Below are 48,934 nucleotides of genomic sequence, written 5' to 3'. Positions count from 1 at the left end.
ATGATTAGCATAAACAATAAGGAATTTGGTGGTATCTGGCAAATGCCTTCTGATAAAGCAAATGAAGTGCCAGCACAGTGGCTAAGTTACCTCTCTGTTAACAACCTTTATATTATTTTAGAGCAGGCACAAAAATTAGGCGCAGTTATTAAAACACCTATGACAGCCATAGGAAATTATGGACACTTTGCAATAATTATTGATCCTACAGGCGCTACTATTGCTCTTTGGGAGCCACAGTCTAAATGCCCTACTGAGAACTAAACGATTTTAAAATATATAAAGCTATCCGCTAATTAGGCAGATAGCTAGGAATTATTCAACTGTAACTGATTTCGCCAAATTACGAGGCTGATCAACATCTGTACCCTTCGCTACTGCCACATGGTAAGCAAGTAACTGTAATGGAATCGTATAAATGATGGGAGCAATCCAATGCCCGCACGTGGGAACAGGAATTAACTGTGCGCCATTAGGTTGCCAGGCTTGTGAATCATCGACAAAAACAATCAATTGGCCACCGCGAGCACTCACTTCATGTAAATTTGATTTTAATTTATCTAATAGCTCATCATTAGGCGCTATAGCAATAACTGGCATTTCATTATCAACTAAAGCCAGAGGACCGTGCTTTAGTTCTCCAGCTGGATAAGCTTCCGCATGAATATAAGAAATCTCCTTAAGCTTTAAGGCGCCTTCTAAAGCTACAGGATATTGCACACCTCGGCCTAGAAAAAGTGCATGCGATTTAGTTACAAATAGTTGTGATAGAGATTCAATATGCCTGTCCATTTGTAAAACGCGCTCACAACAAGCTGGTAACTCTTTTAATTGATTTAATACCTCTGTTGTGCGTTCATCACTACATAATGCTGCGGCTAGCATTAAAAAAGCAGCTAATTGGGTCGTAAACGCTTTGGTTGAAGCAACTCCAATTTCAATACCTGCTCGAGTTAAAAATGCACAATCTGCTTCACGAACCAAGGTGCTTGTTGAGACATTGCAAATAGCTAAAGTAGCTAAATAGTTCAAAGATTTGGCCTTATGTAGCGCTGCCAATGTATCAGCAGTTTCACCAGATTGGGAGACAGCAATAAAAAGGGTGCCTTTATTAACTACAACATCTCGATAGCGATATTCACTTGCTATCTCTACTTGTGCAGAAATACCTGCTAGAGATTCTAACCAATAACGAGCAATAAGACCGGCATGATAACTCGTTCCACAAGCTATAATATGAATTTGTTTGATATCTTTAAATAACCTGGCAGCTTCTACACCGAAGCTCGCTCTTACAACCTCTTGTGAAGCAACGCGGCCTTCTAGCGTATCTACTAAGACTTTGCTTTGCTCATAAATTTCTTTCAACATAAAATGACGATACTTACCTTTATTTATCATTTGACTATCACCATCAAATGCCTGTGTCTGTCGACTTACTGGCTGACCATTCATATCATAAATATCAATTTTACCGTCATGTAGATGAGCACTATCTCCTTCTTCTAGATAGATTACTTCCTCGGCAAATGCACCTAAAGCTAGTGCATCAGAGGCAATAAATTGCTCATCGATACCTAATCCGAGTACAAGTGGACTACCTTTTTTAATAGCTACCAATTCGTGTGGACGTTGCTCATGAATAACACCTAAAGCAAATGCACCATGCATTAATTTTGCGGCTTCTTGTACAGCACGTAATAAATTTTCATGTTGTTGATAATGATAATGGACTAAATGAGCTGCTACTTCAGTATCTGTCTCGGAAGAAAATTCATAACCAGCTTTTTCTAATTGCTCACGTAAGGCATCATGATTTTCAATAATTCCATTATGGACAACTGCTATTTGCCCATTAGAAAGATGAGGATGAGCATTTTCCTCACAAGGTTTTCCATGAGTTGCCCAGCGTGTATGAGCAATACCCATGTTGCCACTAACAGCCGTTTCTTTCATAGCGTCTGCCAAAGCCTGCACTTTACCTTGAATACGGACCCGTTTTAAACAGCCTTTATTGTTAATAACTGCGATACCTGCAGAATCATAGCCGCGATATTCAAGACGCCTAAGCCCCGCTAATAAAATCTGGCTAATATCGCGTTGAGATATTGCACCTATAATTCCACACATGTCGCATTACTCCTTAATTTAATTTCCAGTATCGGCATACTGCTTAAATTAAAAAACGTGCAGTATGCCATAATAAATATCCTTATTTAAATATTAGCTTTTTATAAGGTGCGCACAATTCGTTTTATAGCCATGTGCTTTCATGACTAAACAAATTTCATCTGCTAAGAATAAATGCGCCTTAGTTGTTGGATGAATCTCATCCCAAAAGAGGTAATCATCAGGATTACTACAAACATGATAATTTTTCTCATTAGGAGCGAAATTTTTATCTTGGTACTGTAGTGCTTCCGCATATTCAAGCACGAAGTTACCTTTAAATGGGGAATCTTTTAACACTTTATACATAGGGAATTTAATATCTATACAAGCATCAGTTACATTTTTAAAGCCAAAGAGGGCGGGATTCTCGATTGCTTTATACAAGATAGGCTGAATATCGACAAAGAGAAAATCAGCATCAGGAAAAGTACTTTGCCATTCTGTTATTTTCTGCGCCAAACGTTCGTTATGAGTTTGACTAACAAAGTTTAATAAATCACTATCCGCTGTATTTACATACTTAGGTGCAACGCCTACTGATGGCACGCCTAAAATAACAAAACGTTTAGCGCCAGCTTTAACTAACTTTTGTACAGAATAGTCTAGACCTGTAATGACATTATCTATGTAAGCGCTTAATCGAGTAGGCTCATAATTATCTTCAAATCTAAAGGTATTAAGATAATCATTACCGCCAATAAAGATAAAATAAACTGGCTCATCACTTAGTTGTTCATTAACTAATAAATGTGCTTGGACAGTTAAACCTAAGCTAGGCGGGATTAACTTACCAACAATTAAGTTTTTTACTGTTAACAGAGGGTGACGTATTAAATTCCATATTGTCAATTGATGATCATAAGTAACAGTCCAACTACCTCCGAATGCTTTATTGACAAAATAACGCTTATCTTCTCTATCAACAGAAAGCATAGGTGCTAAATATTCAGCCCAAACCCGGCCATTAGAAAAGTGATCTTGCCAATAAGGCTCGCCAGGTAAGATTGGTGCTTTTTTAACCTTTGAAATAAGGGACGCAAGCATAGGCCCAACACCCGTATCAAAAAAATCTGTTACCATATCGATACCCGTATCGAGAAGAATTTGAGGAATATAATATTCTTCCGCAAATTCAGTCATTTTGTTAATAACAAATACTTTTACAGGATAAACCAGATAAGCAGGGCTTTCTTCTTTTCTTAGACTTTTTAAAAGGTGCGTAGTATTACCTGTATCAGAAAGACTATCGCCAAAAATTACCATGGATTTAACAGGCACCTCTGCTCTTACCAAGATAGGTAAAAAGAATGCAAGTATAAATAAGATCCTGCACAACTTTGTGCAATATGACATAGTCCCCTCCTTAGGTTAAAAAATTCCTTTTACAACTTGTTAGTGCTCAAAATTTAAGCAACCAGGCCTTACAAGATTTGTACAGTAGTCACCAGTTTTGAAAATAGAGATACTTTTAGATTAAAGACTGATGTCTATTTATTGTCAATCTGATTATCATGTAGCTTTTTATTTTTGTCTATTATAATTAGAATTCGTAGTAACTTAGTCAATGTTTTATTTACTTAATTTCAATAATGTAAGTCTCTTTCTTCAATTAGTAATTATTTTTTTTTAATAGTCTTGCACGATCACGCTGCCAATCCCGCTCTTTTATTGTGTCACGCTTATCATGAGTTTTTTTACCTTTTGCTAAAGCCAATTTCATCTTTACAAGGTTTTTACGCCAATATAATGATAAAGGGATTAAGGTATAGCCTTGCCTTTCTACGCTGCCAATTAACTTATTTAATTCTTGTTTATTTAATAAAAGCTTACGTGTTCTTATAGGATCAGGATATAAATGTTTTGCAGCAGTAGGTAACGGCTGAATTTGCGCACCTAATAAAAACGCTTCATTGTGCTTAATAATAACGTGCGCATCAGATAAATTTATCTTACCAGCACGCAGACTTTTTACTTCCCAACCTTCAAGTACTAAACCTGCCTCATACTCATCTTCAATAAAATAATCGAAACGAGCTTTCTTATTTAGGGCTATAGAGGCATTTTGATCTTTACTGCTCATTAATCGCCTAACTGAATACTAAAAGATAGAGTATAACATTGGCTAGGAAAATTGGTGAAGCTATAAAATAGTAATCTATAGCCTCGCCGACTAAGCTTTAGACAAGGCGCAAGTGATTGAGGCGAAGGAATGTAGATAGAATACATGACTTAAAGCCGAATGAACTTGCAACGCTGTATAAAGCTTAGTGGGTGAGGCTATAAATGGAAACTTCATTAAGCAGCGCATTTATAAACCCTTGTTAATTACAGATTGCCAAATAAAGACAGTCACTTTAAATTTGTTTGTTCAATTTAACTTATAAATATAAAATAAAACGTGTATTTAAATTTAGGAGACGTCATGAAAGTTGGTGATAAGGTACCTGATTTTCAATTTGCAGCAACCAATGGTATTAACGCTAATTTATCTGACTACCAAGGTAAATGGGTGATACTTTATTTTTATCCAAAAGATGCAACGCCAGGCTGTACAACCCAAGGGCAGAATTTTCGCGATTCATATGTAAGCTTTCAAGCATTAAATGCTTTAGTATTGGGTGTTTCCCGTGACAGCATTAAATCGCACGAGAAATTTAAATCAAACCAGGCCTTTCCCTTTGAACTTATCAGCGATAATGATGAGAAATTATGTCAGTTGTTTGACGTTATTAAAATGAAAAATATGTATGGCAAACAAGTAAGGGGAATAGAACGTAGTACCTTTCTTATTAACCCTCGAGGTGTTTTAACTTATGAATGGCGAAAAGTTAGTGTACCTAATCATGTTGATGAAGTATTAACTACGCTAAGAAAATTACAGAAAGAATCTGCTGTTGTAGATATTAGTTCTCATTAAAATGTTAAGACCTAATTATATTGTTAAAACACCTTAAAGAGACCTTGACGGAGACTAGTCAGGTTATCACAATGAATGCTTTGGCTGATGGAGTAGTTTATGGATAACAAGGGATATAAAAATAAGCTTTTTGTGCTTGATACAAACATCATGATGAGTGATCCAACAGCAATTTATCGTTTTGATGAGCATGATATTTATTTGCCTATGGTTGTTTTAGAAGAATTAGACAGCCATAAAACCGGGCTTTCTGATGTAGCCCGTAACGTTCGGCAAACAAACCGAATGTTGGTTGAATTAATGAGTGGTGCAACCCATAAACAAATTGTTGAGGGACTTCCCATTCCTAGCTTCCTACATCATGACAATAGTAAAACTACAGGCCGCTTATTTTTCCAAACAGATGATTTTGAGCAAATAGGATCAAGTACCCTACCTGGACATAAGCCTGATAACACTTTATTAGCAACTGCACTTGGCTTACAAAAAAAATATCCGGAACGACAAATCATTATTATTTCTAAAGATATTAATTTACGGATTAAAGCAGGCATCTTAGGCATCAAAGCGGAAGATTATTACAATGATCAGGTGCTTGATGATGTTAGCTTATTACATAGTGGCTTGCACTTTTTAGATAATAATTTTTGGGATACTCATGTTAAAGACATGAATGCTTGGCAGGAAAATGGCAAAAGTTTTTATAAAATTAGCGGTCCTTTAACCCACCATTGGAATGCCAATGATTGTTTAAGTACCGAAGATAATCAATTTCAAGCCATTGTAAAAAAAGTTGAAGCAGAACATGCCATTATACAAGTCGCTCGCGATTATACTCAGCCCAAACATACGGTCTGGGGAATTAATGCCCGCAATAGAGAACAAAATTTCTCCTTAAATTTATTACTTGACCCAGATATTGATTTTGTAACGCTACAAGGATCAGCTGGCACAGGGAAAACCTTACTTACGATTGCAGCTGGTTTAACCCAAGTTTTAGATCAAAACCGCTATGCCGAAATTATTATGACTAGAGTAACTATTCCTGTTGGCGAAGATATTGGCTTTCTGCCTGGGACAGAAGAAGAAAAAATGACACCTTGGATGGGTGCTTTAATGGATAATTTAGAAGTACTGCATAGCTCACAAGAAGGTGGCAGCTTTGGTCGTAATGCAACCCAAGATCTTTTACAAAATAAAATTAAAATTCGCTCTTTAAATTACATGCGTGGACGAACTTTTTTAAGCCGATTTATCATCATTGATGAAGCCCAAAACTTAACACCTAAACAAATTAAAACATTAGTAACACGTGCAGGCCCTGGCACTAAAGTTGTTTGTCTAGGCGATATTAAGCAAATTGATACGCCTTATTTAACTGAAACAACCTCCGGCCTTACTTTTGCCGTTGATCGGTTTAAGCATTGGGAGCATAGCGCGCATATGACTCTATTGCGCGGAGAACGATCAAGACTTGCTTATTATGCAGCTGAGCATTTATAGTACGTCTTTTAAAAGAGGATAACCGATGAACAATCATGCCATCACCTTTGATGATGTATTATTAGTCCCTGCTTACAATCATCATGAGTCAAGGAGAGTCGTCGATATTAGTATGACTGACCGGTTGGGTAAACTTAATTTACAACTACCGGTTATTAGCTCCAATATGGATACAATTACTGAAAGCAAAATGGCTAATTTTATGCGCGGTAAAGGTGGCATTGGTGCCTTACATCGTTTTTTAAGCGTTGAGGATAATATTGCTGAATTTAAGCGCTGCACAGGTCCAGTTTTTGTCTCTGTTGGTTGTAGCGAAGCGGAATTACAACGAGCAGAAGCATTAAGGGATGCCGGTGCTGATTACTTCTGTGTTGATGTTGCTCATGCACACGCTAAATATGTAGGTAAGACCTTAAAAAGCCTACGGCAATTATTAGGCACACGGTGTATTATGGCTGGCAATGTTGCCACCTATGCCGGGGCTGACTATCTAGCTTCTTGTGGCGCTGACATCATTAAAGCCGGTATTGGTGGCGGCTCTGTATGTAGTACTCGAATTAAAACTGGCTTTGGTATTCCTATGTTAACCTGTATTCAAGATTGTGCTCGTTCAGACCGTTCCATTGTTGCCGATGGTGGCATTCGCACATCAGGTGACATTGTTAAGGCATTAGCGTTTGGTGCTGATTTTGTCATGATTGGTGGCATGCTTGCAGGTACTGAGCCAACGCCGGGTGATGTTATTACTAAAGAAAATGGAAAAAAAGTTAAGCGTTATCGTGGAATGGCCTCTCGTGAAGCCCAAGAGGAATTTCTAGGTCAGATGCATGAGTGGAAAACAGCAGAAGGGGTTGCCACTGAAGTACCCTATCGTAATAATCACGAAGCCATTATTGCGGATATCATTGGTGGACTGCGTTCTGGTTTAACTTATGCTGGGGCAGATACTATTACAGAATTACAACGTAAATTAAATTATGTAATTGTTACTCAAGCTGGTCGTTTAGAAAGCTTGCCGCATAAACTGATGGAAATTTAATAAGTGAACAAAACAGCCCTATCAATTAGGGCTGTCTTAAAGTAAATTAAATTTATTACAGTACCATGGCCATTGCTTCTGGGTTTTCTTCCACAAACTTACCTATATCCTGTACATTATTCATATTCATATTCTGCTGTTTATGATCGTCATCATATTTTTTTGAACAATCTTGATCATCGGAGTCTTTAGCTTCTGGGAATGCCATCTTCATTACCTCTTCATTCGTAGATTCCGAACTCATCAACATAGGTGTCAAATTTGGACTGTCTCCTAAATCTGGACTTGGACTTGGATTTGAAGCCATAATAATCACCTCAACTAACTGTATAAGCAATCAAATTTTAAGCTAATTATATTGAGCTTGACTCAATTACTAACATCACTAAATAATTAGATTGTATTAATATTAATTAAAATAAATTTTACTGCAACTAAATTAATTATAAACCATGTTGGCTTATTTTTTACACTTTTTTAGCAATTAAGGCAGCTTAATGAAGCATGAAGACTTACGCTGTATCTATATGGGGACTCAGCTATCTATAATAAGCGCTAAAGATACCGACATTATAGCACCCAAAAAATTAACTAATCGGAAAAACCGCAGTGCCCTTCTACTTTTGCATGGTTTTTCTTCTACGCCGGGCGTATATCGGTTTTTATTACCGCATATTAAGGATTTTTATGACAGTTTAATGATACCCGCCTTGCCAGGCCATGTAGAAAGTATTAAAGCTTTTAGCCAGATAAAAGGTAGCGAATTAATTCATTTTGCCGAACAAGCCTGTGCCTCTTTGTTGGACAACTATCAATATGTTGACGTACTGGGACTGTCATTAGGTGGGCTTCTTGGTTGTCATTTAAGTAATAAATTTAACTTGCGACATTTATATTTACTCGCACCCGCTTTAGAATTAACTCTCAACGTAACAAAAACAATCTGGTTAATTCAGTTTTTAAAAACAATGGGTTTTCGCAGCATCCGCAGCGCAGCTGGCAATATTTATCTTTCTTCAGAGCAACAACAAATCTATCAGAAAATGACATTAAAAAGAGGGTTTAGTTTAAAAGAATTTAGGGGAGGAGAAATTGCTTACCGGCAAATTCCTCTAGAAGTTAGCCTTGAAATACTTAAACTGATTCGGGAGTTTCCATTTACTGCCCCCACCTGCCCTACTGATTTATTTTTAGGTGCGCATGATAAAGTAGTTGATAGTCAGCAGGTTGCCAACCGCTTTAAAAATTATTCTCATATCACAATTCAATGGCTACCTAATTCCGCCCATGTTTTACCATTAGATAATGATATTCAAACTATTATTCAATGCTTTCAAAAAAATGCTATTAAATAATGTTGATGTAACTGTAATTAGGCAAATTAGCTATCCATGTACGTATTTTTAAGGGGTTAGCACCTGATTTTCATCTGGTGCAAAGCTGTTTTCTTGTTGCGGGCCAAAAACACCGAGCTTGCCAGCCTTTCTTGCTACTGATTGATCCATTTTATCTTGAATCAATACTTTTACTTTATCATGACCCAAAATAGCTGCCATTTCATGCGGTAAAATACTAAAGTTACCGTCTTCATCGGCTTTTCTTGTTTCTATAAATTTTTTGGCTCTCTCTTTTGCCTCTTTATCACCATACTCTTGCACATTCTCTTCTATCTCTTCAATGCTTGCTTTATAAGTATCAAATCTGCAGCCTTCAACGGCAATTAAAGCGGAAACGATGTTAACATTACCCGTTACTGCCGCCGCAATAAGGGGAGTTTGACCTTCAGAGTTAGCTTGATTGACATCAGCTCCTGCCTTTATCAAAGCAGCAACGGTCTGTTCATCACCCCTGTAAACTGCTACATAAAGCGGTGATTCACGATAATCAGTACAAGCCTTATTAACATCAGCGCCTTTATCTTCTATTAGGACGCTAATAGCTTCTGTATAACCTTTTTCAACTGCGATATAAAGAGGAGTTTGGTAAAAAAAATCATATTTATTTAATTCAGCACCTTTTTTGAGTAACGCTTTAATGGCTAGTAACTTATTATTTTTGACAGCAACATGAAGAGGGGTTTCACAATCAGCATTGGTTTGATTCACATTAACATTTCTTTCTAATAGGGCGTTAATGACTTCTATATAGCCTTTTCGTACTGCAACATGAAGCGGTGATTCAATATTATTACTGGATTTATCAACATTAGCACCATTTTTAATTAAAGCGATAGCGGCTTCTATATTGCCTATTTGTAATGCCAAATGAAGCGGTGTTTCACCCTGCTCATTGGGTTGATTAATATCAGCACCATTCTTTATTAATGCAGCTATTGCTTCTGGATGATTACCCCGGACTGCCAGATGAAGAGCAGTTCCGTATTTTTTATTAGTATAATGGATATCTGCGCCCGCTGCTAATAGCTTACTAATTAACTCAACATGACCATTATAAGCTGCGCATTGTAAAGGAGTCCCACCTTCATGGCCTTTCTTGCCTTCGCCATCTTCTGTATTTATCAATCCTAAACGTTGTAATTTGGGTACAACATTAATCTCTCCACTCATTAATCCTGAATTAAGCTCGTTACGCCTTTTTTGCTTAAAGCCTTGCATAAAATCAATGGTAGTTTTATCTATATTAGGCGCTTTTAAGATAAGAACTGCTAATGGCAAAGGCCACTCGACTGATCGATAATTAAGAAATGCCATGAAGGCATCTTGGCGCTCTTTTTGTTCTAATCGGGTCAAAGAGCTAATTTGTTTTGTATAAGCTGCTAGTGCCCTTATAAGAGGCTCTGGCAATGATGGTCTCTCAACTTTATTCGGATTAACGTACTTTATTAACACTTGCGCAGGTAAATTTTGTGCAATTTGTTCTTCTTTGCTTAAGCTCTGATAATCTTTCAGCTCCTGAAATGGAAAATTAAGTAGTGCATCTATGGCTTCTACTTTGCCTTGTATAATATATTCTAAGATTACATCTAATCTTTTCTCAGGGCTAAGCGAAGCTAATGTTACATCCATATCTTGAAGAGACTCTTCCTTAGTTTCTTTTTTAACAGGCGGTTTGGATGGTTGGCTTCTAACATTTGACTGCGTAGCTTGTTTCTGTAATTGTTGTTTTTTTCCTTTATTGGTTCCTTTAGAAGTAGAGTTTTGAATTGCGGTCTTAGCATCAGCTTCAGGATTAACCCGACTCAGATATGCTTCCAAAGGAGTAAGCTCTGCTTTACTTTCAGTTACTTCTTGTTTCATTTCTGATGAATTCTTTAAATAATTTTTTTCAATTTCAAGAATCATCGCCTGTAGTTTAGGATCAGGGTCAGATTTCGCCCTTGCCTTTAATTCTTCAACACGTTTACGCCAATCCTCTTCTGAAGAGACGTGAACTTCCTGGCTTGGCGCATACGCTGAAGAGTTTCCGTTAATAGATTTTTTTAATCTAGCGGTTATAGCTGCAATATCATGCTGCTCTGGTTGATAAATAATGAGAGAGGCTTGTGCACGCGTGATAGCAACAAAGAGCTCGTTAAAAATATTGTTATGACAAATGTTACCATCCTTACATCCTTTGGGTATCTTGCCTTCCTCTAGAGCTTTTTGTAAATCAATTTCTGGCTCTCGGCTTATAGGCTTATTAGCTGCTTTAAAACCATCTTGTTCAAAAAATTTGTAGAGCAACACTTCTTTGGCTTGCAGGCCTTTCATCTGCTTAGCGGTAAAGACGCGTTCCCGGCCAAATTTAGACACAGCATCTTCAAAGTGTTCAGGGCTTGTGATAACAACAAAATCAGCATTCTCGCGATTATTTTTACTAATTATTGCAAGCTTTTCGCTATCGGATTCTTTGCTCTTAGAATCACTGCCCCCCAACCAAACTACATTCCCTTTTTTTTGTTCCCCAATGCCTTCGATGAAGGGTAGTTCATTACTATCAGCAACCGCTGACCCACCAATAGCTTGATATTTAAGGATCAAGCTTTCATTAGCGAAGCGTATAATTGGCTCAGCACAGCGATAAGAGGCATGAAGTGCACTATTTTGAATGGCCTCTTTTTCTCCTACTTCCCAAAAAAGGGTTTTTAGAAAAGGGATGGTTGATTCGCTACCAAATAAACGTTGATGATCCCCTACACAAACCACTAGGTTCTTTCTAGCTGTGTTTCTGTCAATTTGTACCAGTGTTCGCAGTTGCTGCCTTGATAAATCTTGTGCTTCATCCACACCAACAAAATCATACTGCCGGCTAAGCACAACAGGCTTAAATGCTAAATCTACTTTTTTATCTTGCTTGTTAAGATGGCTGCGATATGCTTCATACACTTGCCAGATTGTCTTACGAGCCTTAGGGTCGGCAAATAAGGATAAATTATCGTTAACCTGATTATTATAAGTATCAAGGTTTGAATACCCTGACATCGTATGCAGCTCTTGATAAATGAGCGCAGCATTGTCCTTGCCCATAGGTAACGCGGCCTGCTTACCATGCTTGTTGTTGTGTTTTTTGGCGTAATCTTCTAGGTACCACTTAATAAATTCTGTTTCGCCTATGAACGTGATTGCTTGTCCTGGGTGATTAGCCTTATAAATATCTTCTGGTGTTTGGAATTCTATGCATTTAATCCACTCTGGCTTAATGCTGCGATCCTTTTTACACATCTCTTGCCATTCCTTCTGCATTTGCTCCACCAAAAACTTTGATTTTGCTAACACTAAAATACGCGGAAGTTGGCCTTCTTCTTTCTGTGCTGCCCAATGGGCCATATTGTGTTTAATTAAGGCTAAAAGGGTGCTTGTTTTACCTGAGCCGGGTGCGCCACTGATAATTCTGGGCAAAGAAGCCTTCTTTAATGATTCCTGCTCATCATCTAAAAAAATATACTGTTGATTAACGTACTCTACTTGTGTTGTTTCTTTGATTTCCAACTCTGATTTTTCTTCTTTACCTGAACCCACTTCAACGTAGGCTTGCGTTAACTCTTCTTTTTCTGCGTCGCTTAAACTTACTATGCCGCCGCCATTTTTAAGTTTTTCATACTCATGACGAGTAAAGATTTTTGTCACGACCCAAACCTGTTCCCCTAACTTTGTTTTAATTGGACAGAGTATAATTCTTCTTTCTCGATTATCTCGGATACTATAGAGGGGTTGAGCACCTTTACTATGTAATTTTTCTAAATTAAGCGAGGAATGTGATGGATTTTCCCTAAATATCTGTAGTGTTTCTTCATAGTCCGCAAAATCGATACCAAATTCTTTTATGACCTGAGAACGAATAAAAATTTTCATTACAACTACCTAATAAATAGAAAATAAATTAGGCTTATTGTACCATATTTACACAAATAGAATCAATTGCTTTCAAAAATAGAAAATAGTGTCATTTTAAAAATCGCTCAGCAAATATTCTACAGCTATTAAATTTTCTAAGGTACTATGAGTTTAGTCATTTTCTAAGACTATAAAGCAGCTAAATACAGGTAGCTTTATTGGTTAGCTGGCTTTTAGGCCTAAATCTAGAAATTAGCTTAGCTATTTATTATATCGAGTATACTCTTCGACAAAAGGACTATTTAAATCGCGCATATCGAGCACTGCACCATCAAATGCCATAAAATCAGTCTTCATGTCTGGAATTTCATAAAAATAAATATCACTAGCGTCAGTTGCCAAAGTATGCTGCCGTTTGATAGCTAATAATTCTGCTACGGCGCGTTGATGTGTTTTAGCAAATAAACGTTTAGCACGTAAATAACGACCTTTAAAGTGCGCATAATCCCATAACTCTAAGTCTAATTTATTGACAATACCAGCCAATTGGATGGTTGAATGGCCGCGACCACGAATAGTTAACCAGTCACTCTTGACCCAATATAAACTAATATTAGCGTCACCTCTTAAATCAAGGTTCGAAAGATTAACCACCCCGCTTAATTGAATTGTAGGATTTCCCGTAACAACTAATTGTAGATTAGAGGATTTAATACCACTTATAGAAAGATAGCCTGGACCATGGACTTCAAGGCGACCTAAATTAATATTACCACCAAGACGCGTTTCTCCCGGATTGGTAATGAATAAATCTAATAACCCTGAGTTTAAATGTTGGCCATTAATTGTGCCACTGCCTTGATAGGAAAAAGTGTTTAAATGGCGTGTGCGAATTTCTATATTAATAGGACCATGTTGGGGATAAGCATCTAACAGTGATACAAATAATCTACTATTACTAGAGGAAATATTAATTTGAGCTAAATCACGTGGATCACCCCGTAAAATCACTTTAGATTTAGCATAACCTGTATGTAAACTAACATTTATTCTACCGTGCACAATGACATCATTAAAGGCAGGTAACACTCTTGTCTGCGTTGTTTTACCTACAGTAAGAATCGTTTTTGGAGCAGATACATAAGTTCGAGTGCACCCAGCAAGAAATAATATTAGAAAAAATAATATTAATGAGCGCCTCAGCATAAGTTATTTGTCCATTTAAATTTATTTCCCTACATTAGACGAACTTACTTCAGCACGCAAGGTTAATGCTTAAATCTTGCTATAAATTTCCTTAAATCAAATGGTTGAAAAGTTTTTTTAGAAAAATTAGAAATACTTACCATCGTTGGACAACCATCATACCGATTAAAACCTTTTGCTTTTAGCACTAATGAGTTAAGTGGTTCGTTAAATGGAATTAAAGCAGGTAACTGAATAAAAATATCAACCAAATAGCCATTTTTGCAACCTAAATAAATTTTATTTACTGCTTCTATACCAAATGATTGCCCAATAACTTCTTTTAATTGTGTTAAGGGTACTCGTTGTCCTACATGACTATGCAGGAAATTACCTAAGACAGTCGCCTGTGCTTCCTGAGTTAAACGCAAAGCCAGAGAAAAATAATCATCATTAGATAAAATTTGACAAGTGCCGTGCTTATACCATTCATGTCTTTCTAAACAACTTCCTACTGCAAAACTAGGCATAAGTAATCGTAATAGATTAGCTACCTTCTCACTAAAATCTAAGGCAGGATAATCACAGTGATTAGACTGAGGCCTGGTATTACAAAAACCATAAGCTTGTCCACAAACGTCTTGATTAGGCCATAAACCATGTAAAACCAAATGACTAGCTTGGTAGCTATTTGAGGGAAGACGTAAGCATTCAGGTTTGCCTGCCTCATAGCCGTAAGTCTGACAGAAACCTGGTTGCCAACTTAGCGCTAATACATAACTATCCGCCATACCAGGCACTTGTTGACAATTTGCTTGATTAATTTCAAATGAAGCATAACCACAATCACTATTTACCCAACGCAAAGGGTATTGAGAATTTTCTGGAATCTCAATACGAAACCAATCAGGATTATTTGCACGATTTATTTCATTAATCTGATAATGCGTATTAGGCTGAACGAATAAGCCATCAGGATTAGTTTTTTTATTTTTCGAGAGATAAGCAGGACAAATTTTTGCTGCTTCAAATTCACCTACTACCGGTAGTGCTAGCGTTGTTAGTGAAAATAAGAACAGAAAAAGGCCAACCCTGTATTTCATATACGCGTCCTAGCAACGAGATTTTATTTATTATACTGTTTTATCAGCAGTATATGAACATTATTTTAGGTAAATTGGTGAAATAATAAGATGTAAGCCTTAACTTCTTACATTAAGAAAAAAAATAGCAGCAAATGACTATTATTTTAAAAATAAGGTGCAAGAAAGCACTTTCTTATTAAGAAGAGATTTAATTGACAAGACTCATCTTTCCTACCAATAACAGACAGGCAGCTATTGGTAGGAGATGAAAAAAAGCAGATTAGACAGCAGTTACTTCTTCTGCCTGTAGTCCTTTAGGACCTTTTGTTACAGTAAATTTTACTTTTTGACCTTCGAGTAACGTTTTACGGCCAGCAGCACTCACAATTGAGCGGAAGTGAACGAAAACGTCATCTTGACCATTATCACGACTAATAAAGCCATAACCTTTATCATCATTAAACCACTTAACGTGGCCAGTTTCTATAGCAGACATGTATACTTTCCAATTTAAATTAAACACATACTTGATCCATTAAGCCAATAACAAAGCATCGTAGGAGTCTATTGCGCGATAAATATGCCACTTTGGAATACAAAGGAAGGATGTTATGCACTGGTAGTAACAATGTTTCATTTAGGATTGCTGGAATGCAAGTAATTTTATTATAACCTATAATCGGCAAAATTGCATCATAAGTGATGATATTTAATTAATATTGTAAGCATCTATAGAGTGCTAGAATACTTTAATTTAGTAAGTTAATTGATTTTAATAAAACAATAGGAAAGGTTTTTCTATGAAAAATGTACTATTAAATTTATCTTTTGTATTCATTACTTTTTTAAGCATAAATAAAAGTATTGGCTATGCAAAAGATAATTATATTGTATTAATTACAGATCCGAATGTCTTGGCAGTTCCTATTAAAGACAACTGTGAACTTTTAATTAACTTAAAGAGTCAAAAGGAAATTGCCTACGGTAGCTCACCTGAAATTCCTAACAATCAGGACTACACCAAATTGCGAAACACAGTCTATCAAAAGCTTAAACAAGCGCAAAAACTATTGCCAAAAGGCTTACATTTTTGCCTATATGAAGGTTATCGAAGTATCAATTTACAAAAAAAACTATTTGATAATCGTTTTAATATTGTTAAAAAACAACATCCAAATTGGTCTAGGGAGCAAATTTTTAAGGAGACTACTAAATTAGTTTCTCCAGTTATAAATTTAGATACTACAAAAAACATACCTGCCCATTCTACAGGAGGCGCTGTTGATATTTACTTAATTGATGATGCAGGCAAGCCTGTTGATATGGGTATTCATCCTAAAGACTGGATAAAGGATGATGGTTCTTTATCACGCACTGCATCGCAAAAAATTTCTCTACAGGCCAAAAAAAATCGAGCCATTATGAGTAAAGCGCTAACTGCCGTTGGTTTTGTTAATTATCCAACTGAATATTGGCACTGGTCCTATGGTGATCGGTATTGGGCTTTCTTCATGCAAAAGCCTCATGCTATTTATAGTAGTTATGCGAAAAAAACTGATTTAACCCTTTAAAAATTATGATATAGCTACTGGCATATAGCCTTGCTCACTAATCTTCAGGAAAGGCGCAAGTGATTAAGGCGAGGGAGTGTATAAAGGGGATACAGGGCTAAAATCGAGTGAGCTTGCAACACGATATAAAGCTTAATAGGTGAAGCATATTTTGCAAGCATTTTAATAATAGAGTTAGTATATTTTAATATCTTTAATTTATTTAAAGAGGATTTAGCGGTTTTAATGGTCTATCTTTATTTGCTCTGCTCATTGGATCCCGCTTATAGTTAGCAACTAATTGCCACAATTTTTCACCTCTCCAATTATATTGGCCAGGATGATAGATTGCCCTTGACAACTCATTAATCTCTCTTTTCAGAGCCATATCACTGACAATTTTATTTATATCATCTAAATTCAAAAATTCTAAGTCAGGCCACTGCCAACGAGCCCAGTTAAGTAAAGAAACTCGTGCAAGTTCTGGCTGATTGGTTAAACAGGCTTGTTTTAACTGAGCGAATACCTTTCTTTTACTTATATGACTAGCCGTCCCTGGTCGATTTCGCGCCCACCATAATAATAAAGTTAATAGCCATGCTATAGCAAAACCTCCTGCTAGCCACCAGGGCAAATTATTAGTGCTCTCACTACTTAAGTCATTTATAAGCTGGCTGTTATTTACCTCTGTCTCATTATCTATTTTAGGTGTTGTAGTTGGAGACTGCTGCATAGGTACTGCTGTGGCTGTAGTAGTGCTAGCATTAGTAGAATTAGTAGTGTTAGCAACAACATTTAACGTTAATTCAGGTAAAGTAGCTATTTCGGTTTTATTAGTAACAATATTAAACCAGGGTAATTGCACGGCCGGAATAGTAATCTTGCCAGGTTTATTTAACAAGTAGGTAATATTAATAGTCGCTGTCCCGATAAGTTCAAATTGGTGGAATCTATTTTTCTCGATAGGCCTTTCAGGATAAACACTAAATTGATCCGTATTATTAAATGTTAAACTGGGAAGTAACTGTGCTGGCGTGCCTACTGCTTGTAATGTAATAGTACGTCTTAATGTATTTCCTTGTTGTAAGGAATTTGTAGTTTGATCATATTTCTCGGTTAAGTTAATTTGTTTGGCAGGTAGCCAATTTTTTCCTTGAAAACTTGCAGGTATGGGTTTTACTTGTAATTTACTAGCAGAAGCTTGAACATGAATAGGCTCTGGAATAGCGTCGTAAATCAAGGCATTAAAAGAAGGGGGGGCAATATTTAATTCACCACTTTTCTGTGGAAAAATAGCATATTGTTGTTCTTCTACAGAATAGATTCGACCATTTTCAGCTGCCTGATAACGTCGCCCGTCGCCTAGAGGAATTAACAAAGCATCATCCATTTGTGGACCTTGATAATTAACGTCTAGCAAGCGTCGGCTATTATACAATTTGACTGTATAAATAACTTGTTCATTAACATAAGGATGTTTATTACTGAGTTCAGCGGTTAATATAACATCTTGCTGTTTATCTACGGTAGTTGGATTGGTGCTGCTTTGATCATTGACAACTTCAATTGTTTTAGCCTGTGTATACTCTTGCCCAACACGAATAGCAGGGATGGATAAGACGCCAGTTTTTTTAGGTAATAACAAAACTGTCCATTGATTACTAGAGGTGGCTGTCCCGTTAATAATACTGTAGTTAGTACTTCTTTCTGTACCTACAATAGTGAAATCGGTCTGCAAAGGCGTTAAGTCAGGCACACCTGTAGGCATCTTATCATTGGTAATGGTAAGGCGAAATGTTTCGCCCTTTTTTACTTTCGTTGCATCGACTTGCAACGTTAATTCGGCGTGTATAATGCTACTATAAATTACGATAATGACCGCAAAAATTAGTCTTTTCATTGATACCACCCATGTTGTCTACGAATATAATCTCGAAGAAATTTTTCTCTTAGCAATCCACCTGGATCATCTGGAATTAAGCGTAGCCATTGCTCTTTTGCTTGCTCCTTCTCCTGCTCTTGAGGAGACTGCATAGTCTTTGATGCCTGCATTGCTTGCTCTTTAGGCTCTTGCTTATTTTGCTTAGCGGGTTCCTGCTTATCTTGGTTAGCAGGCTGGTTTTTATTATTGTTATTTTGCTTATTTTCAGATGTTTGACTATCTGACTGCTTATCCAGTTGATTTTGTTTTTCCTGGGAATTCAAGCTTTGCTCGGATTGAGGCTGTTGATTATTATTCTGTTGCTGGCTCTGTTTATCTTTATTCTGGTTAGCTGCACTATTCTGACTTTGCTTATCCTGCTGTTTATTTTGTTGCCCTTGTTTATCTTGCCGATTTTTATCTTGTTGTTGATTATTTGTTTGTTGTTGTTTATTTTGCTGAGAATTTGCTTGTTTTTCTTTTTGTTTTTTTAATAAGTCTTCTAGTAGGCGGCGATTATATAAGGCATCTTTATTAGCTGGATTTAATGTTAATGCTTGATTATAGGCTTTTATTGCTTCTTCATACTTACCTAGATGTGCTAAAGCATTACCTTGATTATAATAGCCTTGCTCAGTTTGCAAAGTGCCAAAAGTCTGCGCAGCTTTTTGATAGTCGCCGGCACGATAGGCAGCACTAGCACGCCAAGCAGGCTTATTAAAGGTTGTTTGTGCTTTTTTAAACTGACCTTTCTGCATTAATCGCTCACCCTGTTGGTCTTTTGTTAACCAAAGATCTTGCCAAGTAAAAGCATAACTATTACATGCTATTAAAAGTAGTAAAAGCTTAAATAACCTTATCATGAATCAATCCTCTGTAGCCAACCACGTCGAAACAAAGGTAATAGTAAAAGAAGAGCAGGTAGCAAGAACCAGCGCCCTTCATCACGCCAAACAGGGGTATCTTTGTATTCATTTTGAGTAAATTGCTGGTTTTTGTTGGCTGTAGCTAACCATTGTTCTAAATCTCTTGGTGTATCATTTAATGATAAAATTATACCGCGTCCTGCCCTAGCAAATGACTTAAATAAAGGCGATAGGGATTCATTAGCAACAATGGGCATGATAGATGTTGTAATGCCTTGGTCAGCTAGCTTTTTAGCAACATCACTCGCTTGGGTATCAGGTGGGGTCCCCGTTAATACTAGTAGTTGACCTTCAGTAAAACCGGCTTGCTTAATTAATCGAGCACTTTCTTTAAGAGCATCATTTAATTGTTGCCCGCCAATAGGCATTATGTCAGGCGTAAGAGAAGGTAAAAGTGCATCAATTGTTTTAGCATCTTCAGTTAAAGGTGAAACGACAAACGGCTGGCTGGTAAAAACAACTAATCCCAATTGACCAGTATCTGTTTGATTAAATAAATCATGTAATTTAAATTTAGCTCTAGTTAATCTATCAGGCGTCAGATCTGTATTTAACATACTTTCAGACATATCTAAAATGATAACTCGTGGTTGTATTGCCTGAAAGGTAGGAACAGGTAAACGAACCCAACTAGGTCCAGCCAAGCTAATTATTAGAAAAATTCCTGTACCTAACAAAAGTAAAAGGCTGCTATATCGTTTGCCTACTTCTTTAGACTGAATTAATTGCTCAAGTAGATGTCTATCGCAAATAGCACTCCAGGATTCCAAGCGTGGATTTTGGCGTGTTAATTGCCAGATTAATAAGATTAAAGGGAGTAAAGCAATTAACCACCACGGTCGTAAAAAATGAAAATCAGCTATCATTCTATAACCTCATTCATTGTATGACGATTCCAAGGCAACCGAAATTGCTTGATTAAACCAGCTTTCTCACTTAACCAATAGAAAAATAACACGAGTGCAATACCTAAAGGCCAGGGATAATACTCTTTTTTTGGTCGCGCTGTCGCTTGCTCTTGTGATGTTGTTTCCAATTTATTTATCTTGTTATAAATTTCCTGCAAGGTTTGAGTATCTGTTGCGCGAAAATAAAGACCGCCTGTAAGCTTGGCAATCTCTTGTAAGGTATTTTCATCTAAATCAGCACCTGCATTAAAGCTAAAGAAAGGATCATTGGGTACTTGCAATTCGGCTTCAGAACCTAGCCCAATGGTATAAACTTTTATCTTATCCTGTTTTGCTAATTCAGCTGCCTTTAACGGATTTAATACACCAGAGTTATTTGCGCCATCCGTTAATAAAATAATGACTCGGCTTGCTGGCGAAACATCTTGTAATCGTTTTACAGCCAAACCTAACGCATCACCAATAGAGGTTGTTTTACCTGCTAAGCCAACGGTTGCATCATCAAGCCGCATTAGTACACTGTGTCTATCAAAAGTTAAAGGTGTTTGTAAGTACGCTTGACTACCAAATAAAATAAGACCAATTCGATCACCTACGCGAGCCCGCACAAATTCCTCAGCAGCCCGTTTTACTACAGTCAAACGGCTAACAGGCTGTCCATTAAGCAGCATATCATTGAGCTCCATGCTACCTGATAAGTCCAGGACCATCATGATATTTCGCCCTTCTTGAGACAAAGGAATGGGCTCCCCGACCCAACGTGGTCCTGCTGCCGCCAATACAATTAAGGTCCAAATAATAAAAAATAAGCTAATTCGATTTGAACGAGCTAAAGTTAATTTCTCCTTATCAATAATGGACTGCAAAGCTTTATAAAAAGGCAGTTTCAATGCAGCTGGCAGGATTAAAGTAGCAGGTGGCAGAAAAAACCAAATAAGAAATGGCGGTATAATAAGTAGCAAAAACCACGGAGCTGCTAATTCGAACATGGAATACCTCGCTGTTTAATCCAAGCATAGGCGCGGCTAAATAAGGGTTTTAAATTAACTTTCTGGCTTCGGCTCTGATAGGGTAAAATTAATAAGCACTCGCGAACAGCATTAAAATTAATATTTTTAGACGTCTTATTTAAGAAATTAATCCAGTCTTCACCTTGCAGGCTAGCTACGTCTTGCCGCGGGAAATAAACCAAAGCAACTCGTCTTAATAATTCAGAAATTTTCGCGCAAGTAGCAGAAACATCACCATTTCTTAAATATTCTTGCTCATAGTTATCTAATAATTGACAGGCCTGCCGTTTAGCTCGTGCATACTGGCGCTGCCGGTACGCTATTGTAACTAATAGACTTATAATGAGCAAAATCAAGACAGTTAAAATATACCAACCTGGCGCCAAAGGCCACCACCCTATTGAGCTAGGCAAGTGAATATCATGCAATTTAGCTAATACTTGTGGGTCAGACACGTTGCCTCCGCGGAAAAGTTTGATTAACTAATTGCGATAGATCTGTTTCGGCTGTTACTTGAGAATAGGGAATTTGTAATCGTTTTAAACTGGTTTGAATTTTAAACTGTTGTTTGTCGCACCAAGCTTTATAATCTTCAGTTAATTTTGGATACGTAGTATCTAATAACAATTCTTGTTTACCATCCGTAATAGCATATAAAGCCGGTTTTGGTGGGGAAAGTTCTAGAGGATCACAAATGTGATAGGTTAATAAATCATTATTAATTTTTAAACGACTAAGATGCGGCTCGCATTTCTCATCTAATTCATAAAAGTCACTGATTAAAACGATAAGGCTTCCCGGCCTAACTACATGATGTAATTTACTTATAATTTGGTTTAAAGGGACTGTTTTACTTTCATTTTGTACTTGGCGAAACTGTTTTGTATAGTGGTTAAGAGCCGCTAGTAAGGGTAGTACGCCTGCTTCACGGGACCTTGGCATAAATTCATTATGCTCTCGCGGTGAGAATAAAAGAGCCCCTACTCTGTCTCCTTGACTTACTGCAGCCCAAGCAATTAAGGCAGCTAATCGCGCAGCAACAACCGATTTAAAAGCATGTCGCGTTCCAAAATACATAGAAGGATTAAAATCAACAAGCAATATAACAGGTCTTTCTCTTTCTTCTTGATAAACTTTAATATGTGGTCTTCCTGTACGAGCAGTTACACGCCACTCCATGTGACGTATTTCATCGCCAGCTTGATAATTCCTAACTTCAGCAAAGTCCATGCCTCGCCCACGAATGCAAGAGAGATGATTACCAGTTCTTACTGCTCTAGCATCCATATGCGCACGCTTACGATTAACTAAGCGTCTTAGAGCGATTAATTCATCAAGTTCTGTAATAAGACCGTAAGTCATACTTTTCCTAAGGAATTGCTACTAAACGTAATAATGAATCAATAAAGTTATCACTATTAATACCTTCAGCTTCTGCCTCATAGCTTAATAAAATTCGATGTCTTAAGACATCATGAGCGATAGTATGAATATCATCAGGTGTAACAAAATCTCTGCCAGAAAGCCAAGCATGTGCTTTAGAGCACCGATCAAGCGCTATTGTCGCACGCGGGCTTGCACCAAAGCGTAGCCACCGCCCTAAATCGCTGCTATAAACACTAGGGTTACGTGTTGCAACAACAAGCTGGACTAAATAATTTTCTAGTGGTTCACTCATATGCACGTTTAAAACTTGCTGACGTGCTACAAAAAGGGTACGTTGATCAAGCGGTTGTATATTAAAATCTGAATTTTTTTGCCTATTATAGGTACCAGATGCTTCTCGGCGTGCTAGTTTCAAAATATCATGCTCTACCGAAGCATCAGGGTAATCAATTTTTACATACATTAAAAAACGATCCAGTTGTGCTTCCGGTAAAGGATAAGTTCCTTCTTGCTCAATAGGATTTTGTGTTGCCATAACTAGAAACAGCTCAGGCAGTGGATAAGTTTTACCTCCAATGGTAACTTGTCGTTCAGCCATGGCCTCTAATAATGCGGCCTGTACTTTTGCAGGCGCACGATTAATTTCATCAGCTAATAGAAGATGGTGAAAAATAGGCCCGGGTTGAAATACAAAAGAGCCGTCTTGAGGGTGAAAAACATCTGTACCTGTTAAGTCACCAGGTAATAAATCAGGGGTGAACTGAATACGATGAAACTTTCCCTCAACTACAGCAGACAATTCTTTTACAGCTCGTGTCTTAGCTAGCCCCGGAGCGCCCTCAACGAGTAAATGCCCATCTGCAAGTAAAGCAATTAACAAGCGTGAAACTAGCTCTCTTTGTCCGAGTATACGTTGATTAAGATAGTTATTTAATTGCAAAATTTGCTGTTGTATCATCTCTATCTTGCTAAGGTCTAATTGCTCCATATCTTTTACCATGTGCAAAAAAAGATAATCGTATCTTGAAATTTAATAGATGCCAAGTCGAATAACCAAGAAGCTTTATTGCAAAGTCACGGATTACTTGTAGAAATTATAACCAAAAGCCAATTCTAGTAGCAATAATAATCTGCTAATTATGGACATAAATTAAGTTAAAACTGGAGGAAAAAATGAAATTAATCCACTTATCAATTCGCTCATTATTTGTTAAATTAAGTTTAATTTTTTCCTTAGCTATAAACCATTTGCTATTGACCACTAATTTACACGCAGCTTCCTCCTGCCAGCTCCTTATTGATCAGCCCATTAAGCTTAAGTCTAAGTTAGGAGCAATTAGTTTAACAGCAGTTAATCCCCATTCTATTTTGATACAATTAAAACCTAACATTTTCACAAGTTTAGATGACCTGTATGGCTTATCTAAAGATAAGAAAACCTGGTTTTTTCGTATTACAGGCCTAACGCCTTTAACTTCAGGTAATGCTCTTTATCTTGTAACCTGGGCTACTAAAGATCTCCCGCCTAAAGGTACTTATGAGCTTTCAACCTATGAAACAACACATAAGCCGCAATTTAAACAAACATTTGATACGATAGGTGATAGTATTACTTGGGGAGGACATGGCCAATTTTTACGCTGCCTACTTAGAGATCAAGGCTTGCCTTACGATTTTGAAGGTAGTCATGTAGATCCGTTTGGATTTGGACACGATGGTGAAGGTGGCGATACAACGCAAGCAGTATTAGCACGTATCAATAAAATACCTGTAACAGATGCTTATTTTTTACTCATTGGCACGAATGACCGTACCTTACATCAAGATACTGTAAATAATATCGTCCAAATTGCTAACCAACTTTATGCTAAAAATAATAAAGCAACTATTTATATAAGTACCCTTCTTCCTCGCGCTGATGCTTATTTTGAGCGAAATCAAGCGGTTAATAAGTTACTTCTCCAAACAAATTCTATCTGCCCGAGTTGTAAGATCATTGATGTAGGCGGCGCTTTTTATGCTTTAAAAGATTGGCAAAGATACTTCCCAGATAAATTACATCCTAATTACGAAGGCTATGTAGAGCTGGCAAAAATAATTACCAGGTTTATTAAAAATGAAAATAAAGCTAAACGTTAAAACACTGTTTATATTAGACCTCTTTCCAAACCGTCAGTGGCAGTTTGGAGAGGCCTATTATAAAGCTAGCGTTACTAATAACCTGGTGATAAATAATTACTGATAATCTTCTTGTAATTCAAGTGGCATCATTGCTTGTAATCTTTCATATAAAGCAACAATTTGATGACAAAAAATTAAAAATTGTTGTCTATCTTTCCAAAGCTCATAATCAATACCCTTACGGAAAGCATACTGCCTAGATAAGCACCTAAGTAATTGTTGCTCTTGGGAAGAAAAGACAAGATCACGGTTTAGCTCGAGCAACTCTAACAAATTTTTAAACTGCTTTACTGGCCGATGATCATGAATTAAGTAAGCTTTTAAAGTTAGATCAAAAGCAATATACATTAATGATACAATAGCTAATAAACAATCCTGATGTTCCTCTAAATCAGGCAGCTGTATTTCTAACCTATTATTTAATAAGGTGTCGGCGCAATTAGCATGCTGCGTCGCAATTTTTATCAATTCAATTGGAGAGTAATAGCGTTTTTCCATTATTTAAACTACTCAATTTTTGTTAATTACATCATAAAGTATATAAGTAGTTTTAGCTATTCTCCCACAGTTTTAAATTACTTTTCGTCTAAATTATGCGAAAATAAGAATTCTATGAATGACTTTCTAAATACGCCCCTTACTTTACGTTCTTTTACCTTAGCTAATCGTCTAATTCAAGGACCCTTAGCAGGCTACAGCTGTGCACCTTTTAGAAAATTATTTTCTGTTTTTTTCGCACCTGCTTACTGTGTTTCAGAAATGCTCTCAGCTTATGACATTCTCCATAAACATAAAACGCAGGATCGTTATCTTTTTCGCGCAAAAGAAGAAACGGCTCTGTGTTATCAAATTGCTGGAAATGAGCCCAGTATAATGGCCGCTGCCGCCCAAAAACTTGTATCACTAGGTGCCAATCTTATCGATATTAATTGTGGCTGCCCCAAAACAAAAATTCGCAAAAAAGGTGCTGGTAGTGCTTTACTGGACCATCCTGAGCAGTTAATTAAGATTGTAACTGCCATACGTTTAGCAATCCACATACCCCTAACGGTCAAAATTCGCCTGCAAGAAAGCGCCAAACAAGACATTGAATTAGTAAAAAGGATTGCCAATGCAGGTGCAGACGCGATCATTATTCATGGCCGTAGATGGCATGACACTTATGATACGCCCAGTGATTTAAATCGAATTAGTTTAATTAAAAAAGCAACCAATATACCTCTCATTGTTAATGGCGATCTAAAAGATAGACAAACGATATTAAAGGCACTTAAAACAACGGAAGGTGATGCCTTTATGATTTCTCGGGCAGGTTCTGGAAAACCCTGGTTATTTCAGGAAATCATAAACGATATTTCTATCAAATTAGATAAAAATCAGTTAAAAGATTTATTTATGCTTCATTTAAATGATTTAGCTGAACTTGAAACTGAATATAAAGCCGTTTTACAAAGCCGCTCACTCGTACGTTATTATTTTAGGCATCAATTGCCTGCAGAGCGACTATCTACCTTCTATCAATTAACCACTTTAAGAGAAATCGAACAATTTTTAATTAAAAATAACTAGAATATGAGCTTAATAACCATAGATCCCGCGTAAATGCTGCGCATTTTACGGGGTAACGTTCGATTAGCGATATAAAAGAGACTTCGTCCCTTTTATGTCGAGCTCACGTTAACTAATGCTTCTGCCGCCATCAACATTTAATATTTGCCCGGTAATGAAAGGATTATTAATTAAGGAGATAACCGCTTGTGCAATAAAGCGAGGATCCCCGTGTCGTTTTAACAAAGTACTAGCAATAATATATTCTTGTACTTTATGGTCTAAGGCATTTTCCTTTTCAGGCCATACAATTGCACCAGGCGCAATAGCATTAACGCGAACATTTGGGGCAAATTCTTTCGCTAAAGTTTTAGTTTGCATAGCAAGTGCCGCTTTGGTCTGACAATAAACGGCATATTCACGTAAAGGCTTGTCGGCATGAATATCGGTAATATTAATAATTGCACCTTGCTGTACAGATAAGTGAGGATAAGCTGCAAGACTTAATAAAAATGGGGCTTGCACATTAACGGCAAAGAGTTCCTGCCAATCCTCTAAATTAACTTCATTAATAGTTGTTCGTTTAAAGGTAGAAGCGTTATTAACGAGTACATTTAATTTACCGCCCCATTGCAATACTTGATTAATTAAATCCCTACATTCATTAGGCTGATTTAAATTAGCCTGAAAAACAAAGGCACTTTCTGCTCTTATCTTATTTAAAAAACCAGCTAATAATTGTGCTTCATTTAGGGAATGATGGCAATGAATAGCAACCTGGAACCCTTCTTGATGTAGGTGCTGGGCAATCGCTGCACCAATACGTCGAGCAGCGCCTGTCACTAATGCAACCTCATTGACTTGTTTGTTATTATAAATCAAGGTATGTTTCCCCGTTTTAACTAGGCAGATTAACAATGAATTCATTAAGCTTATTGTATAAGTATTTACAACAGCATCAAGAAATTCCCTTTGCTGAATTTATGCAACTTGCTTTATATCATCCTCAGACTGGCTATTACAGCGCTGGTTTGCCTAAATTCGGTATTGAAGGTGATTTTATCACGGCGCCTGAGTTAACGCCTTTATTTGGCCAAACACTTGCTAATCAATGCAAGCAACTTATTCCTTTATTAACTAATCCTATTATTTTTGAATTTGGTGCCGGCTCAGGCCGTTTATGTGTTGATATACTAAAACGGTTGGAGCAATTAGATTGTCTACCCTCTGCTTATTACATTTTAGAAGTTAGTGGCTTTCTACAAACCAAGCAAAGTAATTTAATTAAGCAAGAGTTGAGTCATCTAGCTCATTTAGTAACGTGGTTTAATCGATGGCCAACAGAACCCTTTAACGGTATTGTTATAGCCAATGAAGTATTAGATGCTATGTCTGTGCACCGTTTTTTACAAACTAAAGAGAATCTCTTAGAAAGTTTTATTACTATAAATGAGCAGAATGAACTAATTGAGATCTTTAAACCAACTGAAAATTTACGTTTGCGCAACTACTTAAAAAGTGCCCTACCAGAAGAATTACCTTTGCCTTATCAATCAGAGGCGAATTTATTTATTGGAAGTTGGCTAAAGGAAATAGCTGATATGCTTAATCAAGGTGCTATCATTTTAATTGATTATGGTTATCCAAGGCATGAATATTATCACCCCGATCGGAGCCAAGGAACATTGATGTGCCACTATAAGCATCAAGCCCATACTAATTTTTTAGTCCATATAGGTGAACAAGACATTACCGCTCATGTTGACTTTACCCAAGTTGCAGAAGCGGCTTGCGCTGCTAATCTACATGTTGCCGGTTATACTAACCAAGCTGCTTTTTTACTTGCTAATGATTTGCTAGGCTTACTAGCTGAAATAGATGATGAACGAGCGCGTATTAAAGCAACCCAAGCCGTAAAAAAATTGACATTACCTAGTGAAATGGGTGAATTATTTAAAGTAATAGGATTGACTAAAAATTTGGATGTGTTTTTAACTGGTTTTCAACTACAAGATAAAAGAGCAAGCTTATAAATGACTAAATATTTAACTACTGTCGAGTTACAAAAAGAATCAATGAAATTTTCTGCAGGCCATACAACTATCTTCTCTGCTACTGAACGAGAACCACTGCATGGACATATGTATAGTGTTTATCTTGCACTGACAACCTGGGTTGAAGAAAATGGCATGAATTTTGATTATCGCTATTATAAAGATCGCATCCACAAATTATGTCGCTCTCTCAATCAAACTTTTCTAATGCCTAAATACTCGCCTTTTCTAACTATTAGTGAAGATGAAGAATATTACTATTTTATGTTTAATAAAAAGAAAATCCCGTTTTTAAAAGAAGATGTTACTCTATTACCTTTAACCAATATTACTGTTGAAGAATTATCAAGATGGTTTGTTAACGAACTTATTAAAGATAGTGAGGAATTAATTAAATATCGGATAGAAAAGGTGACTGTAAAAGTTTTTTCGGCCCCTGGGCAATCTGCAAGTCATGAATGGGTAAGGCAATCTAATTAAAAGTAACGTTTAAGGAAATATTTGTGATTAATATTTGTCATGTATGTATACCTCATACTAATCATGATTATTTCGATTATGTATCACCTGATGCTTCTCCTAAAATTGGCACACGCATCTGGGTGCCTTTTCGAAAGCAGGAGCGTTTAGGAGTTGTCGTTGGCATCGCAATATCCTCTAAATTAGATAGGCCCCTTAAATCCATCCATACTGTTGTTGATGAACAACCTATTTTAAGCTCTGAGATACTTGCTTTATGTCAATGGATTAGCACTTATTACCAAGCCCCGCTGTCTGAGGTATTACCTTTGGCCATACCTAAGAAACTGCGTCAAGCCTGCCCTATCAAAGCACCCTTAGTAGAAGCTTTCACGCTTACACAAGCAACAAGCGAAGCTTATAGTCTATTGGGAAAAAATGCGCTTAAACAACGTGCTTTAGTTGATTTTTTAGCTACAAAAAATAAAACGATGACGAAAAGCGAATTAGTTCGAGCTGGCTTTACTAAAGCGCAATTAGATAAGCTTAATAACTTAAATATTATTCGTCGGGATCAACTATTTGCTTTACCCCATTTGCCCTGCTTAAAGACCAAACCTCTAGTGCTTAATGATGAGCAAGCAATAGCCGTATCGGCAATTAAACAAAATTTAGAAAGTTATCATTGTTTTCTTTTGCAAGGCATAACAGGCAGTGGCAAGACTGAAGTTTATCTGCATGTCATTGCTGAAGTCCTTGCCCGTGGGCAACAAGTTTTAATTTTAGTGCCAGAAATTGGCTTAACTCCGCAGCTGTTGAAGCGCTTTAGTGCTCGCTTAGATAAGCAAATAGTTACATTACATTCAAATCTTAATGAAAGTGAACGATATGCATCTTGGTATGCTGCAATGCATAATATTGCTCATTTAGTGATTGGCACTCGGGCGGCAATTTTTACACCTATGCCTAAATTAGGATTAATTATTATTGATGAAGAACACGATCCCTCTTTAAAACAGATGGATAACGTACGTTACTCAGCACGTGATACAGCACTTATGCGTGCCTATCAAGCCAATATACCCATTGTTCTAGGCTCAGCAACGCCAAGTTTAGAAAGCCTGCATAATTGTCGTCAAAAAAAATATACTCTTTTACAGCTAAACTATAAGGCTTTAACTTCACAGCCGCTTAGTTATCAATTAATTGATTTACGTTCAGCAATTATCCATCATGGCTTAGCTGAAAGATCGATACAAATAATTGCTAATCATCTAAGGCAAGGAAATCAGGTTTTAGTTTTTATTAATCGTCGTGGCTTTGCACCTATTTTACTTTGTCATGCTTGTGGTTTTATGGTTGACTGCCCTGCTTGTGACAGTCATTTGACACTACATCGGCACAGTCATCGTTTAATCTGTCACCATTGTGGCCTAAGCCAAGCAATTCCAGCAACTTGTAAGCAATGTGAAAACTCGGAGTTAATTCCAATTGGTACAGGCACTCAACGACTTTATGATTACCTAGCAACTGTTTTTCCGGAGACTAAAATTCTACGGATTGATAGAGACGAAATACGTAAAAAAAATGAGCTTGAGGCTCGACTTGAGCTCATTAATAATGAACAAGCACAATTACTAGTTGGTACCCAAATGTTGGCTAAAGGGCATCATTTTCCTAAACTTACTCTCGTTGTTGTGGTCGATGCGGACTTTGGATTTTATAATCAGGATTTTCGTGCTATTGAGCAATTAGGTCAATTACTGACACAAGTTGCCGGACGTGCCGGGCGCGCTGAAAAGCCTGGCCAAGTCCTTATACAAACTCATCTACCTCATCATCCTTTATTAAACGTACTTATTCAAAAAGGCTACGAGGAGTTTGCAAAAATGCTACTAACCAGCCGCGAGCAAGCCGCTTTGCCTCCTTATCATTATTTAGCTGTTATTCGAGCTCAGCATAAGCAAAATGAGCGTATTGAGGATTTTTTAAAATCAATTAAAAGTTATTTAAGTGAACAATCCTTGCAAATCCTAGGACCTGCTCCTGCCCCGCTAGCACGTAAAGCAAACCTGTTTCGTATGCAACTTCTAATTAAATCCTCTTCACGTAAACATCTACACTTAGCATTGACGACTATGCGAGAGTGGATCAAAATAACCAGACAATCACAAGATATACGTTGGAATATTGACGTTGATCCAATGGACTTATCATGAATAATTCAAAGATTGCCGTTTATCAAAAGTCCTTTGCTATCGCTTGGGGTGATATGGATGCTCTAGGCCATGTTAATAACGCCAGTTATTTTGATTATTTTCAAGAAGCTCGTATAGAATGGCTAGCAAGCTTAAATTTTAACTTACAACAAGCAACTGGCCCGGTAGTTATTCATGTTGCTTGTACTTTCTTTAAACCAGTTATTTATCCAGCAACACTAACGCTTAATAGCAGTATCCACAGTCTTGGCCATTCCAGTTTTATTATTGATCATGACTTATTTCAGGAAGATGTTTTGATGGCTCAAGGTATAAGTAAAATTGTCTGGGTTGATTATAAACTTAATAAATCAGTAGCAGTACCTGATAATATTCGTCAATTATTTAAATAAAGTTAATTACTTGATTTGCATCAATAAATAAGGTTAACTACTATTTACTTTGATTATTTATAACCTTTAATTAAAGCTTTATTTTAGACAATTTTAAACCACAATAAGGAAATATTATGAATAAAGATATTTTTGAAGGTAATTGGGAAGAAGTAAAAGGGAAAATGAAACAAGCTTGGGGTAAATTAACCGATGATGATTTCCGTGAGCTTGAAGGTAATCAGCAAGAAATTTTTGGTAAATTACAAAAGCACTATGGCTATACTCGTGATGAAGCTGAAAGAGCTGTTAGAGATTTCACTAGTAGACACTAATTTAGACTAAATTTTTATCTTTTTCTTTAAATCATGCCAGCTAATATTTAGCTAGCATGATTTGCTTTTCGCTGCCTATCATGTTTAAACAATCTAACCAGCAAGAATAACCTAAAGCCTGCTCTACATAGAATTAAGGTTAGAACGATTTATCAAAACATAGTAAAGGCTATTTAATACGTTTATGCTAGAGAGAGCTTTAGGTTGAAATTAAAATTTAGATTAAGTGAAAGTCACTAAAGCTTTGGCGCTCGGTATTTACTATAAAATAGGTGCTGCTGCAAATTGAAGAGCCGTATTTCTATGAATCAATAGGCAAGATTTTAATTATATTAAACACTAGGGTTAGTTGAATAGCAGGACCGGCTACCGCTACGTCATTTGCAGGTTCTCCGCATACTGGAGAATGAGATAAATAGAAGGCTTATTCTACCATTTAAACAATGTTTTGATATTTAGAATTTCGTCAACCAATAGGACAAAATAAAGCGCTGAATAGGTAAATTAACAAGACAATTGCTGTTGCTAAAATTACAGAACAGGAATAGAAGATCCCTTGCTCTATCACATGAATTATGTAACTTATTAATACTTGCCTTGTTAAGACTATTAATAAGTTACATAATTAAAATTTTATTACTTGGGACTATGAAGGTCGCCCTTTAATAATTTTAACCTTTAATAAAACAAGTGCCGAGTTATGGATAAGCTAAAAGTTATTGTCAACAGTAGTTGGTTTTATAATTTTATTATTATATTGATAATTCTTAACGCTATTGTTTTAGGGCTTGAAACCTATCCTGCAATAACTCAAAAATATGGCCCCTTACTTACTTTTCTTGATAATGTCTTTATAACCTTATTTGTAATAGAGCTTTGTTTAGAAATGCTAGCTCTAGGTAAGAAATTCTTTACTAACCCGTGGCACATGTTTGATCTAATTGTGGTCTCTGTCTCTCTGATACCTGCAGGGCAAGCGTTTACTGTACTACGTGCTGCGCGCGTTTTAAGAGTATTAAGATTAATATCTGCCTTTCCTTCTCTCCGGCGGGTTGTTCAAGGCTTAATTAATGCAATACCTGGCATTACTTCTATTGCAGGAATTTTACTTATTTTATTCTATGTTTTTGGCGTTATGGCCACGAGATTATTTGGGCAAAATTTTCCTGAATATTTTGGCAGCTTACAATTTTCTCTTTTTAGTTTATTCCAAATTATGACTATGGAAGGATGGCCTGATATTGTTCGCAAGGTGATGGAAGTTTATCCCTATGCTTGGCTATTTTTTATCACTTACATATTGATTGCAACCTTTTCCGTACTAAACTTATTTATTGCAGTCATTGTTGATGCTATGCAAAAACAGCATGAGATTGAAGAAAAAGCAGAACAAAAAGAATTGCAAAAAATTGAAAATACTTTAGAGGCTATTTATCAAAAGTTAGAGAGTATAGAGAATAAAAGTAGCAAGTAGTCATAAGACTATAGTATTTATAATTTTCAATTATATTAGTCTCTACTCACATTTAACAGCCTATAGGGCCAGGTGCGCATGACTATCAATTAATTTTTCACCTTATCAAAGTAGACTAATAGCATCTCTAGCTTACTACTTTACCGCTAAGTCTATTATTACTTAGCGGCTATATAAAATTAAGGAATGATAACTACGTATTTTAACAATTCCGATACCTTCTCCCCACATTGAGAGTTTAAGTAATAAGTAAATTTTCCGGATCTGCCTGGCAAAGTATTTTCTGTCCAGGTTAACTCTTTACCTTCCCAAAGGGTTTGTTGTACCCAATTTCTAACTTGATACTTAGTAATGGGGAGGCTTCCTTCTGGCTTTTGCCACGTTAAAGTTATGCTCTTCTTATCTTTACTATATTTAGAAGAAATGTTAGCTGGAGGTTTGCATAAGGTAGGGGTGACTACTTTATAGCTTTTAATACTTTGAACAAACATACTAGCCGTTTTCATATGTGGATTTGGTGGTCCAGCATAGGGGCCACCAATGGCTAAGTTAACAATCAAGTAATAGCCACCTTCTTTATCATTAAATCCCCGGCTCAATGCATTGGGGCCATCTGCAGGTAAAGTATCGGTTTTTAAAGGGCCCCAAATCTTTTTATTATCGAAATAACCTGTAATGATATGGCCACCTTTGGTGCTTTGTGGATCTTTATCCCATTCAAAACCCCATTTATGAAAATCATGATACAGTCGCTCTGATTCCTTCTTACGGACTAACCGATAGCCTGGCCCTCTACAATCGCCGCCATTACAGCGTGGGTCTTTACCATTAAAATGTAAGGCGGCGGTCATGATGTCAAAGCTTGTATTTTTAGGGTAAGCTTCCATAATATCGATTTCACCATTTGTTGGCCATTGTTTGTCATTAGTGGGCAAAAGCCAAATAGCAGGCCATAACCCACTATGATAGTTAATAGGATTAGTTCTTGCCTCACATAATCCATCATCACTGGTCTCGCATCTTGGTAACTTAGCAATTACTTCAAGATAACCATGAGTTAAAGTGCTTGTATCCCAGACAGTTGAATTAACAGTTGCATTATAAGGAGGTGCATCAAGATCTCGGCGTGTCATTATTTCACCAGCTTTCCAATAATTATTATTTACTTTAGTTGCTGATAATTTTAATTGACCTGGCTCATTGATCTTATCACAATAATAAGACACTAATGACGAATCATAGACATTAATTTCACCTGATTTTCTATGATCATAATTTGTAGCAGCATAATAATTTAAGCCCTCTTCATTTTTATCTGTTAAAATATTTCTCACTAAACTACACTGCTTGTTTTCATCAAAGGAGCAAGGCATTGCATAGATATGCTGTGTTACTAACAAAATCGTGATATGAGCTAAGATTCCCTTCATTAAATAATCTCCCATCTATTCATGAGTCTTAAAATCACTATATTATATTTATTTACCTACAAGCAAATTTAATATATTACCCAGGTGATGTTCTCATCTATTTTTGCTAAACATTAATCAGCTAAATTATTAGGAGAAAAATTCTATTTGAAACTCGCTATAGTAGTTAAGTGTTTCTTGCCTTAAAGGCAAGATCATAGTGTACCTGGATGGAATATTAAGAATTTAACAACATTGAAATACGAAAAGTCGCTACTATAATAAAGAGCCTACTGTTTATTTAGTTGATGTTTAAGTAACACCAAAAATATTTGGCACTTGTGACTTAAAGGAGTTTAAGAATGGCAGAAGGAATCTTTGCTCACATTAAACATGATCTACAAGCCTCTATCGTTGTATTTTTAGTTGCACTGCCTTTATGCTTAGGTATTGCTTTAGCTTCAGAAGCACCCATGTTTTCTGGTATTATTGCTGGCGTAGTAGGCGGGATTGTTGTTGGTATAGCTAGCGGCTCAGCGCTGGGTGTTAGTGGGCCAGCTGCAGGCCTTGTAGCGATAGTTCTAGCAGCGAAGGAATCCTTAGGTTCCTGGGAAGCATTTTTATTGGCAGGATTCATAGCTGGGATACTACAGGTGATAGCTGGCTTCCTGCAAGGTGGAATTATTGCCTATTACTTTCCATCAGCAGTGATTAAAGGTATGTTAAGCGGTATTGGTATCATTATCATTTTAAAGCAAATCCCGCACTTGCTAGGGTATGATATATCGCCTGTGCTAACTGAATTAACTAATGGCCGGCTTGGGGTTATTAAAGAAGCTTTCCATAACATCAACCCTGGTGTGGTTATCATTAGTATGATATCACTCATGGTTATGATCTTGTGGGAACAAATCATTGCGAAGGGCTATAAAACGCTCGAAATTTTGCAAGCCCCTTTAGTCGTTGTATTACTTGGCCTTCTTTTTGTCTGGCTCTATGAAAATAATTGGCTGGCTTTTCATCTGGAATCATCAGAACTGGTACAAATACCGGAATTTCGGAAAATTGCTGATCTGACTTACGCAATAACGTTACCTGATTTTCTTCAGCTAGGCAATCTGGAAGTATATCGCGTGGCTGCAGTCATTGCCTTGGTTGCGAGCCTGGAAACTCTCTTATGCGTTGAAGCCACTGATAAGCTTGATCCTCATAGAAGAGTCACGCCCACAAACCGTGAGCTGAAAGCTCAAGGCTTGGGTAATATGGTTTCCTGTCTAATTGGCGGGCTACCTATTACTCAAGTCATTGTGCGTAGCACAGCGAATATTACCTTTGGCGCTAGAACTAAATTATCGACCATTTTACATGGGATGTTTCTCCTGATTTGTGTGCTAACTATCCCAAAATTATTAAATCGAATTCCTCTAGCATCACTTGCAGCCATCCTCATCGTCATTGGATATAAGCTAGTTAACCCATCCATTTTTAAGCGCATGTATAGAATGGGTTGGGAACAATTTTTACCTTTTATAATTACTATCATCGGAATTGTACTTAATGATTTACTTTTTGGCATTGGCCTCGGGTTTGCTGTTGCTATCTTCATTATTTTGCGTCACAACTATTTGAACTCGCACGATACTAGGATCTTTATTGAAAAAGGTATTACGTATCATATGGAACTCGCTGAAGAAGTAACCTTTTTAAATAAAGGTAGCATTATAAATGATCTCAAACGTATTCCCCCAAAGGCTACTTTAATCATTGATGGCAGCCGTTCGAAATATATTGATAATGATGTACGCGAGGTCATCGATAATTTTCTGAAAAGTGCTAAAACTAAAGAAATTTCAGTTAAATTGCGAAGGATAGAAACATGCATACCTTAACTAAAGAACAACAACAAAATATTTCCTCAAAGCAGGCAGTTGACTTGCTAAAAGCAGGTAACCACCGCTTCATTAATAATCTCAGAGTTAATCGCAATTTACTGCAACAGGTGAAGGAAGCTTCTAAGGGGCAACATCCTTTTGCCGCCGTTTTAAGTTGTATGGATTCTCGCACGCCAGCAGAACTAATCTTTGATCAGGAGATAGGGTATATTTTTAGTTTGCGAATTGCCGGCAATATTCTCAATGATGATATCATTGGTAGCTTGGAGTTTGCTTGTAAGGTGGTAGGCGCTAAACTTATTGCGGTGATAGGCCATAGTGGCTGTGGTGCAATTCATGGAGCCTGCAACAACGTTGAGCTAGGCCACTTAAGTGGGTTACTAGCAAAAATCCACCCAGCAATTGAGAAAGTTAAGAAAACTTTTCCAAAGCTTAATCCAAATACCCCAGAGTTTATAGAGCAAGTTACTAAATTAAATATCCAGCTTACTGTAGATGAACTTAGTAAACGCAGCAAAATACTCAACAACCTATTAAATGAACAAAAGATCATGATAGTTGGTGGTTTATATAATATTGAAAACGGGAAGGTAGTATTCTTTGAAGAAAATAAGAGTTAAAGTAAAAAAGTTTAACTATGTTTCATGGTTATTATGCAAGAGGTCTCAGGCTGGCATTTGAGTAAAGAGAACCAATCATTAGCTTCTTATTTTCTTATCTATGTTTATAATGACAGGCATAAAAATCTTAGTTTATTTCCACAATTACGCCTGGCTTTATTAACTTGCTAAGCTTTACTACATCCCAATTAGTTAAACGGATACAGCCATGGCTTGTGGAGCGCCCTATCGTTTCAGGTTCATTGGTTCCATGGATTCCAATACCCTTTTTATTTAAACCTATCCATACCACACCTACTGGACTATTTGGGCCAGGTGGAAGATTGTAATAATTAGCACTGCGTTTACCTTCTTTAAGCATCTTTTTATCATATCTAAACCACGGTAGATACCTAATACTTTTAATCTTCCATTTCCCTTTAGGAGCAGGTAGTTCTTGGGAGCCAGGCGTTATAGGAAAAAAGGCAATAATTTGATTATTTTCAAAAACAAGTAAAGTCTTTTTTCGCGTATTTATTTTTATAATTCTATTAGGCAACAGTATATTTTTAGAAACACCTGTTTCTGAGAGCTCCTCTATAAGAAAGGGAGTGACATTTGGAACTTTTATTCTATCATCTGGTTTTAATTTTTTAAAATTAACCTGAGAATTAATCTTCTTTAAAAAGTCAACATCAGTATGGAAACGCTCTGCAACAAATTCTTTTAAACTTTCGTAAGGTAATTTTTTCTTTTTTGCTTGTTTTCTTATTTTTTCAGGAATAGAGCCTAGATACTTTTTATCCTCCTCTTTGATAGTATAAAAAGTATAAAGTGAAGTAAGATCGTTTTTTGGCTGAGGTGATTTGTAACATTGCAGTACTGGTGTATATTCAATGGGTTTCTTAGCCATTTCTTTTAGATTAAAATGGTTATTTAACAAGATTTGCCTTTGTAGATAAAAGGTATACGGTAAAGGAAAGTCCATTTCGTAGTACTGGGGTTTAAATGATTCATAATATTTTAGTGCTTGTTTGGTAAACTTGCCTCGGCTCCCATCTATTTTCCCTGGGCTGAAGTTCTGTTCATCTAAGAAAATTTGCTGTTGTACGATTTTATCTCTAGAATTTTCTATCTTCTCCGCATAGGTAACTAGGCAGAAGCAAAACAAAAAACCTACATAAAAGATATATTTTTTCATAGATAAATCTGGCTGTTTAATTATAAACATAGCATAAACACGAGAAACAAGGCTGCAAATCTGTAAACTTTTTACTCAGCTTTCTAGCCAGTCTAAATTTTTTTAATAAAAAATGAGACGCTCGGTTTGGTTTAGAGGCAATAAAAATATGATGGACTTAACTGATCTTATTTGTATAAAATTTAAACTTTCCTTGGCTATACTTTGATAAATAAAGATAGTTATTTCTTTTGACAAAGCCTTGACATAGTTGTCACAAGGATGTTAGCTTAAATAGTCACAATTAAATTTATAAAAAATTGGACAAGATATTCACCATAATATTGACTTATAATTCCTATAAAAAAGGACAGGTCTAGACAACAGAAGGAGTGACTATGTTTAAACAAAGTTTATTATGTGGCGTTTTTGCTCTGACAACTATTTCTCCCCTAGTCGTTGAAGCAGCTGTAAAAGAAAGCAGTAATATGACACAGAATGCTATTACTGATACAGCAATTACTGCGAAAATCAAAGCACTTTATGCAAAATCGCGGTTAGTTCCGGTCGCAAAAATCGCAGTAAAAACAAAAAATCAGCAGGTTATTTTAGCCGGAAAAGTAGAAAGTGATTTGCAGTATGAACGAGCGCTTGCCTTGGCAGAATCAGTAAATGGCGTTAAAAGTGTTGACGCTGAACGATTATCTGTAATCAATAGTAAGGCGCCTTTAACTGATACCATGCTTACTGCTAAAGTAAAAGGTGTCATTTTAAAAGAAAAATTATTTGGTAAGAAAGCTGTTGAATACTGGCCAATTAAAGTCGAAACAAAAAATAGAGTGGTTTATTTAACTGGTGAGGTAGATAACGATAGAGAGCGGGCTAATATCACCAATTTAGCAAAAAATATCCGTGGTGTAAGAGCTGTTCATTCAGCAATTGTTGTGAAGTAATTGATAACTTAATTATTGCGAATGCTCTAAATGTAACTACTATTAAGGAGGTCATAATGGATACTAATCATGTTGTAAACGCAAATGATGTAATTGGAGTTAAAGTTGAGAATATGCAAGGTGATAACCTTGGTAAAATTGAAGCTTTGATGCTTGATAAATTAAGTGGAAAAGTAAGTTATGTTGTATTAAGTTATGGCGGCTTCTTAGGCTTGGGTAATAAGCTTTTTGCTATGCCATGGAGCATTTTCTCTTACAATAAAGATCGCGACTGCTTCCAAATCCCTTTAAATGAAGAGCAGCTGAAAAATTCTCCCGGCTTTGATAAAGATAATTGGCCTAATATGTCAGATAAAATGTGGAGTGATTCTATCGCCCGCTATTATGATACTGCAATATCTAGTCGTGGTGATCGTGGTCAAATTTAATTTTTAAGCTCAAATGCAGTAACTTGTTTACTGCACTATTTTTTTAATTAACTTCTTTCGAAACTCGCTGCAAGGAGCCAAGTGGTAGTTGACCAGCGCACAGAACCGGAGTGTCATGGAGTACATGAAGATTCGAGCACTGCCGTGCCTGCAACTTGGCCGTTGCAGTAGAGTTTCCAAAGAAGTTTAATTAACTTTTATGCATCATTTGCTGATGTGCACACTCTTCACATAAATCATTAATATCTTCAATTGTATCATCTGCTTGTGGTAATACTTCTTGAATTGGCTCTAAATTATCCATATCCTCAATTTCAATTTTTGCACCACAATTTTTACAGATTTTCATGGTCGACATAACTTCTTCCTATTGTGTTGATAGTTCTTTTTAATTATTAAAGGTTCTATTTTAATAGTATTATTGTAACTAATATGAATATCCTAGATTGAAGGGATTAAGCTAAATGTTATCTATGTTAATCAGGAAATTGCTATAGAATTATGGAAAATTCTCAATTTCCATTGATAAGATTACTCTATATATAATTTTAGGTGTTCTTAAAAAAAAGTCTAATACCATAAACTAGCTAGAATAAATTTATGAATTTAAAAAACCCTGAAAATTTAGTTATTAATAATGAATTTAATGTACAACAAGCCATTGTCTATCAAAGGCAGTGGTCTAAAGAAATTAAGATTAAACCAATACCTGAAATAATAAATTATGTGGCAGGAATTGATATTGGTTATGATTATGCAAGTAATCAAGCTTTTACGGTCGCTGTTCTTTTAGCTGCTACCAATTTACAACCTGTTGAAATAACTAAAGCCATTACTTCTATCGATATTCCTTATAAACCCGGTTTTTTATCTTTTCGAGAGGTTCCTGCGCTTTGCCAAGCCTTAGATCAATTAAGCATTAAACCTGATTTAATTGTTTGTGATGGTCAAGGAATTGCGCACCCTCGCCGCTTTGGGTTAGCTTGCCATATAGGTTTAGCCTATGATATACCAACGATTGGCTGTGGTAAAAGTAAGCTTTATGGCTACGCTAAGGAACCGGGTATCAGCCCAGGTGATTACTCCGAGCTCCATGATAGGCAAGGTAATATCATTGGGGCTGTATTACGGAGCAAATTAAATGTAAAACCGCTTTATATTTCAGTTGGCCATAAAGCAGATCTTACAAGTGCTTTGGCTTGGATTTTAAAACTAACCAAAGGTTATCGCTTACCTGAGCCAACTCGCTTAGCTGACAAGCTTGCCCATGAACATAAATTAGCTAGTCTCTGCCCTTAAAGAGAAAAGCCAATAAGTTCAATTAAATAAAAATTGCTACATTGTTATATTTTAAATAAGGACATTAATATGAATGATAATAAGAAGGATGATGATCCAACTCATTTAGAGGAGGTACAAATAGGCGAACAAAAACTCTATCGTGGTAAAGGTGGCGATTTACATCAATTAGCTGATGCTAGTACAGTAGTTCTAACCACCCAGCAAGGCACGCCAGTTGCAGACGATCACAATTCCTTAAAGATTGGGACCCGTGGCTCTACTTTATTAGAAGATTTCATTTTACGTGATAAGCTGTTCCATTTTGATCATGAACGTATACCTGAACGAGTAGTACATGCCCGTGGATTTGGAGTCCATGGTTACTTTGAAAATTATGAATCTCTAAGCGATCTTACGCGTGCCCATCTATTTCAAAAAAAAGGTGAAAAAACACCCGCTTTTGTACGTTTTTCAACTGTAGTTGGAAACAAAGGTTCAGCCGATTTAGCACGTGATGTTCGCGGCTTTGCTGTTAAACTCTATACTCAAGAAGGTAACTGGGATATCGTTGGGAATAATATTCCGGTCTTTTTTATACAAGATCCTATTAAATTTCCTGATCTTGTTCACGCAGCTAAAGATGAGCCCGATCGAGGTTTCCCCCAAGCACAAGTTGCACATGATAATTTCTGGGATTTTATTTCTTTAACACCAGAATCAATGCATATGATCATGTGGATTATGTCTGATCGCACGATTCCTCGTTCCTTTCGTTTCATGGAAGGATTTGGTGTTCACACCTTCCGTTTAGTTAATCAGCAAGGTCAGTCTACCTTTGTAAAATTCCATTGGAAACCTAAACTGGGTATGCAATCTGTTACCTGGGATGAAGCCGTTAAAATTAATGGCGCTGATCCTGATTATCATCGCCGTGATTTATGGAATGCCATTCAAACAGGTAATTTCCCTGAGTGGGAGCTTGGCATGCAATTGTTTGATGAGTCTTTCTGCGAGCGCTTTCCTTTTGATGTATTAGATGCGACTAAAATTATCCCTGAAGAAGAAGTGCCTATTAGGCCTGTTGGGCGCTTAGTTTTAGACCGTTGTGTAGATAATTTTTTTGCTGAAACTGAACAAGTTGCTTTTTGCCCTCAAAATATTGTTCCTGGCATTGATTTTACTGACGACCCTCTATTACAAGGTCGGAATTTCTCCTACCTTGATACCCAATTAAAGCGCCTAGGTAGTCCTAATTTTACTCATTTACCAATTAATGCTCCTAAATGCCCTTTTGCGCACTTTCAGCAAGATGGCCATATGACCTTTATTAATCCTAAAGGAAGAGCTAATTATAATCCTAATTCCTGGGGAGTAGGCCCGCGAGAGAGTCGACAAATCGGCTTTAGTAGTTATCCTAATCATGAAGAAGGGCCTAAATTAAGAGTAAGACCTGAAAAATTTGCCGATCATTACAGCCAAGCACGCCAATTCTATTTAAGCCAAACAACCATTGAACAAAAGCACTTAAGTGACGCATTAGTGTTTGAACTAAGCAAAGTTGAAACAACTGAAATTCGTACGCGCATAGTTGCTCATCTATTAAATATTGATCAAGAATTGGCTCATACAGTAGCAAAAGGTTTAGGTATTGATCCATTACCTAACCCAGCGCCTGCTGCTAAACCTACTTTACAAAATCTACCGCCTTCAAGTAAATTAAGTATTTTAAAAAATACGCCTAATAGTTTTGCTGGGCGGACTGTTGGTATTTTACTATCAGATGGTGCTGATGCACGTCTTTATACAAAGCTTGTCAATGAGCTTATGGCTGAGGGCGCTTTATCTTTTATTATTGCACCTCATATTGCAGGTGTTACTTTAAGTGATAATAGTAAGGTTAAAGCCAATGAAAAAATTGGTGGTGGACCTTCGGTTTTATATGATGCTGTCGTTCTTTTAATTGCTGAACAAGCTACAACAGAGCTACTTAATTTGCCTAAAGTACAAGAGTTTATAAGTGATGCTTACCTGCATTGTAAATTTATAGGTTATGCCAAACACTTACAATCTTTGTTAACTCAGATGGGTTCTATCAAGCAGTTAGATGATGGCTTTGTTAATTTAATGGATGAAAATACCATACCACAATTTATTAAAACTTGCCGCAAGCTGCGGTACTGGGAACGTCATGTTTAATTAACAAAAATTGCTAATTAATCTTTATACTTGCTCTAAGCTAGATAGCTTAGAGCAAATCAGTCTTACCTATACTTAGAACCTTCATTTATCAATTTACTTCTAGACTATACTAATTAAGTAATGCCTTTCTATGTATTTATTTAAGGCCGATGTTCCATTAAATCGTAAATAACATTCAATTTATCAATACTTTTTAAAAGGAATTAATTATGAAAGCACTCTGTTGGCATGGAAAGCACGATGTAAGGGTTGATACGGTTGATGATCCTAAAATACTTCATGATCGGGATGCAATTGTTCGAATTACAGCAACAGCAATCTGTGGTTCTGATTTGCATCTGTATAACGGCCTAGTACCAACGATGGAGTCCGGCGATATTTTAGGACATGAATTTATGGGCGAAGTTGTTGACGTAGGTAAAGGCAATAGTAAATTAAAAGTAGGCGATCGCGTTGTTGTACCTTTCCCTATTGCATGTGGCGAATGCTTTTTTTGTAAGAAAAATTTATTCGCTTTATGTGAAAATTCAAATCCTAATGCTGAAATTGCCAAAGAAAGAATGGGGCACTCACCAGCCGCTTTATTTGGTTATTCACATATGTTAGGTGGCTTTGCAGGTGGACAAGCAGAATATGCTCGTGTTCCGTATGCTGATGTAGGGCCAATCGTCATTCCGGATGGCTATAGTGATGAGCAAGTCTTATTTTTATCTGACATTTTTCCTACAGGCTATATGGCTGCTGAAAATTGTAACATTCAACAGGGTGATACCATCGCTGTATGGGGTTGCGGACCTGTAGGGCAATTTGCAATTCAAAGTGCTTGGATGCTAGGAGCTGGCCGTGTCATTGCTATCGATTGCGTTTCTGAGCGCTTGGAATTAGCGGCAACTTGGGGGAAAGCGGAAACTATTAATTTTGAGGAAAAAGATGTTTATGAGGAATTAATGACCATGACGAAAGGAATGGGACCTGATGGATGTATAGATGCTGTGGGTACTGAAGCACATGCAGGACCTAAATTTGATGCTATGATTGATAAAGCAAAACAAGTTTTACGTTTAACTTCAGATAGGCCACGCTGCTTAAGAGAAGCGATTATGTGCTGTCGAAAGGGTGGCACTATTTCTATTCCTGGCGTCTACATTGGTTTTGCTGACAATATTCCTTTTGGCGCAGCGATGAATAAAGGCTTGACTTTTAAAATGGGACAAACACATGTTCAACGTTACCTTCCTTTATTATTAGCAAAAATTATGGATGGTAAAATTGATGCAACGAAAGTGATTTCACATCGAATAACACTTGATGAAGCGCCGATTGCTTATGAGAAGTTCTGTGAAAAAGAAGATGGCTGCATCAAAGTTGTCATGACGCCTAATTATCATTAATCCATATAATGAGCCGCCCTTCATTTCATAATGAAGGGCAGATTGATGAGTAATTTAGTTTAACCCTTTTAATCCCAAGTTAGGCCAGGTTATACTCAAATAACTAAGTTATAACTAATTATCTTAATGATTAAATTTTCTACAGGAATGAGTTACCTTTTATTGGGTATGGTAAATTTACCAACAAAAGGTCTTAAACGATTTGTAATCCTACCCATTTTCTTTAATCTTCTTGTTTTTATTAGTCTTTTTTATCTCCTCTATCATTACCTTTTTCCTCTATCTAGTTACTATATTAATCAGTTACCTTCTTGGTTAAGTTTCTTAAGTACCATTTTTATGATTTTTTTCATCTTAAGCTTCTTTCTCTTGTTCTTATCAACGTTTACTATTGTATTTAACCTGATAGCCGCGCCTTTTAACGGCATTCTAGCCGAGCGTGCCCAGTATTTACTACGCAACCAAATAATTCCTGAATTAACCTATTCAGAAATTACAGTTCGTACCATTAAACGCCAAATCCAATTTATCAGTTATTTCTTTCCCCGATTTCTTGGTATATGCTTTCTATTTTTTATACCTTTTATCCATCCTTTTTTTCCTTTTATTTGGTTTGCATTCAATTCCTGGATTTTAAGTATGCAATATCAAGATTATGCCATGGATAATAACCTAGTGGATTTCAAAACTATGCGTCAATTAATGAGACAAAATAGAGAGGAATCTTTGGGTTTTGGTTTTCTGATTAATTTAATTAGCTTCATACCTATTTTAAATATAGTTAGTATGCCTGCTGGCGTCATAGGTGGGGTATTGATGTTTTGTGATAGGCATAGCCAGAAACTACCGCCTATATTAATTAAAAAGCAATAAGCTTTCTTAGAACAGAGGTAAATTTAAAATAACTTAGAAAATAAAATATTTATTTTAGTGAAGAAAACTATGGAATATAAAGACTATTATAAAATAATGGGGCTTGACAAAAATGTGAGTCAAGAAGAGATAAAACGTGCCTATCGAAAACTTGCGCGTAAATATCATCCGGATGTAAGTAAAGAACCTAATGCTGAGAGTAAATTTAAAGAACTAGGTGAAGCTTATGAAGTATTAAAAGATCCGGAAAAGCGAGCCAAGTATGATCAGTTTGGGCAATACTGGCAACATCCTGATGCTGGGACCTCACGTGGGCAGCATGGGCAATCTAGCCATCAATACTCACACTCTTTTGATCAAGGAAGTGCTGCCGATTTTGAAGATTTTCTTAATAGTATTTTTAGGCAGCGCCAGCAACAAGAATATGATTATTTTGAGGAGTCTTTAGATATTCATGCTAAAATAACTATCAGCCTTGAAGATAGCTTTCATGGTGCTGAAAAAACTTTACAGTTGCAAAAACCTGTAATGACTCAACACGGCTGGCCTGAATATGAAACACGGGCCATCAAAGTAAGAATTCCTAAAGGTGTTACAGATAAACAACAGATTCGCTTAAAAGGCCAAGGCAATAAAGGTAGAAAACATCACAAGGGCGATTTATATATCGAAATTAATATTGCTCCCCATCCTTGGTTTAAATTAGAGAAAAAAGATATTCATTTAGAGCTACCTATAACGCCTTGGGAAGCAACGCTAGGCGCGTCAGTTCAGGTACCAACCTTAGGTGGGCCGGTGAGACTTAAAGTACCTAAATTATCCCAGACAGGAAAGCAAATGCGACTTAAAGGTCGAGGCTTGCCAGGCAATCCGCCAGGTGATCAATTAATTACTTTAAAAATTGTTATTCCTACAACCGAAAATAGTGAAGTTAATAAATTATATGGACAAATTGCTGCATTAACGAAATTTAATCCCCGTCAAAGTTTAGGAGTAAGTGATGACTAGAAATCAGAATGAAACTCAATTGCCTGAATGTGAGGAGCAATTTTATTTATCCTTGCAAGAGATCACCTATTCTTTTGGGGTTTCACAAGCAACTATTTTAGAAATCATTGATGAAGGTATTGTTTCTGCTAAAAAAGATGAGAAAAACGAACTGCAATTTGATCACGAAGCTTTTCGACGTATTCGTACTGTTTTAAAATTAAATAAGGACTTAGGCGTTAATTTAGCCGGTGCAGGCCTTGCCCTAGAATTATTAAGTGAAATTGAGCGCCTACAACATTTGCTTGAGAGAAAGTAATATGAAATTATTATTTTTCATTTATTACTGAGTATTGTCTCCTGCCATTCTCTAAAGATAGACTTTGCAGAACATTAAGGATTAAAGATAAGGAATTATTTAATGAAAAAAATAACAATTTTAATAAGCTTACTCTTTTTAAATTTAAGTTACGCTGATGAACCAAATAAACAGACACTTAAAGAATACTGTGAACTGTCAGGTGGTCAAGTTGAACGTATGCCAGCCCAGTTTAATACTAAAACAGGTTTAGTTGAAGGCTTTAATAAAGATTTTTGTACTTTCAAAATCGATGGTGGCTTTATTGCTGTAGGTTTAGCTACTTTTGCAGCGACAGCTCCTAATATTGCGGCAACCTTAATTAAACAACTACCCCCTATTTCTCACGACTCTCCTTTATTTAAAGGCAAATATGCAAATCCTTCTCTTAATTTTTGTAAAAATATAGGAGGAGCAAGTATTGCATTTCTAGTATCAAGTGGCGGTTTTAGTAATGAATTAGGACAGACAGATATCTGTGTTTTTGGCGATGGCTCAATGGTAAGTGGATGGTCCTTAATTTATATTGCGAATGGTAGAAAAGGATACCATTTAGTAAGAGATAAAATAAAAGCCGAGCCTTTAGCTATTAAAATTCCTAGTTAGTATTAAAAATTATCTAATTAGCATTACTTTTAATGCCATAAAAGAGACAGACTCTTTTACGGCATTAAAACTCAATTTTAGCCCTTATCTCTCATCACAAACTGTATAGTACCCATGCCGGTATGGATTACTACGGGCTCTGAATATATAGTCACGGCAATATTGTCCACGCTCATCTCGATAACGCTTATCTAAACGAAAAGCAAAATCATTAAAATTCATATCCTGTTGCCATTCACGTTCTTGTCGAGCGCGGTCTTGAGCATCCATCTTGTTTAAGTATTTACTAAGCTTACTAGCATAACCAATAGAGACAAAAAGAGTTGCTAGAAAAGCCATAAGAAAAACAATTTTTTTAACCATAATACTCTTAAATAAACCAACAGGGCTAATATTAAAACATAAAAATAAAATTTAAACAAATTGGGTTAAAAACGCTTGATAATAACTAGTTAAATAAGTTGCTCCCACCCTATGCTTACCTCCCACGGCTTGTCCGCGGGATCTAGTAAGGGATTAAATCGTAGATTCCGCGAATAAGTCACGAAATGTAGATGGAATAGGATAATGTAAAGCAAAGTCATTAAAATTCATATCCTGTTGCCATTCACGTTCTTGCCTAGTCCAGTCTTGAGCATCCATCTGGTTTAAGTATTTACTAAGCTTACTAGCATAACCAATAGTGACAAAAAGAGTTGCTAGAAAAGCCATAAGAAAAACAATTTTTCTAACCATAATATTCTTAAATAAACCAAAAGGCTAATATTAAAACATAAAAATAAAATTTAAACAAATTGAGCAAAATAAATTGATAATAGGTAACATGAGTGCAGTGGAAAAACCTCAATCTTGCCTACATGCCTATATTCCGCGGCTTATCCGGTATTGTTTCTTAAATAAAGAGGCACCATTTTAAATAACTAATGTCATTCCGCGAGGCATTGTTGCGTAGATAAGAAAGAGTAATTACAGATAGTTGTAGCCTGGTTGAAACGAAGTGAAACCCGGGTTTCGGCCCTATGGGCCTGCACCCAGGCTACCTCTTTTTTTTATAAATTTATCCACGCAACAATGCCTACCCGCGCAGGCGGGAATCTATTCATCAATTAGCACGGAGATCAATTTTTAGATGGATTCCAGCCTGTGCGGGAAAGACATTTATACTGCAATAGGCGCTTTTATAGTAGGGTGCGATTGATAATTTTTAAAACTAAAGTCTTCAAATTTATAGTCGAATAAGGATGCTGGACGACGATGAATAA

48 protein-coding genes (1 of these 48 running past the window's edge) are annotated in these 48,934 nt (G+C 36.5%); 25 read left to right on the top strand and 23 right to left on the bottom strand.

Annotated elements, in window-relative coordinates:
- Positions 1 to 264 (top strand): VOC family protein (locus ACQUW5_RS09335; RefSeq protein WP_510175239.1); only part of this gene is annotated, 264 nt, incomplete at its 5' end.
- A gap of 51 nt (positions 265 to 315) precedes the next feature.
- On the opposite strand, the gene glmS is transcribed toward ACQUW5_RS09335, so the two are convergent.
- From glmS to smpB, 3 genes are all read right to left on the bottom strand, one after another.
- Positions 316 to 2,130, bottom strand: a complete 1,815-nt coding sequence (glmS, locus tag ACQUW5_RS09330) for a glutamine--fructose-6-phosphate transaminase (isomerizing) (RefSeq protein ID WP_444990967.1) — start codon at positions 2,128 to 2,130, stop codon at positions 316 to 318.
- Positions 2,131 to 2,223: 93 nt separating this feature from the next.
- On the bottom strand, positions 2,224 to 3,525 hold the full coding sequence (gene plaC, locus ACQUW5_RS09325) for a lysophospholipase/glycerophospholipid:cholesterol acyltransferase PlaC (RefSeq protein ID WP_444990966.1): 1,302 nt from the start codon (positions 3,523 to 3,525) through the stop codon (positions 2,224 to 2,226).
- Positions 3,526 to 3,781: 256 nt separating this feature from the next.
- Positions 3,782 to 4,252, bottom strand: a complete 471-nt coding sequence (gene smpB, locus ACQUW5_RS09320; RefSeq protein WP_444990965.1) for an SsrA-binding protein SmpB — start codon at positions 4,250 to 4,252, stop codon at positions 3,782 to 3,784.
- Positions 4,253 to 4,594: 342 nt separating this feature from the next.
- On the opposite strand from smpB, the gene ACQUW5_RS09315 reads away from it, so the two are divergent.
- From ACQUW5_RS09315 to ACQUW5_RS09305, 3 genes are all read left to right on the top strand, one after another.
- A complete protein-coding gene (locus ACQUW5_RS09315; protein ID WP_444990964.1) occupies positions 4,595 to 5,089 on the top strand; it encodes a peroxiredoxin in 495 nt (164 codons plus the stop codon).
- A gap of 99 nt (positions 5,090 to 5,188) precedes the next feature.
- Positions 5,189 to 6,592 (top strand): PhoH family protein, encoded by a 1,404-nt coding sequence (locus ACQUW5_RS09310; RefSeq protein WP_444990963.1) that lies wholly within the window; start codon positions 5,189 to 5,191, stop codon positions 6,590 to 6,592.
- 25 nt (positions 6,593 to 6,617) lie between these two features.
- Positions 6,618 to 7,631 carry a guanosine monophosphate reductase gene (locus tag ACQUW5_RS09305; RefSeq protein WP_444990962.1) on the top strand — a complete coding sequence of 338 codons (1,014 nt, stop codon included), beginning with the start codon at positions 6,618 to 6,620 and terminating at the stop codon, positions 7,629 to 7,631.
- Between the two features lie 55 nt (positions 7,632 to 7,686).
- Here ACQUW5_RS09305 and ACQUW5_RS09300 read toward each other — a convergent pair whose 3' ends face one another.
- Positions 7,687 to 7,938 (bottom strand): hypothetical protein, encoded by a 252-nt coding sequence (locus ACQUW5_RS09300; RefSeq protein WP_444990961.1) that lies wholly within the window; start codon positions 7,936 to 7,938, stop codon positions 7,687 to 7,689.
- 190 nt (positions 7,939 to 8,128) lie between these two features.
- On the opposite strand from ACQUW5_RS09300, the gene ACQUW5_RS09295 reads away from it, so the two are divergent.
- A complete protein-coding gene (locus ACQUW5_RS09295) occupies positions 8,129 to 8,986 on the top strand; it encodes an alpha/beta hydrolase (RefSeq protein WP_444990960.1) in 858 nt (285 codons plus the stop codon).
- Positions 8,987 to 9,034: 48 nt separating this feature from the next.
- Here the strand turns inward: ACQUW5_RS09295 and ACQUW5_RS09290 are convergent, their stop codons facing one another.
- The 4 genes from ACQUW5_RS09290 to ACQUW5_RS09275 all read right to left on the bottom strand — a co-directional run bounded on the left by ACQUW5_RS09290 (position 9,035) and on the right by ACQUW5_RS09275 (position 15,670).
- Positions 9,035 to 12,922: an ankyrin repeat domain-containing protein gene (locus ACQUW5_RS09290; protein WP_444990959.1), complete on the bottom strand. Its 3,888-nt coding sequence runs from the start codon at positions 12,920 to 12,922 to the stop codon at positions 9,035 to 9,037.
- 243 nt (positions 12,923 to 13,165) lie between these two features.
- Positions 13,166 to 14,110, bottom strand: a complete 945-nt coding sequence (locus ACQUW5_RS09285) for a GIN domain-containing protein (protein WP_444990958.1) — start codon at positions 14,108 to 14,110, stop codon at positions 13,166 to 13,168.
- A 62-nt stretch (positions 14,111 to 14,172) separates the two neighbouring features.
- Entirely contained in the window at positions 14,173 to 15,192 is a 1,020-nt protein-coding gene (locus ACQUW5_RS09280; RefSeq protein ID WP_444990957.1) for a ribonuclease T2 family protein, read from the bottom strand.
- A 262-nt stretch (positions 15,193 to 15,454) separates the two neighbouring features.
- Complete coding sequence (locus tag ACQUW5_RS09275; protein WP_115332360.1) at positions 15,455 to 15,670, bottom strand: cold-shock protein; 216 nt, start codon at positions 15,668 to 15,670, stop codon at positions 15,455 to 15,457.
- 304 nt (positions 15,671 to 15,974) lie between these two features.
- Here ACQUW5_RS09275 and ACQUW5_RS09270 point away from each other — a divergent pair, with 304 nt between their 5' ends.
- Positions 15,975 to 16,745, top strand: coding sequence for a M15 family metallopeptidase (locus ACQUW5_RS09270; RefSeq protein ID WP_444990956.1), 771 nt, complete (start codon positions 15,975 to 15,977; stop codon positions 16,743 to 16,745).
- A gap of 202 nt (positions 16,746 to 16,947) precedes the next feature.
- On the opposite strand, the gene ACQUW5_RS09265 is transcribed toward ACQUW5_RS09270, so the two are convergent.
- Genes ACQUW5_RS09265 through ACQUW5_RS09235 form a run of 7 tightly spaced genes read right to left on the bottom strand, consistent with a single transcriptional unit; the run spans position 16,948 to position 23,863 of the window.
- Positions 16,948 to 18,624: a BatD family protein gene (locus ACQUW5_RS09265; RefSeq protein WP_444990955.1), complete on the bottom strand. Its 1,677-nt coding sequence runs from the start codon at positions 18,622 to 18,624 to the stop codon at positions 16,948 to 16,950.
- On the bottom strand, positions 18,621 to 19,508 hold the full coding sequence (locus ACQUW5_RS09260; protein ID WP_444990954.1) for a tetratricopeptide repeat protein: 888 nt from the start codon (positions 19,506 to 19,508) through the stop codon (positions 18,621 to 18,623). Before ACQUW5_RS09260 ends, ACQUW5_RS09265 begins: the two co-directional genes overlap by 4 nt.
- A complete protein-coding gene (locus ACQUW5_RS09255; protein WP_444990953.1) occupies positions 19,505 to 20,437 on the bottom strand; it encodes a vWA domain-containing protein in 933 nt (310 codons plus the stop codon). Before ACQUW5_RS09255 ends, ACQUW5_RS09260 begins: the two co-directional genes overlap by 4 nt.
- Entirely contained in the window at positions 20,434 to 21,468 is a 1,035-nt protein-coding gene (locus tag ACQUW5_RS09250) for a vWA domain-containing protein (protein WP_444990952.1), read from the bottom strand. The genes ACQUW5_RS09255 and ACQUW5_RS09250 overlap by 4 nt, the downstream gene beginning before the upstream one ends.
- Positions 21,456 to 21,944 carry a DUF4381 domain-containing protein gene (locus tag ACQUW5_RS09245; protein ID WP_444990951.1) on the bottom strand — a complete coding sequence of 163 codons (489 nt, stop codon included), beginning with the start codon at positions 21,942 to 21,944 and terminating at the stop codon, positions 21,456 to 21,458. Before ACQUW5_RS09245 ends, ACQUW5_RS09250 begins: the two co-directional genes overlap by 13 nt.
- Positions 21,937 to 22,851: a DUF58 domain-containing protein gene (locus tag ACQUW5_RS09240; RefSeq protein ID WP_444990950.1), complete on the bottom strand. Its 915-nt coding sequence runs from the start codon at positions 22,849 to 22,851 to the stop codon at positions 21,937 to 21,939. The genes ACQUW5_RS09245 and ACQUW5_RS09240 overlap by 8 nt, the downstream gene beginning before the upstream one ends.
- A gap of 7 nt (positions 22,852 to 22,858) precedes the next feature.
- A complete protein-coding gene (locus tag ACQUW5_RS09235) occupies positions 22,859 to 23,863 on the bottom strand; it encodes an AAA family ATPase (RefSeq protein ID WP_444990949.1) in 1,005 nt (334 codons plus the stop codon).
- A gap of 185 nt (positions 23,864 to 24,048) precedes the next feature.
- Here ACQUW5_RS09235 and ACQUW5_RS09230 point away from each other — a divergent pair, with 185 nt between their 5' ends.
- Positions 24,049 to 25,014: an SGNH/GDSL hydrolase family protein gene (locus ACQUW5_RS09230; protein ID WP_444990948.1), complete on the top strand. Its 966-nt coding sequence runs from the start codon at positions 24,049 to 24,051 to the stop codon at positions 25,012 to 25,014.
- A 96-nt stretch (positions 25,015 to 25,110) separates the two neighbouring features.
- Here the strand turns inward: ACQUW5_RS09230 and ACQUW5_RS09225 are convergent, their stop codons facing one another.
- Positions 25,111 to 25,554, bottom strand: coding sequence for a hypothetical protein (locus ACQUW5_RS09225; protein WP_444990947.1), 444 nt, complete (start codon positions 25,552 to 25,554; stop codon positions 25,111 to 25,113).
- Positions 25,555 to 25,668: 114 nt separating this feature from the next.
- On the opposite strand from ACQUW5_RS09225, the gene ACQUW5_RS09220 reads away from it, so the two are divergent.
- On the top strand, positions 25,669 to 26,625 hold the full coding sequence (locus ACQUW5_RS09220; protein WP_444990946.1) for a tRNA dihydrouridine synthase: 957 nt from the start codon (positions 25,669 to 25,671) through the stop codon (positions 26,623 to 26,625).
- Between the two features lie 108 nt (positions 26,626 to 26,733).
- Here ACQUW5_RS09220 and ACQUW5_RS09215 read toward each other — a convergent pair whose 3' ends face one another.
- Positions 26,734 to 27,486 carry a pteridine reductase gene (locus ACQUW5_RS09215; RefSeq protein ID WP_444990945.1) on the bottom strand — a complete coding sequence of 251 codons (753 nt, stop codon included), beginning with the start codon at positions 27,484 to 27,486 and terminating at the stop codon, positions 26,734 to 26,736.
- Between the two features lie 35 nt (positions 27,487 to 27,521).
- Between ACQUW5_RS09215 and ACQUW5_RS09210 the strand changes: the two genes are divergently transcribed.
- From ACQUW5_RS09210 to ACQUW5_RS09185, 6 genes are all read left to right on the top strand, one after another.
- On the top strand, positions 27,522 to 28,637 hold the full coding sequence (locus ACQUW5_RS09210) for a class I SAM-dependent methyltransferase (protein WP_444990944.1): 1,116 nt from the start codon (positions 27,522 to 27,524) through the stop codon (positions 28,635 to 28,637).
- Positions 28,638 to 29,138 (top strand): 6-pyruvoyl trahydropterin synthase family protein, encoded by a 501-nt coding sequence (locus tag ACQUW5_RS09205; protein ID WP_444990943.1) that lies wholly within the window; start codon positions 28,638 to 28,640, stop codon positions 29,136 to 29,138.
- A 23-nt stretch (positions 29,139 to 29,161) separates the two neighbouring features.
- The gene (locus ACQUW5_RS09200) at positions 29,162 to 31,336 is read left to right on the top strand and encodes a primosomal protein N' (protein WP_444990942.1); all 2,175 of its coding nucleotides are present in this window, start codon (positions 29,162 to 29,164) and stop codon (positions 31,334 to 31,336) included.
- Positions 31,333 to 31,728: an acyl-CoA thioesterase gene (locus ACQUW5_RS09195; RefSeq protein WP_444990941.1), complete on the top strand. Its 396-nt coding sequence runs from the start codon at positions 31,333 to 31,335 to the stop codon at positions 31,726 to 31,728. Before ACQUW5_RS09200 ends, ACQUW5_RS09195 begins: the two co-directional genes overlap by 4 nt.
- A 116-nt stretch (positions 31,729 to 31,844) precedes the next feature.
- Positions 31,845 to 32,042, top strand: a complete 198-nt coding sequence (locus tag ACQUW5_RS09190; RefSeq protein ID WP_444990940.1) for a CsbD family protein — start codon at positions 31,845 to 31,847, stop codon at positions 32,040 to 32,042.
- Between the two features lie 700 nt (positions 32,043 to 32,742).
- Complete coding sequence (locus ACQUW5_RS09185; RefSeq protein ID WP_444990938.1) at positions 32,743 to 33,516, top strand: ion transporter; 774 nt, start codon at positions 32,743 to 32,745, stop codon at positions 33,514 to 33,516.
- 179 nt (positions 33,517 to 33,695) lie between these two features.
- On the opposite strand, the gene ACQUW5_RS09180 is transcribed toward ACQUW5_RS09185, so the two are convergent.
- A complete protein-coding gene (locus ACQUW5_RS09180) occupies positions 33,696 to 34,946 on the bottom strand; it encodes a glycoside hydrolase family 16 protein (RefSeq protein ID WP_444990937.1) in 1,251 nt (416 codons plus the stop codon).
- 341 nt (positions 34,947 to 35,287) lie between these two features.
- Between ACQUW5_RS09180 and ACQUW5_RS09175 the strand changes: the two genes are divergently transcribed.
- Complete coding sequence (locus ACQUW5_RS09175; protein WP_444990936.1) at positions 35,288 to 36,814, top strand: SulP family inorganic anion transporter; 1,527 nt, start codon at positions 35,288 to 35,290, stop codon at positions 36,812 to 36,814.
- Positions 36,802 to 37,437 carry a carbonic anhydrase family protein gene (locus ACQUW5_RS09170; protein ID WP_444990935.1) on the top strand — a complete coding sequence of 212 codons (636 nt, stop codon included), beginning with the start codon at positions 36,802 to 36,804 and terminating at the stop codon, positions 37,435 to 37,437. Before ACQUW5_RS09175 ends, ACQUW5_RS09170 begins: the two co-directional genes overlap by 13 nt.
- 127 nt (positions 37,438 to 37,564) lie before the next feature.
- On the opposite strand, the gene ACQUW5_RS09165 is transcribed toward ACQUW5_RS09170, so the two are convergent.
- Positions 37,565 to 38,647, bottom strand: coding sequence for a L,D-transpeptidase (locus ACQUW5_RS09165; RefSeq protein ID WP_444990934.1), 1,083 nt, complete (start codon positions 38,645 to 38,647; stop codon positions 37,565 to 37,567).
- Between the two features lie 347 nt (positions 38,648 to 38,994).
- Here ACQUW5_RS09165 and ACQUW5_RS09160 point away from each other — a divergent pair, with 347 nt between their 5' ends.
- Together ACQUW5_RS09160 and ACQUW5_RS09155 are read left to right on the top strand one after the other, a co-directional pair.
- On the top strand, positions 38,995 to 39,549 hold the full coding sequence (locus ACQUW5_RS09160) for a BON domain-containing protein (RefSeq protein WP_444990933.1): 555 nt from the start codon (positions 38,995 to 38,997) through the stop codon (positions 39,547 to 39,549).
- Positions 39,550 to 39,605: 56 nt separating this feature from the next.
- Positions 39,606 to 39,977 carry a PRC-barrel domain-containing protein gene (locus tag ACQUW5_RS09155; RefSeq protein ID WP_444990932.1) on the top strand — a complete coding sequence of 124 codons (372 nt, stop codon included), beginning with the start codon at positions 39,606 to 39,608 and terminating at the stop codon, positions 39,975 to 39,977.
- Between the two features lie 190 nt (positions 39,978 to 40,167).
- On the opposite strand, the gene ACQUW5_RS09150 is transcribed toward ACQUW5_RS09155, so the two are convergent.
- The gene (locus ACQUW5_RS09150) at positions 40,168 to 40,335 is read right to left on the bottom strand and encodes a hypothetical protein (RefSeq protein WP_444990931.1); all 168 of its coding nucleotides are present in this window, start codon (positions 40,333 to 40,335) and stop codon (positions 40,168 to 40,170) included.
- Between the two features lie 242 nt (positions 40,336 to 40,577).
- On the opposite strand from ACQUW5_RS09150, the gene nfi reads away from it, so the two are divergent.
- The 7 genes from nfi (at position 40,578) to ACQUW5_RS09115 (ending at position 47,672) form a co-directional block, all read left to right on the top strand.
- A complete protein-coding gene (nfi, locus tag ACQUW5_RS09145; protein WP_444990930.1) occupies positions 40,578 to 41,276 on the top strand; it encodes a deoxyribonuclease V in 699 nt (232 codons plus the stop codon).
- Positions 41,277 to 41,345: 69 nt separating this feature from the next.
- Positions 41,346 to 43,454, top strand: a complete 2,109-nt coding sequence (locus tag ACQUW5_RS09140; protein WP_444990929.1) for a catalase — start codon at positions 41,346 to 41,348, stop codon at positions 43,452 to 43,454.
- A gap of 212 nt (positions 43,455 to 43,666) precedes the next feature.
- Positions 43,667 to 44,848: a zinc-dependent alcohol dehydrogenase gene (locus tag ACQUW5_RS09135; RefSeq protein ID WP_444990928.1), complete on the top strand. Its 1,182-nt coding sequence runs from the start codon at positions 43,667 to 43,669 to the stop codon at positions 44,846 to 44,848.
- A gap of 126 nt (positions 44,849 to 44,974) precedes the next feature.
- Positions 44,975 to 45,721 carry a sulfate transporter CysZ gene (gene cysZ, locus ACQUW5_RS09130; RefSeq protein WP_444990927.1) on the top strand — a complete coding sequence of 249 codons (747 nt, stop codon included), beginning with the start codon at positions 44,975 to 44,977 and terminating at the stop codon, positions 45,719 to 45,721.
- A 69-nt stretch (positions 45,722 to 45,790) separates the two neighbouring features.
- Positions 45,791 to 46,729 (top strand): DnaJ C-terminal domain-containing protein, encoded by a 939-nt coding sequence (locus ACQUW5_RS09125; RefSeq protein WP_444990926.1) that lies wholly within the window; start codon positions 45,791 to 45,793, stop codon positions 46,727 to 46,729.
- Positions 46,722 to 47,027 (top strand): chaperone modulator CbpM, encoded by a 306-nt coding sequence (locus ACQUW5_RS09120; RefSeq protein WP_444990925.1) that lies wholly within the window; start codon positions 46,722 to 46,724, stop codon positions 47,025 to 47,027. Before ACQUW5_RS09125 ends, ACQUW5_RS09120 begins: the two co-directional genes overlap by 8 nt.
- Before the next feature lie 102 nt (positions 47,028 to 47,129).
- A complete protein-coding gene (locus tag ACQUW5_RS09115) occupies positions 47,130 to 47,672 on the top strand; it encodes a hypothetical protein (RefSeq protein ID WP_444990924.1) in 543 nt (180 codons plus the stop codon).
- 84 nt (positions 47,673 to 47,756) lie between these two features.
- Here ACQUW5_RS09115 and ACQUW5_RS09110 read toward each other — a convergent pair whose 3' ends face one another.
- From ACQUW5_RS09110 to thyA, 3 genes are all read right to left on the bottom strand, one after another.
- On the bottom strand, positions 47,757 to 48,035 hold the full coding sequence (locus ACQUW5_RS09110; protein WP_444990923.1) for a hypothetical protein: 279 nt from the start codon (positions 48,033 to 48,035) through the stop codon (positions 47,757 to 47,759).
- Positions 48,036 to 48,188: 153 nt separating this feature from the next.
- A complete protein-coding gene (locus ACQUW5_RS09105; RefSeq protein WP_444990922.1) occupies positions 48,189 to 48,407 on the bottom strand; it encodes a hypothetical protein in 219 nt (72 codons plus the stop codon).
- A 423-nt stretch (positions 48,408 to 48,830) separates the two neighbouring features.
- A protein-coding gene (gene thyA / locus ACQUW5_RS09100; RefSeq protein ID WP_444990921.1) for a thymidylate synthase crosses the window boundary here: on the bottom strand, positions 48,831 to 48,934 show its 3' end. The gene runs 691 nt beyond the window's last position; only the last 104 of its 795 coding nucleotides appear in the window; its start codon lies beyond the right edge, outside the window — the gene reads right to left on this strand; its stop codon occupies positions 48,831 to 48,833.

The sequence above is a fragment of the Legionella pelazae genome (assembly GCF_052527395.1).
Note: the sequence above shows the minus strand (reverse complement) of the source record. Positions and strands in the feature narration are given on the sequence as shown.

Coding starts and splice junctions, on each gene's coding strand:
- ACQUW5_RS09250 (WP_444990952.1), bottom strand. CDS start 21,468: ATGTTCGAATTAGCAGCTCCGTGGTTTTTGCTACTTATTATACCGCCA.
- ACQUW5_RS09295 (WP_444990960.1), top strand. CDS start 8,129: ATGAAGCATGAAGACTTACGCTGTATCTATATGGGGACTCAGCTATCT.
- ACQUW5_RS09230 (WP_444990948.1), top strand. CDS start 24,049: ATGAAATTAATCCACTTATCAATTCGCTCATTATTTGTTAAATTAAGT.
- ACQUW5_RS09265 (WP_444990955.1), bottom strand. CDS start 18,624: ATGAAAAGACTAATTTTTGCGGTCATTATCGTAATTTATAGTAGCATT.
- ACQUW5_RS09255 (WP_444990953.1), bottom strand. CDS start 20,437: ATGATAGCTGATTTTCATTTTTTACGACCGTGGTGGTTAATTGCTTTA.
- ACQUW5_RS09290 (WP_444990959.1), bottom strand. CDS start 12,922: ATGAAAATTTTTATTCGTTCTCAGGTCATAAAAGAATTTGGTATCGAT.
- ACQUW5_RS09195 (WP_444990941.1), top strand. CDS start 31,333: ATGAATAATTCAAAGATTGCCGTTTATCAAAAGTCCTTTGCTATCGCT.
- ACQUW5_RS09275 (WP_115332360.1), bottom strand. CDS start 15,670: ATGTCTGCTATAGAAACTGGCCACGTTAAGTGGTTTAATGATGATAAA.
- plaC (WP_444990966.1), bottom strand. CDS start 3,525: ATGTCATATTGCACAAAGTTGTGCAGGATCTTATTTATACTTGCATTC.
- nfi (WP_444990930.1), top strand. CDS start 40,578: ATGAATTTAAAAAACCCTGAAAATTTAGTTATTAATAATGAATTTAAT.
- cysZ (WP_444990927.1), top strand. CDS start 44,975: ATGATTAAATTTTCTACAGGAATGAGTTACCTTTTATTGGGTATGGTA.
- ACQUW5_RS09180 (WP_444990937.1), bottom strand. CDS start 34,946: ATGAAGGGAATCTTAGCTCATATCACGATTTTGTTAGTAACACAGCAT.
- ACQUW5_RS09165 (WP_444990934.1), bottom strand. CDS start 38,647: ATGTTTATAATTAAACAGCCAGATTTATCTATGAAAAAATATATCTTT.
- ACQUW5_RS09225 (WP_444990947.1), bottom strand. CDS start 25,554: ATGGAAAAACGCTATTACTCTCCAATTGAATTGATAAAAATTGCGACG.
- ACQUW5_RS09185 (WP_444990938.1), top strand. CDS start 32,743: ATGGATAAGCTAAAAGTTATTGTCAACAGTAGTTGGTTTTATAATTTT.
- smpB (WP_444990965.1), bottom strand. CDS start 4,252: ATGAGCAGTAAAGATCAAAATGCCTCTATAGCCCTAAATAAGAAAGCT.
- ACQUW5_RS09310 (WP_444990963.1), top strand. CDS start 5,189: ATGGATAACAAGGGATATAAAAATAAGCTTTTTGTGCTTGATACAAAC.
- ACQUW5_RS09205 (WP_444990943.1), top strand. CDS start 28,638: ATGACTAAATATTTAACTACTGTCGAGTTACAAAAAGAATCAATGAAA.
- ACQUW5_RS09190 (WP_444990940.1), top strand. CDS start 31,845: ATGAATAAAGATATTTTTGAAGGTAATTGGGAAGAAGTAAAAGGGAAA.
- ACQUW5_RS09235 (WP_444990949.1), bottom strand. CDS start 23,863: ATGGAGCAATTAGACCTTAGCAAGATAGAGATGATACAACAGCAAATT.
- ACQUW5_RS09315 (WP_444990964.1), top strand. CDS start 4,595: ATGAAAGTTGGTGATAAGGTACCTGATTTTCAATTTGCAGCAACCAAT.
- ACQUW5_RS09305 (WP_444990962.1), top strand. CDS start 6,618: ATGAACAATCATGCCATCACCTTTGATGATGTATTATTAGTCCCTGCT.
- ACQUW5_RS09220 (WP_444990946.1), top strand. CDS start 25,669: ATGAATGACTTTCTAAATACGCCCCTTACTTTACGTTCTTTTACCTTA.
- ACQUW5_RS09240 (WP_444990950.1), bottom strand. CDS start 22,851: ATGACTTACGGTCTTATTACAGAACTTGATGAATTAATCGCTCTAAGA.
- ACQUW5_RS09110 (WP_444990923.1), bottom strand. CDS start 48,035: ATGGTTAAAAAAATTGTTTTTCTTATGGCTTTTCTAGCAACTCTTTTT.
- ACQUW5_RS09105 (WP_444990922.1), bottom strand. CDS start 48,407: ATGGTTAGAAAAATTGTTTTTCTTATGGCTTTTCTAGCAACTCTTTTT.
- ACQUW5_RS09150 (WP_444990931.1), bottom strand. CDS start 40,335: ATGTCGACCATGAAAATCTGTAAAAATTGTGGTGCAAAAATTGAAATT.
- ACQUW5_RS09170 (WP_444990935.1), top strand. CDS start 36,802: ATGCATACCTTAACTAAAGAACAACAACAAAATATTTCCTCAAAGCAG.
- ACQUW5_RS09115 (WP_444990924.1), top strand. CDS start 47,130: ATGAAAAAAATAACAATTTTAATAAGCTTACTCTTTTTAAATTTAAGT.
- ACQUW5_RS09125 (WP_444990926.1), top strand. CDS start 45,791: ATGGAATATAAAGACTATTATAAAATAATGGGGCTTGACAAAAATGTG.
- ACQUW5_RS09140 (WP_444990929.1), top strand. CDS start 41,346: ATGAATGATAATAAGAAGGATGATGATCCAACTCATTTAGAGGAGGTA.
- ACQUW5_RS09270 (WP_444990956.1), top strand. CDS start 15,975: ATGAAAAATGTACTATTAAATTTATCTTTTGTATTCATTACTTTTTTA.
- ACQUW5_RS09285 (WP_444990958.1), bottom strand. CDS start 14,110: ATGCTGAGGCGCTCATTAATATTATTTTTTCTAATATTATTTCTTGCT.
- ACQUW5_RS09260 (WP_444990954.1), bottom strand. CDS start 19,508: ATGATAAGGTTATTTAAGCTTTTACTACTTTTAATAGCATGTAATAGT.
- ACQUW5_RS09280 (WP_444990957.1), bottom strand. CDS start 15,192: ATGAAATACAGGGTTGGCCTTTTTCTGTTCTTATTTTCACTAACAACG.
- ACQUW5_RS09160 (WP_444990933.1), top strand. CDS start 38,995: ATGTTTAAACAAAGTTTATTATGTGGCGTTTTTGCTCTGACAACTATT.
- ACQUW5_RS09120 (WP_444990925.1), top strand. CDS start 46,722: ATGACTAGAAATCAGAATGAAACTCAATTGCCTGAATGTGAGGAGCAA.
- ACQUW5_RS09210 (WP_444990944.1), top strand. CDS start 27,522: ATGAATTCATTAAGCTTATTGTATAAGTATTTACAACAGCATCAAGAA.
- ACQUW5_RS09155 (WP_444990932.1), top strand. CDS start 39,606: ATGGATACTAATCATGTTGTAAACGCAAATGATGTAATTGGAGTTAAA.
- ACQUW5_RS09135 (WP_444990928.1), top strand. CDS start 43,667: ATGAAAGCACTCTGTTGGCATGGAAAGCACGATGTAAGGGTTGATACG.
- ACQUW5_RS09175 (WP_444990936.1), top strand. CDS start 35,288: ATGGCAGAAGGAATCTTTGCTCACATTAAACATGATCTACAAGCCTCT.
- glmS (WP_444990967.1), bottom strand. CDS start 2,130: ATGTGTGGAATTATAGGTGCAATATCTCAACGCGATATTAGCCAGATT.
- ACQUW5_RS09300 (WP_444990961.1), bottom strand. CDS start 7,938: ATGGCTTCAAATCCAAGTCCAAGTCCAGATTTAGGAGACAGTCCAAAT.